The 56,522-nt window shown below is 70.1% G+C and carries 56 protein-coding genes (2 of these 56 running past the window's edge); 29 read left to right on the top strand and 27 right to left on the bottom strand.

The features are described from left to right. From BA895_RS07995 to BA895_RS07980, 4 genes are all read right to left on the bottom strand, one after another. Window positions 1-158, bottom strand: partial view of a DUF427 domain-containing protein gene (locus BA895_RS07995; RefSeq protein ID WP_070191398.1) — the beginning only. The gene continues 343 nt to the left of window position 1, outside the view; 158 of the gene's 501 nt are visible here — the first part of the coding sequence; the start codon lies at window positions 156-158; its stop codon lies off the left edge, out of view. Between the two features lie 64 nt (window positions 159-222). Next, on the bottom strand, window positions 223-1,428 hold the full coding sequence (locus BA895_RS07990; RefSeq protein WP_070191341.1) for a response regulator transcription factor: 1,206 nt from the start codon (window positions 1,426-1,428) through the stop codon (window positions 223-225). 531 nt (window positions 1,429-1,959) lie between these two features. Then, window positions 1,960-2,742, bottom strand: a complete 783-nt coding sequence (locus BA895_RS07985; RefSeq protein ID WP_070191340.1) for an ATP-binding cassette domain-containing protein — start codon at window positions 2,740-2,742, stop codon at window positions 1,960-1,962. Window positions 2,743-3,014: 272 nt separating this feature from the next. Beyond that, window positions 3,015-4,235 (bottom strand): cysteine desulfurase-like protein, encoded by a 1,221-nt coding sequence (locus BA895_RS07980; RefSeq protein WP_070191339.1) that lies wholly within the window; start codon window positions 4,233-4,235, stop codon window positions 3,015-3,017. A 113-nt stretch (window positions 4,236-4,348) separates the two neighbouring features. Between BA895_RS07980 and BA895_RS07975 the strand changes: the two genes are divergently transcribed. From BA895_RS07975 to BA895_RS07945, 7 genes are all read left to right on the top strand, one after another. Then, a complete protein-coding gene (locus BA895_RS07975) occupies window positions 4,349-5,461 on the top strand; it encodes a substrate-binding domain-containing protein (RefSeq protein ID WP_070191338.1) in 1,113 nt (370 codons plus the stop codon). Window positions 5,462-5,480: 19 nt separating this feature from the next. Further along, window positions 5,481-6,509 carry an ABC transporter permease gene (locus BA895_RS07970; RefSeq protein WP_070191337.1) on the top strand — a complete coding sequence of 343 codons (1,029 nt, stop codon included), beginning with the start codon at window positions 5,481-5,483 and terminating at the stop codon, window positions 6,507-6,509. A gap of 125 nt (window positions 6,510-6,634) precedes the next feature. Next, window positions 6,635-7,378 carry an ATP-binding cassette domain-containing protein gene (locus BA895_RS07965; RefSeq protein WP_254666389.1) on the top strand — a complete coding sequence of 248 codons (744 nt, stop codon included), beginning with the start codon at window positions 6,635-6,637 and terminating at the stop codon, window positions 7,376-7,378. Window positions 7,379-7,506: 128 nt separating this feature from the next. Beyond that, window positions 7,507-8,259 carry a hemerythrin domain-containing protein gene (locus tag BA895_RS07960; protein WP_083283109.1) on the top strand — a complete coding sequence of 251 codons (753 nt, stop codon included), beginning with the start codon at window positions 7,507-7,509 and terminating at the stop codon, window positions 8,257-8,259. A gap of 285 nt (window positions 8,260-8,544) precedes the next feature. Beyond that, window positions 8,545-9,630, top strand: coding sequence for a DinB family protein (locus BA895_RS23050; RefSeq protein ID WP_175442278.1), 1,086 nt, complete (start codon window positions 8,545-8,547; stop codon window positions 9,628-9,630). 52 nt (window positions 9,631-9,682) lie between these two features. Further along, window positions 9,683-10,465, top strand: a complete 783-nt coding sequence (locus tag BA895_RS07950) for a CPBP family intramembrane glutamic endopeptidase (protein ID WP_070191335.1) — start codon at window positions 9,683-9,685, stop codon at window positions 10,463-10,465. Between the two features lie 7 nt (window positions 10,466-10,472). Next, window positions 10,473-10,991 carry a GNAT family N-acetyltransferase gene (locus BA895_RS07945; protein WP_070191334.1) on the top strand — a complete coding sequence of 173 codons (519 nt, stop codon included), beginning with the start codon at window positions 10,473-10,475 and terminating at the stop codon, window positions 10,989-10,991. Window positions 10,992-11,031: 40 nt separating this feature from the next. Here the strand turns inward: BA895_RS07945 and BA895_RS07940 are convergent, their stop codons facing one another. Beyond that, window positions 11,032-12,477, bottom strand: a complete 1,446-nt coding sequence (locus BA895_RS07940; RefSeq protein ID WP_070191333.1) for a hypothetical protein — start codon at window positions 12,475-12,477, stop codon at window positions 11,032-11,034. 155 nt (window positions 12,478-12,632) lie between these two features. Between BA895_RS07940 and BA895_RS07935 the strand changes: the two genes are divergently transcribed. The 10 genes from BA895_RS07935 (at window position 12,633) to BA895_RS07890 (ending at window position 23,637) form a co-directional block, all read left to right on the top strand. Next, window positions 12,633-15,755 carry a BTAD domain-containing putative transcriptional regulator gene (locus BA895_RS07935; RefSeq protein WP_175442277.1) on the top strand — a complete coding sequence of 1,041 codons (3,123 nt, stop codon included), beginning with the start codon at window positions 12,633-12,635 and terminating at the stop codon, window positions 15,753-15,755. A 290-nt stretch (window positions 15,756-16,045) separates the two neighbouring features. After that, entirely contained in the window at window positions 16,046-16,393 is a 348-nt protein-coding gene (locus tag BA895_RS07930) for an MmcQ/YjbR family DNA-binding protein (RefSeq protein WP_070191395.1), read from the top strand. Between the two features lie 68 nt (window positions 16,394-16,461). After that, the gene (locus BA895_RS07925; RefSeq protein WP_070191331.1) at window positions 16,462-16,647 is read left to right on the top strand and encodes a hypothetical protein; all 186 of its coding nucleotides are present in this window, start codon (window positions 16,462-16,464) and stop codon (window positions 16,645-16,647) included. Then, window positions 16,644-18,032: an ABC transporter substrate-binding protein gene (locus BA895_RS07920; RefSeq protein ID WP_254666385.1), complete on the top strand. Its 1,389-nt coding sequence runs from the start codon at window positions 16,644-16,646 to the stop codon at window positions 18,030-18,032. Before BA895_RS07925 ends, BA895_RS07920 begins: the two co-directional genes overlap by 4 nt. Before the next feature lie 8 nt (window positions 18,033-18,040). Beyond that, window positions 18,041-19,036 carry a carbohydrate ABC transporter permease gene (locus BA895_RS07915; RefSeq protein ID WP_083283107.1) on the top strand — a complete coding sequence of 332 codons (996 nt, stop codon included), beginning with the start codon at window positions 18,041-18,043 and terminating at the stop codon, window positions 19,034-19,036. Next, window positions 19,036-19,887 carry a carbohydrate ABC transporter permease gene (locus BA895_RS07910; protein ID WP_070191330.1) on the top strand — a complete coding sequence of 284 codons (852 nt, stop codon included), beginning with the start codon at window positions 19,036-19,038 and terminating at the stop codon, window positions 19,885-19,887. Before BA895_RS07915 ends, BA895_RS07910 begins: the two co-directional genes overlap by 1 nt. Before the next feature lie 129 nt (window positions 19,888-20,016). Next, entirely contained in the window at window positions 20,017-20,937 is a 921-nt protein-coding gene (locus BA895_RS07905; RefSeq protein WP_070191329.1) for an ABC transporter ATP-binding protein, read from the top strand. After that, the gene (locus BA895_RS07900; protein WP_083283106.1) at window positions 20,934-21,719 is read left to right on the top strand and encodes an ABC transporter permease; all 786 of its coding nucleotides are present in this window, start codon (window positions 20,934-20,936) and stop codon (window positions 21,717-21,719) included. The genes BA895_RS07905 and BA895_RS07900 overlap by 4 nt, the downstream gene beginning before the upstream one ends. Before the next feature lie 53 nt (window positions 21,720-21,772). Continuing rightward, the gene (locus tag BA895_RS07895) at window positions 21,773-22,984 is read left to right on the top strand and encodes a sensor histidine kinase (RefSeq protein WP_070191328.1); all 1,212 of its coding nucleotides are present in this window, start codon (window positions 21,773-21,775) and stop codon (window positions 22,982-22,984) included. Beyond that, window positions 22,981-23,637, top strand: coding sequence for a response regulator transcription factor (locus BA895_RS07890; RefSeq protein ID WP_070191327.1), 657 nt, complete (start codon window positions 22,981-22,983; stop codon window positions 23,635-23,637). Before BA895_RS07895 ends, BA895_RS07890 begins: the two co-directional genes overlap by 4 nt. 109 nt (window positions 23,638-23,746) lie before the next feature. Here BA895_RS07890 and BA895_RS07885 read toward each other — a convergent pair whose 3' ends face one another. From BA895_RS07885 to BA895_RS07865, 5 genes are all read right to left on the bottom strand, one after another. After that, the gene (locus tag BA895_RS07885) at window positions 23,747-25,504 is read right to left on the bottom strand and encodes an L-lactate permease (RefSeq protein WP_070191326.1); all 1,758 of its coding nucleotides are present in this window, start codon (window positions 25,502-25,504) and stop codon (window positions 23,747-23,749) included. Window positions 25,505-25,516: 12 nt separating this feature from the next. Further along, window positions 25,517-27,040 carry a (Fe-S)-binding protein gene (locus BA895_RS07880; RefSeq protein WP_254666384.1) on the bottom strand — a complete coding sequence of 508 codons (1,524 nt, stop codon included), beginning with the start codon at window positions 27,038-27,040 and terminating at the stop codon, window positions 25,517-25,519. An 88-nt stretch (window positions 27,041-27,128) separates the two neighbouring features. Further along, on the bottom strand, window positions 27,129-28,397 hold the full coding sequence (locus BA895_RS07875) for an FAD-binding oxidoreductase (RefSeq protein ID WP_070191390.1): 1,269 nt from the start codon (window positions 28,395-28,397) through the stop codon (window positions 27,129-27,131). Window positions 28,398-28,402: 5 nt separating this feature from the next. Then, window positions 28,403-29,908 carry an FAD-binding oxidoreductase gene (locus BA895_RS07870; RefSeq protein WP_083283103.1) on the bottom strand — a complete coding sequence of 502 codons (1,506 nt, stop codon included), beginning with the start codon at window positions 29,906-29,908 and terminating at the stop codon, window positions 28,403-28,405. Between the two features lie 134 nt (window positions 29,909-30,042). Continuing rightward, window positions 30,043-30,858, bottom strand: a complete 816-nt coding sequence (locus BA895_RS07865; protein ID WP_070191325.1) for an IclR family transcriptional regulator — start codon at window positions 30,856-30,858, stop codon at window positions 30,043-30,045. 275 nt (window positions 30,859-31,133) lie between these two features. Between BA895_RS07865 and BA895_RS07860 the strand changes: the two genes are divergently transcribed. Both BA895_RS07860 and BA895_RS07855 read left to right on the top strand, forming a co-directional pair. Next, entirely contained in the window at window positions 31,134-31,673 is a 540-nt protein-coding gene (locus tag BA895_RS07860) for a SigE family RNA polymerase sigma factor (RefSeq protein ID WP_070191388.1), read from the top strand. Continuing rightward, complete coding sequence (locus tag BA895_RS07855; protein WP_070191324.1) at window positions 31,670-32,737, top strand: hypothetical protein; 1,068 nt, start codon at window positions 31,670-31,672, stop codon at window positions 32,735-32,737. The genes BA895_RS07860 and BA895_RS07855 overlap by 4 nt, the downstream gene beginning before the upstream one ends. Before the next feature lie 53 nt (window positions 32,738-32,790). Here the strand turns inward: BA895_RS07855 and BA895_RS23890 are convergent, their stop codons facing one another. The 4 genes from BA895_RS23890 to BA895_RS07835 form a co-directional block, all read right to left on the bottom strand. After that, entirely contained in the window at window positions 32,791-33,327 is a 537-nt protein-coding gene (locus BA895_RS23890; RefSeq protein ID WP_070191323.1) for a GNAT family N-acetyltransferase, read from the bottom strand. A 158-nt stretch (window positions 33,328-33,485) separates the two neighbouring features. Further along, window positions 33,486-34,169 carry a VOC family protein gene (locus tag BA895_RS23475; protein WP_070191322.1) on the bottom strand — a complete coding sequence of 228 codons (684 nt, stop codon included), beginning with the start codon at window positions 34,167-34,169 and terminating at the stop codon, window positions 33,486-33,488. 273 nt (window positions 34,170-34,442) lie between these two features. Continuing rightward, window positions 34,443-35,153 carry an aspartate/glutamate racemase family protein gene (locus tag BA895_RS07840; protein ID WP_305778068.1) on the bottom strand — a complete coding sequence of 237 codons (711 nt, stop codon included), beginning with the start codon at window positions 35,151-35,153 and terminating at the stop codon, window positions 34,443-34,445. A gap of 25 nt (window positions 35,154-35,178) precedes the next feature. After that, on the bottom strand, window positions 35,179-36,285 hold the full coding sequence (locus tag BA895_RS07835) for a carbohydrate kinase family protein (protein WP_254666383.1): 1,107 nt from the start codon (window positions 36,283-36,285) through the stop codon (window positions 35,179-35,181). A gap of 115 nt (window positions 36,286-36,400) precedes the next feature. Here BA895_RS07835 and BA895_RS07830 point away from each other — a divergent pair, with 115 nt between their 5' ends. The 10 genes from BA895_RS07830 to cobA all read left to right on the top strand — a co-directional run bounded on the left by BA895_RS07830 (window position 36,401) and on the right by cobA (window position 45,611). After that, entirely contained in the window at window positions 36,401-37,780 is a 1,380-nt protein-coding gene (locus BA895_RS07830) for a 6-phospho-beta-glucosidase (RefSeq protein ID WP_070191321.1), read from the top strand. A 155-nt stretch (window positions 37,781-37,935) separates the two neighbouring features. Further along, entirely contained in the window at window positions 37,936-38,217 is a 282-nt protein-coding gene (locus tag BA895_RS07825) for a LysR family transcriptional regulator (RefSeq protein ID WP_070191320.1), read from the top strand. Between the two features lie 91 nt (window positions 38,218-38,308). Continuing rightward, the gene (locus BA895_RS07820) at window positions 38,309-38,584 is read left to right on the top strand and encodes a hypothetical protein (RefSeq protein ID WP_070191319.1); all 276 of its coding nucleotides are present in this window, start codon (window positions 38,309-38,311) and stop codon (window positions 38,582-38,584) included. A 65-nt stretch (window positions 38,585-38,649) separates the two neighbouring features. Continuing rightward, complete coding sequence (locus tag BA895_RS07815) at window positions 38,650-39,414, top strand: ABC transporter ATP-binding protein (RefSeq protein WP_070191318.1); 765 nt, start codon at window positions 38,650-38,652, stop codon at window positions 39,412-39,414. Between the two features lie 52 nt (window positions 39,415-39,466). Next, a complete protein-coding gene (locus BA895_RS07810; RefSeq protein WP_070191317.1) occupies window positions 39,467-39,808 on the top strand; it encodes a hypothetical protein in 342 nt (113 codons plus the stop codon). Further along, window positions 39,805-41,256 (top strand): hypothetical protein, encoded by a 1,452-nt coding sequence (locus BA895_RS07805; RefSeq protein WP_070191316.1) that lies wholly within the window; start codon window positions 39,805-39,807, stop codon window positions 41,254-41,256. Before BA895_RS07810 ends, BA895_RS07805 begins: the two co-directional genes overlap by 4 nt. Window positions 41,257-41,396: 140 nt before the next feature. Beyond that, window positions 41,397-41,846 (top strand): M50 family metallopeptidase, encoded by a 450-nt coding sequence (locus tag BA895_RS07800; protein WP_175442276.1) that lies wholly within the window; start codon window positions 41,397-41,399, stop codon window positions 41,844-41,846. Between the two features lie 27 nt (window positions 41,847-41,873). Beyond that, window positions 41,874-43,583: a nitrite/sulfite reductase gene (locus BA895_RS07795; protein ID WP_139142557.1), complete on the top strand. Its 1,710-nt coding sequence runs from the start codon at window positions 41,874-41,876 to the stop codon at window positions 43,581-43,583. Between the two features lie 5 nt (window positions 43,584-43,588). Continuing rightward, entirely contained in the window at window positions 43,589-44,350 is a 762-nt protein-coding gene (locus tag BA895_RS07790) for a phosphoadenylyl-sulfate reductase (RefSeq protein WP_083283121.1), read from the top strand. Window positions 44,351-44,372: 22 nt separating this feature from the next. Further along, window positions 44,373-45,611, top strand: coding sequence for a uroporphyrinogen-III C-methyltransferase (gene cobA / locus BA895_RS07785; RefSeq protein WP_070191314.1), 1,239 nt, complete (start codon window positions 44,373-44,375; stop codon window positions 45,609-45,611). A gap of 122 nt (window positions 45,612-45,733) precedes the next feature. On the opposite strand, the gene BA895_RS07780 is transcribed toward cobA, so the two are convergent. From BA895_RS07780 to BA895_RS07720, 13 genes are all read right to left on the bottom strand, one after another. Then, window positions 45,734-46,387, bottom strand: a complete 654-nt coding sequence (locus BA895_RS07780; RefSeq protein WP_070191313.1) for a VWA domain-containing protein — start codon at window positions 46,385-46,387, stop codon at window positions 45,734-45,736. A gap of 54 nt (window positions 46,388-46,441) precedes the next feature. Continuing rightward, window positions 46,442-46,849 (bottom strand): hypothetical protein, encoded by a 408-nt coding sequence (locus BA895_RS07775; protein ID WP_083283099.1) that lies wholly within the window; start codon window positions 46,847-46,849, stop codon window positions 46,442-46,444. Between the two features lie 126 nt (window positions 46,850-46,975). Further along, a complete protein-coding gene (locus BA895_RS07770; RefSeq protein WP_070191312.1) occupies window positions 46,976-47,884 on the bottom strand; it encodes an anti-sigma factor in 909 nt (302 codons plus the stop codon). Next, window positions 47,881-48,492: an ECF RNA polymerase sigma factor SigK gene (gene sigK, locus BA895_RS07765; protein WP_070191311.1), complete on the bottom strand. Its 612-nt coding sequence runs from the start codon at window positions 48,490-48,492 to the stop codon at window positions 47,881-47,883. Before sigK ends, BA895_RS07770 begins: the two co-directional genes overlap by 4 nt. A 45-nt stretch (window positions 48,493-48,537) precedes the next feature. Then, window positions 48,538-49,191 carry a fasciclin domain-containing protein gene (locus BA895_RS07760; protein ID WP_175442275.1) on the bottom strand — a complete coding sequence of 218 codons (654 nt, stop codon included), beginning with the start codon at window positions 49,189-49,191 and terminating at the stop codon, window positions 48,538-48,540. 199 nt (window positions 49,192-49,390) lie between these two features. Then, window positions 49,391-50,887: a molybdopterin-dependent oxidoreductase gene (locus BA895_RS07755; protein ID WP_070191310.1), complete on the bottom strand. Its 1,497-nt coding sequence runs from the start codon at window positions 50,885-50,887 to the stop codon at window positions 49,391-49,393. Between the two features lie 58 nt (window positions 50,888-50,945). Next, entirely contained in the window at window positions 50,946-51,389 is a 444-nt protein-coding gene (locus BA895_RS07750) for an SRPBCC family protein (RefSeq protein ID WP_070191309.1), read from the bottom strand. A 41-nt stretch (window positions 51,390-51,430) separates the two neighbouring features. Continuing rightward, window positions 51,431-51,997 carry an SRPBCC domain-containing protein gene (locus BA895_RS07745; RefSeq protein ID WP_254666382.1) on the bottom strand — a complete coding sequence of 189 codons (567 nt, stop codon included), beginning with the start codon at window positions 51,995-51,997 and terminating at the stop codon, window positions 51,431-51,433. Continuing rightward, entirely contained in the window at window positions 51,994-52,323 is a 330-nt protein-coding gene (locus BA895_RS07740; RefSeq protein ID WP_254666381.1) for a helix-turn-helix transcriptional regulator, read from the bottom strand. Before BA895_RS07740 ends, BA895_RS07745 begins: the two co-directional genes overlap by 4 nt. Before the next feature lie 162 nt (window positions 52,324-52,485). Further along, the gene (locus tag BA895_RS07735) at window positions 52,486-53,880 is read right to left on the bottom strand and encodes a hypothetical protein (protein WP_083283098.1); all 1,395 of its coding nucleotides are present in this window, start codon (window positions 53,878-53,880) and stop codon (window positions 52,486-52,488) included. Then, the gene (locus tag BA895_RS07730; RefSeq protein ID WP_070191307.1) at window positions 53,873-54,490 is read right to left on the bottom strand and encodes a hypothetical protein; all 618 of its coding nucleotides are present in this window, start codon (window positions 54,488-54,490) and stop codon (window positions 53,873-53,875) included. The genes BA895_RS07735 and BA895_RS07730 overlap by 8 nt, the downstream gene beginning before the upstream one ends. Before the next feature lie 4 nt (window positions 54,491-54,494). Next, entirely contained in the window at window positions 54,495-56,312 is a 1,818-nt protein-coding gene (locus BA895_RS07725) for a DUF58 domain-containing protein (RefSeq protein ID WP_070191306.1), read from the bottom strand. Then, window positions 56,309-56,522: the 3' portion of a hypothetical protein gene (locus BA895_RS07720; RefSeq protein ID WP_139142555.1), read on the bottom strand. The gene runs 932 nt beyond the window's last position; only the last 214 of its 1,146 coding nucleotides appear in the window; the start codon falls outside the window, past its right edge; it ends in the stop codon at window positions 56,309-56,311. The genes BA895_RS07725 and BA895_RS07720 overlap by 4 nt, the downstream gene beginning before the upstream one ends.

The following is a 56,522-nucleotide window of genomic DNA, read 5'->3' as shown; positions in this document are numbered from 1 at the left end:
TCGAGCACGCGCAGGGCGCCACGCGTGCTCACCACGAGCACTCCGCCGAGGCGCACCTCGACGAGCTCGCTCGTTGGCTCGACGGCGGGCGGGCGCGGGTAGTCCCACACCGACTCCTTGCCGGGGGGTGCGGGCTCGGGCTTCGGGCGTGGGCTCATGCCTTCCATCAGAACAGAATCGCGAGAACCCCGTCGGGTTCACGCCGATTGTGGCCGAGACCGTTCAGATGAGGCCCCGTTCGCGGCAGCGCAACGCCAGCTCGAAACGACTCTCGGCGCCCACCTGCTCGCTGAGGGTGGCGACGAGGCGGCGCACCGACCGCACCGACAACCCGGTCCGACGGCTGACGGCGAGGTCCTTGTTGCCCTTGGCCATCAGGCGCAGCACGGCGATCTCGAGCTCGCCCAGCACCACCTCCGTCGCCGGGCTCTGCGAGGGACGGTCAGCCGCACGATCTGACCCGCCCGCGGCATCGCCGGAGGCCCCTCCGGATGCCGCTCTGGATGCACTGCCGGATGGCCCGCCGCCGGTCCGGCCCCGAGACCGAACGTCGAGGTCAGCGACATCGACCGCCGACTCCCAGACCATCTCGAAGAGGGCGCTCGTCAGGTGCACCAGACCCTCCGTGTGCACGATGACCGCCCCGGGCGAGCTGTCATCGGCTCGCACCGCCACCACCGCCACCGCGCGGTCGATCAGCATGAACCGCACTGGCAGCATCCCCGCGACCCGAACCTGGGCGCCGAGCCCCGACAGCCACGTGAGGTGGTCCCGCAGCCGGGGCGACTGCCGCCGATGGCTCTCGAGGTAGAGGCCTCGCGCAGCGATCCCGCGTTCGAGCAGGGTCAGGTCACCGATCCGAGCCTGCTCGAGCGCTCGCTCGCTGGGTGGGGTCGTCACCACGGTGTCGACGCTCGACCGTGCACCGCGCAACAGCTCACTCACCCGGGTAACCGTGGCATCACGGCCACTGAGCACCTCGTAGCCCTCGGCGCTACGGGCCGAGCGCTGCTCCTCGAAGCGTTCCATCAGCGAGCTGGTCAGCATCCGCAGATGGTGCGCGTACTGCGTGCGCTCCAACAGATCCTGCTCGGCCGCGCTCGCGACCCGACCCAGCCCCACAAGGGGCGACGAGGGCACCAGCCGGCTCTCGTCCTGCTGAGAGGGGCGCAGCAGGTTGCGCTCGACCAGGGACGCCAGGACGGCCGCAGCGCGGTCAGTTCCGCGTGTCTCTGCGGTGTCACCCGCGTCGCCGGTGTCATCCGCGTCGTTGGCGACCAGGACGTCGCCGACGCTCTCGAGCGACCAGGTGTCGGTGAAGAGAACGTGCTCATAGACGGCCAGCTCGTGGGGCGAGATCTCGGTGGCGCGCAGAGGTCGCGCGCCGACACCCCAGTGCGGGCTGACTGGGCCTGTGCTCCCCGGCATCCGATTGTCCTTCCGAAACCGCGTGGTCGCAGCGCCAGAACGGGCGCCGGGCACGCGTTCGATCGTCCTCCCCCGACAGAAGGCTGGTGTGGCCACTCTAGGCAACGACAGCCCGCGGTCGCTGGAGCACCCTCTCGCCGAGCAAGCGAGTCCCGCCGCGCTGGGGGGTGGGTCGTGGCGACACAGGGCCGGAGAGGCACTTGCTGCCACGGCAGGTTCTGCCTCTGTTGTCGCCGTTGGCCCTCTGCGATGGTGTGCTCACCGGCGCTCACCGGGCAGCCGGACCAGGCTCAACGCACAGGGGAGAAATCGAATGCGCAAACTCACGACGGTCGTCTCGCTGGCACTGCTGGGGCTGCTGGTGTCGCCAATGGCCGGGGCCGAGGCGACACCGAACGGCAAGCACAAGGTCTGCATCGAGTGTTGGTGACGAGCGACGGCAGCTGAGGCACCACCGAGGGGCCACGCACGGTTGCGTGGCCCCTCGGCACGTTCTGCGGCCGAATGACCGGCGTCGTGGGGGGGTGGACGTCAGTCGGCAGGGCTCTCGGAATCTGCTTCGGGCGAGTCGAGCTCATCCACAAAGGCTTCGGCTGCGGCCCAGAACCCATCGTGCACAACGGTCGTCGGCGTGGGTCCGAGCGCCTGAGCCGAAGGACGTGTTGCGGCAACGCTGCCGGCGCTCACGACCGAGACCGTATGGGTGAACCGCCTGGCCCAAGCGAGGTCGGGGGTGGCGACGAGGATGCCGGCCCCGGCGGCGGCGTGCTCACGGAGGATCTGCCCCAGCGTGACCGCCGAGACGGGGTCGAGCCCCGCCGCCGGCTCGTCGAGAACGATGAGGGGCGGTGCGTGCATCAGCGCCGCCACCACCTGCGCGGCACGTCGTGCGCCGCCACTGCTGCCGCGGCCGAGTGGCGTCGACAAGGCCGCCGCGAGACGGGCGGCGAGCCCGGCCGCACGGTCGAGGGCTTCCCTGTCGTCGCGGCCATGACGGGCGAGAACCGTGGCGCGCAGCTTCCAGTAGCCGGTCGACGACAGTGCGCCGACGAGGTCCTCGTCCGGGCTGAACCCGATGGCGGTCTCGGGTTCGTCCCCCTCTGCCAGAGGCTGGCGGCCGTACACGCGCACGGTGCCGCTCGTCGGTCTGAGCCGTCCTGTCACCAGGTTGACCAGGGTGGTCTTGCCGCTGCCCTGCCGCCCGACGAGACCGTGCACGACTCCTGGGCCGACGCGGAACGAGGCCGGCCCGACCGTGCGGGTTCCGATCTGGTGAACGCAGGCATCCAGCTCCACGATGACCGGTCGGTTCACGCTGGCGCGCCCCGGGTCGAACGACAGATGATCACCGAGAACAGGTGGGCCATGGCCGTCGGTACTCCCAACTCGTCAGTGCGGCAATCAGGTTCCATGAAACGGCGAGATGGTGAAAGCCCGCGGTCGGCGGGTTTCGGCTCCTCCGGTCGAGGCCCACGATGTCGTCGGAAGCCGCACTCCGACTGTCCTGCCTCGCGGGAGGCCGGGTCAACGACGTCGGCACGTCACAAGCGGCCCGGGCAGCAAGTGCCGAGGCGGAAGGGCTGTGCTCAACCGGTCATGATCGACCGGAGCCCTGTGACGAGGCGCTCGATGTCGTCGTCGTTCGTGTAGGGCGCCAGGCCCACCCGCACGCCACCGGTGGATCCCAACCCCAGATGGTGGCTGCACTCCCAGGCGTAGAAGTGCCCCGCGGGCGCATTGACTCCGAGCTGCGCGAGGCCGCCGCGGATCTCCTGCGGGTCATGCCCTGCGGCGGTGAAGAGCAGCGTCGGGGTTCGCCGCTTCGCGTTGCTGTGCACGGTCACCCCTGGCAGGGAGCGCAGCTCGGCGTCGAGCCGCTCCAGCAGGGCGTCCTCGTGCTGCTCGAGAGCCGCGAAAGAGGCCACCAGACGGGCCCGGCGACCTTCCGGCGTGGCGGTATTCACCTCGGATGCCGCGAGGCCGGCCAGGAAGTCGACGGCGGCCGTCGTGCCGGCGAGCAGCTCGTACGGAAGGGTGCCGAGCTCGAACCGCTCCGGAACCGCATCCGAGGAGGGCAGCAGCTTGTCGGGGTGCAGCTCTTCGAGCAGGGCTGGCGCTGCGGCGAGCACGCCCAGGTGTGGGCCGAGGAACTTGTAGGGCGAACACACCCAGAAGTCGGCTCCGCTCGCCTCGAGGTCGGTGAGCACGTGGGCGCTGGCGTGTACGCCGTCCACCCAGAACAGTGCCCCCGCCTCGTGCACGATCTCCGCCAGGGCCGCCAGCTCGGGTCGAGTGCCGATGAGGTTCGAGGCTCCGGTGATGGCGACCAGGCGGGTGTGGTCGGTGACCACCTCGTCAAGGGCCGAAGGGTCGAGCTCGCCTGTGGCAGGGTCGAACTCGACCCAGCGCACCGTCGCTCCCGCCCTTTCTGCCGCGATCACCCACGGTCGGATGTTGGCGTCGTGGTCGAGGCGGCTGACGACGACCTCGTCTTCGGTCGACCATCCTCGAGACAGGGTGCGAGCGAGGTGGAAGGTCAGCTCGGTGGCTGACCGGCCGAACACCACTCCAGCCGGGTCGGCTGCCAACAGGTCACCCATCGCGGCCCGGGCCTGCTTGACGACGGAGTCGGCCCGGCGCTCCGACTCGGTCACCGTGCCACGGTTGGAGATCGAGGAGGTCAGCGTGCCCGCCATGGCGGCGGCAACGGCATCCGGGGTCTGGGAGCCGCCGGGCCCGTCGAAGTGGGCGACCCCGGCCCGCAGGGAGGGGAAGTGCGATCGAACGGTCTCGACGTCGTAGTCCATGACGCCATTGTCTCAACCTGGTTGCGGAGGCGTTGGAAGACCCTGAATTGATTGACACCGTTGGAAGCGGGGCAATAGCGTCACAAACACCTTGAAGTCGGCGTCATGATCACATGGAGGCTCGTATCAGACACGGTCGGGTCACACCTCACGCCGCGAGCAGGGTCGTTCGTCGGTCTCTTCTGGCTGCTGGAGTCGCGCTGCTGACCGGTGGCGTGGTGGCCGGGTGCGCCTCGTCCGACAACCGCATCGGCGTCTCGTTGATCCTCAAGACCCAGACGAACCCGTACTTCGTGGCGATGAAGGACGACGCGCAGGCGGAGGCGGACAAGTTGGGCGTCCGACTCTCGGTCGCCGCCGGCACCGTCGACGGTGACACCCAGAACCAGATCACCGCGATCTACACCGCGATCGCCCGCGGCGACAAGGGCATCTTGATCACGACGAACGGCGACGCCGTCAACGCCGCTCTGCGCCAAGCGAAGTCGGAAGGGCTCTTCGTCGCGGCCCTCGACACCGCGCTCAACCCGCAGAACACGGCCGACACCACCTTCGCCACCGACAACGAGCAGGCGGGGAAGCTGATCGGCCAGTACGCCGCGGCGAGCCTCAAGGGCAAGAAGGCCGTCATCGCCATGCTCGACCTGTTCAACGACCAGGTCGTGTCGGTCGACATCAACCGTGACCACGGCTTTCTCAAGGGGATGGGCATCGACCCCGGCAACCCCAACCTCAACGGCCAGGAGGCCAAGACCGGCAAGTACAAGGGCGGCTCGGGTGGCGACTACCAGATCGTCTGTCACCTGCCCACCCAGGGAGCCATCGACGGTGGCCGCACGGCGATGGAGCGGTGCCTGTCGATCAACCCCGACATCAACGTGGTCTACACCATCAACGAACCGGCCGGCCGGGGTGCCTACGCGGCGCTGACGGCGGCCGGCAAGGCGAAGCAGGCACCCGTCTTCACCATCGACGGAAGCTGCCAGGGCATCGGTGACGTCAAGAGTGGTGTCTTCGCCGCCGATGCCACCCAGTACCCCGGAAAGATGGCGGCGCTCGGCGTGCAGGCCACGCTCAAACGGGCCCTGGGCCAGGGCGCGCCGGCCGCCACCGCCGGCAAAGACTTCCTCGACACCGGCACCGCCCTCGTGGTGAAGAATCCCGTGTCGGGTCTGAAGAGCCAGACCCCCGATGAGGCCCTGGCCACGTGCTGGGGCTCCAAGTGAAGAAGGAAGGGAGCCTCCGATGAGCCCCACCGCCACGGAGAGCCCGTCATCTGCTGACCAGCTGGCCAGCCGGAAGCACACGCCGATCGAACGCGTGCAGCACATCCTGCACCGCAACCCGGCCCTCAGCCCGTTGCTCGTGCTGGTGCTGGCCGTGATCGTCTTCGGCATCGTCGCCGACAACTTCCTGCGACCCGAGGCGCTGTCGCTGATGGTGCAGCAGATGGCGGTCGTGGGCGCACTGGCCGTGGGTCAGACCCTGATCATCCTGACAGCCGGCGTCGACCTGTCGATCGGGATGGCCATGGTGCTCGCCTCCCTGGTGATGGCGAAGCTGAATGCCGACCAGGGGGTGCCCGGGTTCATCGCCCTGCTGATCGGCATCGTCGTCGCGATCCTCACGGGCCTGCTGAACGGCATCCTCGTCACGCGGATCAACCTGCCGCCCTTCATCGTCACGTTGGGCACCTTCTCGATCTTCACCGCGATCTCGTTGCTGTACGCCCAGGGTCAGACGGTCACGCTCGACCCCGACGCTTTCCTGCTGGTCACCGGCAAGACGATCTCGATCGGCAGCGTCAGTGTCACGTGGGGTGTGCTGCTGATGCTGTTGCTCTACCTGGTCGTCGGGTTCGCCCTGAGCTACACCGCCTGGGGCCGGCACCTCTACGCCACCGGTGACGACGCGGAAGCCTCCGACCTCGCCGGCATCGACACGAAGCGGGTGCGGCTCAGCGCCTACGTGGTGGCCGGGATCGCGGTCGGGATCGCCGCCTGGATCGTGTGCGGTCGAGTCGGCGGCGCCGACCCGAACGCGGGCCTGAACTACAACCTGCTCAGCATCACCGCCGTCGTCATCGGCGGGACGAGCCTCTTCGGAGGTCGCGGCCTCGTCGTCGGCACGCTGATCGGAGCCCTCATCGTGCAGGTGTTCCAGAGCGGCCTCGCCCTCGCCGGGGTCGACCCGAACTACCAGGTGCTGGCGACCGGCATCCTCGTCATTCTCGCCGTGTCGGTCGACCAGTGGATCAGAAGGGTCAAAGCATGAGCACCGCGGCAGCATCCGAGCCGACGAGCAGCGATGCCTCGGCCACCCAGCCCGATCGATCCGGCCGTGCGACAACGACGTCGGCCACTGAGACCCCCGTGCTGGAGGCGACCGGTCTCGTCAAGATGTTCGGCCGGGTGGTCGGTCTTCGCGGCGTCGACGTCCGGCTGTTCCCGGGCGAGGTGCTGGCCGTCATCGGCGACAACGGGGCCGGCAAGTCGACCCTGATCAAGTGCCTGTCGGGCGCCATGATCCCCGACGAGGGCACGCTCAAGGTCGATGGCCAGGACGTCCGCTTCCGCGCCACCCAGGACGCCCGGGTGGCCGGCATCGAGACCGTCTACCAGACGTTGGCGGTCGCGCCCGCGCTCGACATCGCCAGCAACCTCTACCTCGCGCGTGAGATCCGTCGCCCCGGCTTCGCCGGATCGGTGCTGCGGATGCTCGACACCAAGGCCATGCGCAAGCACGCGAGCGAGCACATCGCCGACCTCGGCATCACCACGCTGCAGAACATCGACCAGGCCGTCGAGACCCTCTCGGGTGGGCAGCGGCAGATCGTGGCCGTCGCGCGAACCGGCGCCTTCGGCAGCAAGGTGGTCATCCTCGACGAGCCCACGGCGGCGCTCGGTGTTCGCGAGACCGCACAGGTGCTGCGTCTGGTGCGTGACCTGCGCGACCGCGGTCTCGGCGTCATCCTGATCAGCCACAACATGCCCAACGTCTTCGAGACCGCTGACCGCATCCACATCCAGCGGCTGGGCGGCAGCGCCGGAGTGATCAGCCCCAAGACCCACACCATGCAGGATGCCGTCGCGATCATGACCGGTGCGGCCACCGTCGATGAGCAGGACCAGACCCTGCGCTGAGTTTCCGCCGACTCGGTCGGGGCGTGGTGCTGCTGCCGGGCCGCGCCCCGTGAGGTATCAACGGGGCTGCGACATCCACTGGGTTCTGACCCCGCGTTCGGCGGGACCGGGCCACGGAGGAGCCGCTCATGAGCGCACACCCGACACTGACGGGCCGTTCGGCGCGGCCCGTCAACCGCACGGCGACCCCTGCCCCGCTGCGGCTGCCCGGTCAGGCGGCCGCTCATCCCGGCCCGGTCGACCTGTCGACGACGTACCTGATGCACCACGGTTTCCGTCGAGACCTGGCGGCCTTCGCGTCTGCCGCGCACGCCACGCCGGTCGGCGACCGCGAAGCCTGGCGGGCCCTCTCCGAGAGGTGGGCGCTGCTCGCCGCCGTGCTGAACCGCCACCACCGCGGTGAGGATGCCGGCCTGTGGCCCGCCCTGCTCGCACGCAGTGACGCCGACGCCCTTACCGTGCTGCACGACATGGCGGCCGAGCACACCGAGATCGACGCGATGGTGGGGCGCTGTGCGGCGGGGTTCGAGCGGCTCCTTCGGGCGCCGGAGGTCGACAGCCGGATCTCGCTGGCCGACAACCTCGAGGAGGCGAAGGCAAGCGTGGGGCGCCACCTCGACCGCGAGGAGGTCGAGGTGTTGGCCATCGTGCAGGAGGTGCTGATGGCGGCGGAGTGGACCGCCATCGAGGAGGAGCACGTGACGGGATCGCTCTCCCCGCGTGAGGTGCGGTCACTGGTGCCGTGGATGCTGCACGACGTGCCGGAGGCAACACGCCAGGAGGTGCTCGCCCACTCGGGCGCCGGCCGGCGCACGATTTGGAGGCTCACCCACGGGGCGTTCGAGCGTCGCGAGCGCAGCACCTTCCGCTACCTCGACTGAGCCCATACCGCTGATGCTTCCGATGAAGCCAACGCCCGGGGCCCGTCACGGGGTGGCCAGAGGATGAGGCTGGAACTCAGGTCACGGTGCCGGGTGCGCACGCGCTCACGGTTGGCGCACCGCCGATACGTGCGCCACCCGGGCCAGTCCGGTTCCTCCGCGCCGTGACGAATGCGGGCCGTGCCCTGGGTTGCGCCGCAGTCGTGGTTCCGACGGCACTGCGACTACTACCCGGGCGTGGTCCACGCGATCCGATGCTGCGCCCACCTCGATCAGCCGAGTAGCGTGGACGACACCAGCAAGGCAGGGGACGTTATGTTCGACCGGTTCGACGACGATGCACGCGAAGCCGTCGTGTACGCGCAGGAAGAGCTGCGGTTGCGGGGCGATCACGAACTTGGGGCAGAGCACCTGCTGCTGGGCGTACTGCGCACCAGTGGAGAGCCGGCTCAAGCCGTTCTGCGGGTCTCGCTCGAGCAGGTCCGTGACCGGCTGCTCGGCACCGGGCCACCCGGCAAGGGGTCGTCCTCGGGGCACATCCCCTTTGCGGCGAACGCCAAGAGGGCCATGGAGCTAGCGCTGCGAACCTCTCTGGAGCTCGGCCAGGGGCGAGTCACCACGGCGCACCTGCTCGCGGGAATTGTGAAGGTCGATGACCCTGTCGTCTCGGGAGCCCTGGTCGGCCTGGGCGTCGACCCTGCTCAGGCCTATCTCCTGGCGCGAACCTGGGCCGCCGGCGACGAGCCCGAGGTAGTAAGCGAACCGGTGGACGCAGCCGAGGATGGACGACGCCGCGATGCTGCCGGCGCTCCGGCTGTTGGCATGCTGGGTGGCATGACCTCCGCTCACGCTGACACCGCCAAGTCCCTGTTGCTCGACGGCTTCGGTCGCGTGCTCGACGGTGTGCCCGCGGTGGTCGACGGGCTCACGAACGACGAGCTGCTCTGGCGCCCCGACCGCGATGGCAACAGCGTCGCGTGGCTGCTCTGGCACCTGGCCCGTCAGGCCGACCTGCAGATCGCCGGCCTGGCCGAGACCGAGCCGGTGTGGAACGAACAGGGTTGGGCCGAGCGCTTCGCGCTGCCCTATGACCGCAAGTCGATCGGCTACGGCATGTCGTCGGCGGAGGTCGGCGCCTTCACGATCGCCGATCCGTCGCTGTTCGCGGGCTACCAGTCGGAGGTGCACGACCGCACCGTCACGTTCCTCGACTCCCTCACCGGCGACGACTACGACACCGTCATCGACGACCGATGGGACCCGCCGGTCACCATCTCGATCCGCATCGTGTCGGTGCTCGACGATGCCATCAAGCACCTCGGTCAGGCGGAGTACGTCAAGGGACTTCTCGAGCGTCGCCGAGCGTCGTGACCCTCGATCCACGATTGGGTTAGGCATACCTTGGCGTGAGATGATATGAGGGATGACAACCTTTGCGGCACCCACCGCGACCCTCCCCGCCACGACCCCCCTTACCGCCTCCACCGCACCTGAACCGCACCAGCTGCGCCGGCCGGCCTTCTGGGCGACGGTCGCTGTCGTGCTCGCCCTGGTGGGCCTCAACGTGGCCGACCATGTGCTGGGCTGGAACACGTTGTGGCTCGGGCCGGCGGGCGCCATCGGGCTGCTGGCCTTCGCCCGCGCCACCGGGCTCACCTGGGAGCAGCTTGGGCTGGCTCGCCACACGCACGCCGCCGGTGTGCGCTGGGGCCTCGGTGTGATCGGCCTCGTCGGCGCGATCTACCTCGCTGGGGTGCTCATCCCCGACACCCGCACCGCCTTCCTCGACGTGCGGTATCACCTGCCCCCCACCGGCGCCCTGCTGACGGCGTTCGTGATCATCCCGGTGGGCACCATCCTTCTCGAAGAAGTCGCCTTCCGGTCGGTGCTCTGGGGGTTCCTCGCCCGCCATGTGCGAATGTGGAAGGTCGTCGCCGGCTCCTCGCTGCTCTTCGGCCTGTGGCACGTGCTGCCCGCCATCGGTTCCGCCGGCAACGCGGCGGTCGGAGCCGCCGTGTCGGGTCTGGGTTCCTTCGCCCACATCGCCATCGTCGCCGGCACCGTCGTGTTCACCGCGGCCGGCGGTGTTGTGGCCGGTGAGCTGCGCCGCCGCAGCGGGAGCCTCTGGGCCAGCGTCGGGATGCACTGGGCCACCAACGCCCTCGGAGTGCTCTTCGGTGTGCTCGCTTGGCGCTTGGCCGCTTGAGCCGAACGTGAACGCGAGCGTCTCGGTGCGGCGCGCCCGTCCGGGTGACTACGCCGCGCTCGGTGACATCACCGTGGCGGCCTACGTGGGCGACGGGCTGCTGAGGGCTGCGACCGACAGCCCCTACCTCGAGGTGCTGCGTGATGTCGCCGACCGGGCGGCCAGCGCCGAAGTGCTCGTGTGTGTCGACCACAGTGGCACGGTGCTGGGGGGCGTCACCTTCGTGGACGGGCCCGGCCCCTACGCCGACGTGGCCCGACTCCACGAGGCCGAGTTCAGAACGTTGGCGGTCGCCGACGCAGGCCGAGGCCAGGGCGCCGGCGAGGCCCTCGTACGAGCCTGCATCGCTCGCGCCCGGGCGATCGAGGGGTGCGGGCTCCTCGTCATCTCGACGCAGCCGACCATGGAGGCGGCGCGAAGACTCTACGAGCGCCTTGGTTTCGTGCGCATGCCAGAACGCGACTGGATGCCGGTGTCGCACATCACGCTTCTCACCTACGGTCTCGAGCTCGAACCGCTCGAATGACTCAGGGGTGGGCAGGGACGCTCATGAGCCCCTGAGAACATCAGCGGGCTCGCCAGCGGCTGAAGCCGGTCGTGCGGATCACCATGAGGGCGTCGCCGTCTGAGAGCGTGCGACTGCTGGTGGCCTGGCCCCGTCGGTCGACGCACGCGAGACTGCCCGACGGTGGAGTGCCGTTGGCTCGGCAGGCGGGGACAGCGACGAACGTCGTTGTGAGCCCGGGAGCGCGGTCGACATTGATCTGCGACCAGGTCTTGCCGCCCAGCACGGAGGTGTCGTACCGCAGCTGCAGAACAGCGGGGTTGGTCGGCGTGGCTTGCAGGCCCGACGCGCCCGCATAGACCCGCTCGCCGATGGTTCCGGCTGGACCGGCCCCGTCCAGGAGCAGCTCGATGCTCGCGCCGTTACCGTCGGCCGAGGGGATGCTGATGCTGCCGGTCTGGGGGTCCTGCGCGTCGGCCACCGGTTGGCACCCGAAGGCGTCGGTGTTGCATGCGCCGAAGCCGTAGGTGTCGGAGGCGCCCACGACGGCGGTGTGTGCAACGCCCTCGGGCATGCTCAGGGTGCCTCGGTCGACGCGGATGGCGCCGCCGCCGACCCGGGTGTAGGTCCCCACGACCACGCTGGTGCCGGTGCCGGCCGACTTGCGGATCAGCCCGCCGTTGGCGATGGCCGACAGCGTGGTGATGCCGTGCAGCGTGCGGCCCTCGTACCAGCCGCCGTCGTTGGTGATGAGCAGCGTTCCGACCCCGGTGGCGTTGAGCTTGGGGAGCAGCTCGAGCGAGGTGCCGCGGTCGGCAGAGACGTAACCCTGACCGAGCAGCTTGAGCGTGCCGTAGACGCGCAGCTGGTACTCATCGGAGAGGTTGACGCCGAGCGGGGTCACGTCGACGCGGCCGCGGTTGCCCACCACGAGCAGGCCGCGCGAGCCGCTGACGGCGCCACTGCAGGTGGCGCCCAACCCACACCGACGCGTAGACATGGTGCTCGCCCCTGTGGTGCTGCTCGACCACGTCATCGCGCCCAGCAGCTCGATCCGCCCGGGGCCGCCGAGGGTCCCCTTGAGCAGAGTCGTCGTGCCGCTGCGCAGGTAGGAGGGCCGAGTCACCTGGCTGCCCTCGACCAGCAGGATCGAGCCAGTGTCCAGCTTCAGCGTCGTACCGGCGGCCACGTCGAAGGCCTGCAGCTCGGCCGACTCACCAGCACGCATGGTGACGGTCGATCTCGCGTTGATGCAGACGTAGCCCGTGGCCCCGTCGGTGAAGTTGGGGGCGCGGCCGAGCGACCAGTTGCCGCCGGTGTCCCAGAGACCGTCGCCCGCGCCTCCGGTCCACGTGTTCTTCTGCATTCCGCTCAGGGAGCAGAAGCCCGGCGCAGCAGCCTCGGCGGTGGGGCTTGATACGACCCCCGTCAGGAACGCCGTGACGATGGCTGCGAGCAGGAGCACCGTGGTGGCGATGTTCCGTCGAGCAGGCAGAGGCGTGGACATGAAAGCTCCTTGCGGCGAACGGCCCCTGACCGCTGAGCCGAACCTAGCCGAGGGTCGTCTCCGGCGACGCCGATTGAAGGATCTGCACGGCGGCCTTGCCTCCCCGTTCGGACGACATACGCCCGCGATCTGGCTTCGCCGACTAGTCTGTGGCCGTGCTGATCCGGTTGCTCGGGCCCGTGGACGCCGTTCACGGGAACCAGGCCGTGCCGCTGGGGGGGCCGAGGCAGCGGGCCGTCTTCGCGATCCTCACGCTGGCCGGATCGCGCACGGTTTCGACCGACGCTCTCGTCGACGGGGTCTGGGGCGACAACCCCCCGGGGCAGCCACTCGCTTCTCTACAGGTCTATGTTCACGGCCTCCGGGGAGCCTTGGCCAAGGTGGGCCTGGGCAGAGACGTGCTGGCCAGCCGGCCGCCCGGCTACCTGCTGGACCTGGGCGGCCATCGGGTCGACGTCGACGACTTCGAGCTGGCGTGGCAGCGCTCGCGAGAGCTGAGCCAGGTGCCCGATCCGGTGGCCGCGGTCGCTGCTCTCGAGGAGGGCCTCGGTCGGTGGCGTGGCCCCGGACTTGCCGACCTGCGCGGCCTGCCGTTCGCTCAGACGCCGGGTGTGCGACTCGACGAGATGCGGGCCCTCGCCGAGGAGGACCTGCTCGACCTGCTCCTGGCGTCGGGCCGCCACCCCCACGTCGTCGGTCGGGCCGAGGCACTCGTGGCCGAGCACCCGACCCGTGAGCGACGTTGGGGCCAGCTGATGCTCGCGCTCTACCGGTGCAACCGTCAGGCTGACGCGCTGGCCGCCTACGCCCGGGCCCGCGACATGCTCGCCGACGAGCTGGGCATTGATCCTGGGAAGGCTCTGCAACAGATCGAGATCGGGATCCTGCGACACGATCCGCGTCTGGCCGCCCCCCTCCCTGGAGCGGCCCACACCGTGGGGCAGACCGGTGTGGTCGCGGCCGGGCCTACGGCGTCGGGCTCGACGAATGTAGACGGCACCCCGGCGCGACGCCAGCCAGATCCGGCCGTACACCCCCGACGCGAACTGCGTCTGCCCCATCCGACCACGACGACGTGGGGCCGTGCCGGCCTCGTTGCTGACCTCGTGACCCGGGTCTGCTCGCCGAACACACGATTGTTGACCCTCGTCGGCCCGGGCGGCACGGGGAAGACCAGGCTGGCCACGCTGGTGGCGCGCGAGGCACCGGGTTTCGAGGGCGGCCGCTACTTCCTGGCGGCTCAGGAAGGGCACGACGCCGCCGGCTTCCTGGCCAGCCTCGTGCTGGCCATGGGCGGAGCCGAGCCGCACGACCCCACGACGACGTCCGCCGCCGAGGCGGTCGCCGATCAGCTGACTCCTCACGTGCCCAGCCTCGTGGTGCTCGACAACCTTGAGGTCGTTCCCGATGCCGCCTATGCGGTCGAGACGCTGCTCAAGTCGACCGATCAGCTTACGGTGCTGGCCACGAGTCGACTGCCGCTGCATCTGAACTTCGAGGTAGAGGTCGTCGTACCTCCCCTCGAGGTGCCCGACAGTCGGATGCCGCCGGCCTCGGTGGCGAGCCACCCGACGGTGGCGTTCTTCGTCGACCGCGCCCAGCTGGTCAACCAGCGCTTCCAGGTCGACGACGGCAACCGCGACGACGTGGTGGCACTCTGTCGCCTGCTCGGGGGGGTTCCCCTGGCGTTGGAGCTGGCGGCGGCACGCATGCGGGTGCTCACCCCGGGCGCGGCCCTGCGACGGCTGTCATCGGGGCTCGACCTGCTCTCGTCCGACCGTTCCGACGCCACCGCCGCGCAGTCGCGGACCCTCACCGGCACCATCAACTGGAGTCTTTCGCACCTGAGCGAGTCGGCGCGCACGCTGCTCGACGACCTCTGCGTCTTCGAGGACGGCTTCGGCCTGGAGGGCGTCGAGACGGTGTCGGGTCGCCTGCCCGCGCTCAGTGCCGACGGGGGGCCGGGTGCGCTCAGTGACCCGGTCGACGACCTCGGCAGCCTGCTCGACTGCGGGCTCGTGCACGTCAAGGACACCCGGGTCGAGCTGCGCTATCGCATCCTGGCGCCGGTGCGGATGCACGTGCTGGCCAACGGTGGCGACCTCGTGCGCCGCCGAGACGAGGTGCGCTCGCTGCACCTCGCCTGGATGCTGAAGCGCATCGGCCAATGGGCCGCCCAGCTCGACGGACCTGAGGGGGACGTAGCGCTGGCCCGCTTCGACGACGAGCACGCCGACATCGTCTCGCTCGTCGACTGGGCTGTGCAGCGGGGGCACACCGATGCCGCCGCGACGCTCGCCGGTCACGCGGCCGCGTACTGGTTGGCCGCCGGACGGGTGCGTGAAGGGCTGGAGCGAGTGTCGGGTTTCGGTCACGCGCAGCTGACGTCGTCAGCCCGCCGCCGACTGAGGATCGGTGAGGCCCGGCTCACCTATCAGGCGGGTGACTTCGCGCGCACGGAGCAGATCTGCCGCTCCCTGCTGGAGAGTGAGCCGCAGCCCTTTCCGGAGGAACCCGCGGCGCGGTGCTACCTCGCGGCTGCGGTCATCGCGGCCGAGGGGCCGGGCCCGGAGGCGGTGGCGGAGGCCCACACGGCCCTCCGGCTGGCTCGGGATCAGGAGCAATGGGACGTGCAGGCGGTGGCGCTGTCGGTGCTGGCGATCGCCTCGGCAATGTCTGGAGACCTCGAGGCTGAGCGAGGCTGCTACGAGGAGCGACTGGTCGTCGCGCGCACCCGCGGCGACCGTGCCCGCACCGCCGACACGTTGAACACCCTGGCCGAGATCGCTATCGACGAGCCGCGCGACCTGGCCTCGGCGCGCGACCACGTGACCGAGGCCCTGCGGCTTGCGGGTGAGCACCGGCCGATGGAGCGTCGGGATGGGCTGGTCACGGCGGCGCGAGTGTCGGTTCTCGCTGGTGAGCTCGATCGGGCGGTCGTCGAGCTCGTCGAAGCGCTGGACCTGTCGTCTCGCACCGGACAGCCGCATGGCGCCGCGCAGGCCGCGCGGGTGGCTGCCTGCGTGCTCGTGGCCCGCGGCCACCGACGCGACGCCATCCGGCTCTTCGCGATGGCCGACGTCCTCTCGCCGGCCGAGGGCGATGACGGTGAGCCCTTTGAAAGCGATCTGCGCGAGGCGCTGCGCACCGCCCGAGCCGGTCTGGGCCTCGACGAGGTCGAGCGACTGGCCCGGCTGGCAACGCTGACGGTCGACACGACGACGGTGGTCGCGGCCGCTCGGGCCGCCGTGGCACCGCCGGCTGCGGCTCGCGGATGAGCCACCCGCAGCGGGCGCCGGGTTGCCCCGGCGCCCGCTGCCCCCTCCCCCAGCCATCAAGACCCGATGTACACCTGTCCGGCATGCCCGAGGTGGTGTCGCCGGGCTGGCTGGTACCACGTTCGGGGGAGCCGCTTAAGAACGGCTTAACGTCGTCGCCACGACGGGGCGGTGCCCGACTCTCGGCCACACGGTCAATGGGTGCCACATCGAGGATTCAGCCCCTGATCGTCGACCCGTGAACGCTCGAGCGGTGGCGCCCGGTGGGGGCGTGGGGCAGGGTGGAGAACGTGAGCGTGACCATCGACGACGTTCGAGAGGTGGCCCAAGGGCTGCCCCGCTCGAGCGAGGTGCTGGCGTCTGACCGGCTGAGGTTCCGCGTCGGACGGGTGGTCTGGCTCGCGGTGTCGCCCGATGAGACGCGGATGGGCTTCGCCTTCCCGCGGGAGGAACGTGAGGTGCTCGTGGCCAGCGAGCCCGGGGTGTTCCTGCTGCCGCGAGCCTCTGACCTGCGCTTTCACTGGGTTGAGGTTCGACTCGGCGCCCTCGACCCGCGACGAATGCGCGAGATCGTTCTCGACGCCTGGCGGTTCGTGGTGCCGAGTGCCGTCGCTGGGGTGACCGAGCACACGGGCTGACCGCGTTGCGAATGCGTCGCCACCGGCTGTGAATGCTGTCTCGACATCCTCGTCGGAGCGCCTGGATCATGCTGGTCTTGCGCAACATCGGCGACATCTTCCGTAGTGACGACCTCGGCGGAGTGGCCCTGGCCGGGTGGATGCCGCTCATGCTGGTCACTCCCTGGCGCCCGACGGCATCCGGCATCGCTGACGAACCCGCCGACGTCGTGCCGACCGCTCGGCGGGTCGTGGGCCTACGATCGATCGCGTGAGGGCTGACGGTTCGGCCGCCAGCCGCACAACCACATCGGGCACCGGCCTCACGGTGCGGAACAACGCGGGGAGCATCATGGAGCAGAACGTCTTCCGGTCTCAGCTGAACCGGCGCTCGCTGTTCGCCCTCGGTGGGGCGGTCGCCGTCACCGGCGCCCTCGCGGCGTGTGGCGGCAACACCGGGCGCGAGACCGCCACCGGCGGCGGTACCTCCGGTGGCGGTGGTGGCAGCAAGGTCACGCTCAACCAGTGGTACCACCAGTACGGCGAGACGGGCACCCAGCAGGCGGTGGAGCGCTACGCCGCGGCGTACCCGAAGGCCACGGTCAAGGTCAGCTGGAAGCCGGGTGACTACGACCAGTCGACCGCGGCGTCTTTGCTCACCGACGCCGGGCCCGACGTCTTCGAGTACGGCAACGGGCCGACCATCGACATGATCAAGGGCGGCCAGGTGCTCGACCTCACCGATGCCTTCGGCGACGCGAAGAGCGACTTCAACGCCTCGGTGCTGAAGCGGGTCACCTACCAAGACAAGATCTGGGCCATCCCGCAGGTCATCGACATGCAGCTGCTCGTCTACCGCAAGTCGATGCTCGAGAAGGCCGGCGTCAAGCCGCCCGAGACCATCGACGACCTCATCGCCGCGGCCAAGAAGCTCACCACGAGCGACGTCAAGGGCCTGTTCGTCGGCAACGACGGCGGCGGCGGGCTGCTCGGCGGCCCGATGCTGTGGTCGGCCGGCCTCGACTACCTCACCGACGACAACCAGTTCGGCTTCGACGACCCCCGCGCGGTCACGGCCCTGGGCAAGCTGCGCGAGCTGTGGCAGAGCAAGTCGATCCTGCTCGGGGCGCCGAAGGACTGGTTCGACGCCTCGGCCCTGACCTCCGGCCTGACCGCGATGCAGTTCACCGGACTGTGGACCTTCCCCGACATCAAGAAGGGCCTCGGCGACGACTTCGGCGTGATGGCCTGGCCCAAGCTCGACGCCGACGGCAAAGACTCCGTGCCGGTCGGGGCCTACGGGGCGTGTGTCAGCGCCAAGAGCCAGCACGTCGACGAGGCCAAGGCGTTCGCGAAGTGGCTCTGGGTCGACCAGACCGCCGACCAGCTCGACTTCGCCACCGCCTACGGCTTCCACATCCCTTCGCGCACCAGCCTCATCCCCAAGGCCGCCACCCTGGCGACCGGTCAGGCTGCGGATGCCGCGAAGCTCGCCACCGACGTCGGTCACGCCCAGTCGCCGCTGCTCTGGACCCCGAAGTGCAACACCGCCTTCGGCGACATGATGAGCCGCATCGTCAAGGACGGCGCCGACCCTAAGGCCGAGATCGCCAAGGTCAAGACCGTCGTCGACGCCGAGCTGAAGCGAGTTCTCGCCTGACGACCCAGGTGGCCTCCCCGTCGGGCGGGCCGGGCGCTCGGCGCGGGCCCGACGGAGCGGCATCCCGACGGCCCGCGAGCCCGAAGCGCACACTCGGTGAGCGCCTGCGGGGGCGGCAGAACGTCAACCTGTGGTTCTGGGTGTTTGTCGGCCCGTTCGTCATCGGGTTGATCATCTTCGTCTACGTGCCGATCGTCTGGAGTCTCTACCTCTCGTTCTTCGAGTCGTACAACACGGTCACGCCGACGAAGTTCGTCGGGTTCGGCAACTACGCCGACATGCTCGCCGACCCGGCCTTTCGCCAGAGCCTGGTCACCTTCGTCGTGTTCGCTGCCGTGATCGTGCCGGTGACGTTCGTGCTGTCGCTGACGGTGGCGCTGCTCGTCGCGCGCACGACCGTGATGCAGGCCTTCTTCCGGTCGGTGTTCTTCCTGCCGACGGCCTGCTCCTACGTGGTCGCCTCGCTGATCTGGAAGATGTCGATCTTCTCCGGCATCCGCTCGGGGCTGGCCAACGCCGTGCTCGGCTGGTTCGGCATCGACTCGATCCCCTGGCTGAGCCTCACCGAGCCGCCCTGGTACTGGCTGGTCATCGTCACCGCCCGACTCTGGCTGCAGATCGGGTTCTACATGATCCTGTTTCTGGCCGGCATCCAACGGATCAGCCCGAACCTCTACGAGGCAGCCGCGATCGACGGCGCCGAGGGCTGGAAAGTGTTCCGGCACATCACCTTCCCGCAGCTGCGCGCCACCTCGACCGCAGTGCTGCTGCTGTTGATGATCAACGCCTTCCAGGCCTTCGACGAGTTCTACAACATCCTCTCGACGTTCGGCACCTACCCGCCCTACGCCCGGCCGCCGCTCGTCTACCTCTACTACACGGCGCTCGGCTCGGGGCAGGACTTCGGCCACGGCAGCGCCGGCGCGGTCATTCTCACTCTCATCATCGCCATCGTCGCCCTTACCCAGGGGCGGCTGCTGCGGCTCGGCCGGAGAGACGACTGATGGCCATCGTTCGCGGCCGCCGGGCCAGCCGGGTCGCCGGCTGGGCCCGCTACTCCGCCCTCGGCCTCGGCGCCCTGCTCTTCCTCATCCCCTTCTACCTGCTCGTGCGCAGCGCCTTCATGAACGAGTCCGACCTCGGCTCGCCGACCTTCCACTGGCTGCCGCCGGAATGGAACACCGAGAACCTCACCGGCCTGTTCAGCAACCCGGCGATCCCGATGGCCCGCAGCATGGTCAACTCGGCCCTCATCGCGGTGAGCCAGACGAGCGGGGTGCTGCTCATCTCAGGGCTCGCCGGCTACGGCCTGGCCCGCATCCCCTACCGCTGGTCGAACGCGGTCTTCTACACGATCACCGCCACGCTGCTCATCCCGGCTGCGGTGACGTTCGTGCCGAGCTTCGTGCTCGTCTCTACCCTTGGCTGGATCTCGACCCTGCAGGGGCTCATCGTGCCGGGGCTCTTCCAGGCGCTGGCCACCTTCTTGTTCCGGCAGTTCTTCCTCGGCTTCCCGAAAGAGATCGAGGAGGCCGCGTTCATGGACGGTCTCGGCTACTGGGGCACCTTCTGGAGGGTCGTGGTGCCCAACTCCTACGGCTTCGTGGCGGCCATCGGCACCATCACCTTCATCGGCACGTGGAACGCCTTCCTCTGGCCGCTCGTCATCGGCCGCGACCAGGACTCGTGGACCGTGCAGATCGCCCTCTCGACGTTCCTCACCGCCCAGTCGGTCGAGGTCAGCCAGCTGTTCATGGCCGCGCTGGTGGCGATCGCGCCACTGCTGCTGATGTTCCTGTTCCTGCAGCGGTGGATCGTCGAAGGAGTCGAGCGCACCGGCATCGGTGGCGACTGACGCCGTTTGATCTGCAGTCTGATCGGTGGGATGCCGCTGAGCCGGGTCGGCGGTCTCCACCGATCGGTGGAGTGAGATGAAACCGCTCGGTCGATGTGCCAACCTCGTCTCAGGGCCGACACTGGTGACATGCCCATCATCAGCGTGACCAACCTGCGGAAGGCGTACGGCGAGAACGTCGTGCTGCGGGACGTCAGCCTCGAGGTCGAGGCGGGCGAGATCGTCGGCGTGGTCGGGCCCAACGGCGCGGGCAAGACCACGACCGTCGAGTGCATCGGCGGCCTGCGGCGGGCCGATGCCGGTCGCATCGAGGTCGACGGGCTCGACCCCTCGACGAACCCGCCGCGACTGCGCGAGATCGTCGGCATGCAGCTGCAGGAGTGTCGGCTGCCCGCCAAGATCACCGTGACCGAGGCGCTCGAGCTCTACCGCTCGTTCTACCCGGCCCCCCGAGACGCGGGCGAGCTGCTTGAGCGTTTCGGCCTCGCCGAGCACCGTCGCCAGCGCTTCGGCTCGCTCTCGGGTGGTCAGCAACAACGCCTCTCGGTGGCCCTGGCCCTCGTGGGCAACCCCCGCATCGCGATCCTCGACGAGCTGACGACCGGGCTCGACCCCCAGGCTCGCCGCGACATCTGGGCCTTCCTCGGCGAGCTGCAGAGTGACGGCGTGACCATCGTGCTGGTCACCCACTTCATGGAAGAGGCCCAGCGCCTCTGCAACCGGGTCGCGGTGATCAACGACGGACGGGTCGCAGCCTTCGACACCCCAGACGCGCTCGCGACGGCAACCGACGGCGCCCAGCACCTCGCGTTCACCCCGTCGCTCACGGTCTCGGATGCCGACGTCAACCGGATGCGCGCCCTGCCTGGTGTCGTCTCGCTGACCGTCACCGCCGACCGCGTCGTCGCGACCGGCCACGACATCGCCACGCCAGTGCTGATGTTTCTTGCCGAACGTGGCATCACCCCGCTGAGACTGCGCGTCGAGAGCCCGACCCTCGACGACGCCTACCTGTCCCTGACCACCGCTGACCAGGACGGCCCAGGATGACCAGCCCCCCGACCACGACGGATGCCGGCACCGCGCGTTCGGCGTCGGGCGCCACCCGAGCGCTGCTGCGCAACGAGGCTCGGCTGCTGCGCCGAGAGCCCGCCACCGTGATCTGGGCGGTGGTGCTGCCGCTGGTCGCCGCGACGGTGCTGGCCAACGTGCCTGCCACCCGAAGCCCGAACGCGGATCTCGGCGGCTGGAGCTTCAGCCAGGTCTACCTGCCGACCTTGATCATCCTCACCGCCAGCCTGCTCTCGGTGCAGGCACTGCCGGCGCTGTTGGCGAAGTACCGGGAGGACGGCATCCTCAAACGCCTGCGCACGACGCCCGCGTCGCCCACGAACCTGCTCGTGGCCCTCTTCGTGCTGATGGGCGGGGTGTCCGCGGCGGTTGCGCTGCTGATGACGCTCATCCCGGTGGTCTCCGGCGTGCCGTTTCGTGGCAACGGGCTCGCGTTCGGGCTCGTCGTCGTGCTGACCCTCGTCTCGTTCACGGCGCTCGGGCTGCTCTTCGCGGCGGTGAGCCCGAACAGCCGCTTCGCCACCGGCATCGGCACCGTCGCCTTCTTCGTGCTGGCCTTCTTCGCCGGGTTGTGGATTCCGCGTTCGCTGTTTCCCGCCACGTTGGCCACGGTCGCCGACTGGACCCCGAGTGGCGCGGCCTCCCGGGCGATGCTCGACAGCATGCAGGGCGACTGGCCGGCCGTGCAGTCGGTGTTCGTGCTCGTGCTCTACGCCGCCGTCTGTGCTGTCGTGGCCACGCGAATGTTCCGCTGGGAGTGAGAGGTTCGTCGATGGCTGCCGCTCCGTCGGGTGAAAGGCGCACAATCGGGTCCATGAGCCAGAGCTCTGTGCAGCTGCGGGTACGCGAGGCCACGACCGTGCGCCTCATTCCCTACGGGCTCCTGGCCGCCTCGTTCCTGCTCAGCGTCGGCGCCGATGACGACTTCGTGTCGCCGAGCCGCCTCCCGGCAATCACCGGCCTCTCGCTCGTGGCCGTGGCCCTCCGGGTCGCCCGGGAACGGATCTACAACACGGCGCGGCCGGTGCAGCTCACCTGGTTCTTCGCGCACGCGGTGGTGATGGCCGCGCTGGTGCTGCTCAGCCCGCTCTACGGCTTCTATGTCTTCTCCGGCTACCTCGACGCCTTCGCGCTGCTCGCCGGACGAGCGCTCTACACCGCTGCCTGCGCGTTCGGTTCGCTGTCGGCACTGGCCCAGGTCGGTGGGGTCGACGGTGCCCGTTCATCGCCGGCGGTCTGGCTGGTGCTCGCCGTCATCAACGCCGCGCTCACCACCGCCATGGTCTCGTTCGCCCAGGCCCGCGAGGTCGAGATGAGTCGACGCGAGCAGGTCGTGGCCGAGCTCGAACAGGCCCACCGCGACAACGCCGCCCTTCAGGCCCAGGTGCTCGACCAGGCACGTGATGCCGGTCGTCTCGACGAGCGGGCGCGCCTCTCGCGCGAGATCCACGACACCGTGGCGCAGGGCCTGGTGGGTGTCATCACCCAGCTGGAGGCCATCGACTGCTCCGACGACGAAGCGGCCTGGCGAGGTCGCGTGGGGCGGGCGACCGAGGCCGCTCGAGAGAGCCTCTCGGAGGCTCGTCGGGCGGTGGCCGCGCTGGCCCCGCCCGCGCTCGACGACACCGACCTGGTCACCGCTCTCGAGCGGCTGGCCCGGTCGTGGAGCGACACCTACCGCATCGACGGCCGGGTTCAGGTCGACGGTCGCGTGGTTGCCAGCGAGAACGACGCCACCCTGCTGCGAGTTGCCCAGGAGGCGCTCTCCAACGTCGGGCGCCACAGTGGAGCGGGGCGGGCGACGGTCACGCTCACCTACCTGCCCGACTCGGTGCGCCTCGACGTGCGCGACGACGGGGCCGGGTTCGACTCGCGCGACGGGGTCACCGGCCCCGGAGTCACCACCGAATCCGGGGGTCACGGTCTGGTGGGCATGCTGGCGCGCATCGAGCAGGTCGGGGGGAGCTTCGACATCGAGTCGCGGGTGGGAGGCGGCTGCACCATCAGTGCGGCCGTGCCGGCATGACCCGGCCACCCACCTCACCGCACGCAGCCGAACCGGTCAGGGTCGTCATCGTCGACGACCACCCGGTCGTGCGCGACGGCCTGCGGGGGATGCTCGAGCGCGAGCCGTCGATCGAGGTCGTCGGTGAGGCGGCCGGCGGGCACGAGGCGCTGCCGGTGATCGCCGCCGCCGCGCCTGATGTCGTGCTGATGGACCTCCGGATGCCGGCCGGCGACGGCATCGGCGCCATCCGCGCCCTACGCGCCCTGCCCGCGAGGCGCGGTGACCGGCCCCGGATCCTCGTGCTCACCACCTACGACACCGACCGCGACATCCGGGCCGCGATGGATGCCGGCGCGAACGGCTACCTCCTCAAGGACATCCCCCGGGCCGAGCTGGTGCGGGCCGTGCACGACCTCGCCGAGGGTCGGCCGGTGCTCACGGCATCCGCGCTCGAAGCGCTGACGGGTCGACGCGAACAGACCTCGTTGACCGCCCGCGAGCTCGAAGTGCTGCAGGTCATCGCGTCGGGTGGCACCAACCGGTCGGCGGCCGAGCGGCTGCTCGTCAGCGAGGCGACGGTCAAGACCCACCTGCTGCACGTGTACGAGAAGCTCGGGGTGAGCGACCGGGCTGCTGCCGTGCGGGTGGCCTACGAGCGCCGTCTGCTCTGACCGCCCGCGGCCCTGACCCACTCGGGCTGCCCCACTCGGGCTGCCCGGTCGAGGTATTGAGGCGCGGCTGACCGCGGCGTCATACCTCGAACCAGGGGACGCCGTTGGGTCAGGGGACCATCCACGACAGCACGGGGGTCGACTGGAGGTAGACGAGCACGCACATGAAGAACAGGAACCCGAGGCTCCAGAAGATGACCTTGCGGAACAGATCGCCCTCCTTGCCGGCCATGCCTGTCGCCGCCGCCGCGATCGCCAGGTTCTGCGGCGAGATCATCTTGCCGAGCACCCCACCGGAGGAGTTGCCGGCGGCTAGCAGCACCTCGCTGAGCCCCGCCTTCTGGGCCGCCGCCACCTGCAACGTGCCGAAGAGGGCGTTGGCCGAGGTGTCCGAACCGGTGACTGCGACGCCCAGCCAACCGAGCACGGGCGAGAGGAAGGCGAAGAACGCGCCGGTACCGGCGATCCACTGGCCGATCGAGATGGTCTGGCCCGACAGGTTCATGACGTACGCCAGGCCAAGTACCGCAGCGACGGTGAGGATGGCCCACTTCAGCTGGTTCAGGGTGTCGCCGAACGCCTTCAGGCCCCGGGCGGGGGAGATCTTCAAGGCCACCATGGTCAGCAGCCCCGAGAAGAGCAGCAGGGTTCCGGCCGCCGAGAGGAAACCGAAGGCGAAGCTCACCGATGATGGTGGTTGGCCCGACGGGGAGACGATGTCGAGGCCCGGCCAGTCGAACTTCAGCGAACCGGCCGAGAGGATGGTCTTCACCGCGCCGATCTGCGCGACCGAGAACACGACGATGATGATGATGTACGGCAGGTAGGCCTTGACCACCTCGGCGGGCGGGTCGACCACCGGCCCAGCGGAAGCCGGCCGGTTGGAGCCCGGGTCGCGAGAGTCGGTGCTGACCGATGCACCCTTGCTCGACCCGGAAGAGGTGGCGCCGCCGCGGCGCGAACCGCCGGTCTCGGCCGCGTGAGCGCTCGCTGTCGCGTCGGAGATGCGGCTGCTCAGCTCTTCCTCGCTGAGCGCCTCCACCGTCAGCTCCTCCGCCGGCTGCCACACCCGCAGCAGGGCCACGATGGCTGCGGCCGACGCCAGGGAGGCGATGATGTCGGTCAGCTCGACCGACAGGTAGTTCGACGAGATGAACTGCGCGATCGCGAAGACGACGCCGCCGACCACGGCCGGCAGCCAGGTCTGGCGCAGGCCGCGGCGCCCGTCAACCATGAACACGAGCACAAGCGGAACGAACAGGGCCAGGATCGGGGTCTGGCGTCCGACCATCGAAGCGAGCTCATGCACCGGTAGCCCGGTGATCTTGGCCAGGGTGGTGATCGGCACGGCGATGGCGCCGAAGGCGACCGGGGCCGTGTTGGCGACGAGAGCGACAGCGGCCGCCTTCATCGGGCGGAAGCCGAGGGCGATGAGCATGACCGAGCTGATGGCGACCGGGGTGCCGAAGCCGGCCAGGGCCTCCATGAGGGCGCCGAAGCAGAAGGCGATGATGATGGCCTGGATGCGCTGGTCGCTCGAGACCGTGCCGAACGAGCGGCGCAGCACGTCGAAGTGGCCGGTGGCCACCGTCAACGTGTAGATCCAGATGGCCGTGACCACGATCCACATGATGGGGAAGATGCCGAACGTGGCACCCTCGGCCGCGGCGCTGAGGGCCTGGCCCACCGGCATCCCGTAGGCGATGATCGCGACGGCCAGCGAGACGGCCAGGGCGATGAGGGCGGCCCACTGCGCCTTCATCTTGAGCACCCCGAGCAGCAGGAAGATGGTGAGCAGGGGCAGGAGCGCGACGAGGGCGGACAGGGCGAGTGACCCACCCACCGGGTCGAAGATCTGGTTGTACATGGGGCGTCCTGACTATGCGGAGAGGGACGGTTGCGGACTGCGAGAGTCGAGACGACCGGGTGCCGCCGCGGAGATGGGGTCCAGGCCTCTGATCGAGGCGTCGATCAGCTGCACGGGGTGGAAGAGCGGAACCCCGGCGTCGAGGTAGCGACGGATCTGCAGCAGGCAGCCGGCGTTGGAGGTGACCACCGCGTCGGGAAGGGTCGAGACGATGTTCTCGACCTTGCGGCGGCCCAGCTGCTCGGCCGGCTCAGGCTGGACCATGTTGTAGATGCCGGCCGAGCCACAGCAGATCTCGGCCTCGGGGATGTCCATGACCGTCATCTCGGGGATGCCGCGCAACAGGGCCCGGGGCTCCTCGTGGATGCCTTGGGCGTGTCGCAGGTGACACGCGTCGTGGTAGGCGACCCGCGCGGCGATCGGATGCCGGGTGGCGACCGGCCCGATCTGGGCCAGCAGCTCGGAGATGTCGCGCACCTTGGCTGCGAACTCCTGCGCCCGTTGCGCGTACTGAGGGTCGTCGCGCAGCAGCACGGCGTACTCCTTCATCGACGACCCGCAGCCGGCCACGTTGACGACGATGGTCTCGACCCCGGCCTCGGTGAAGGTGTCGATGAGGCGCCGAGCGCGGTCTTTCGCCTCTTCCTCCCGACCGGCGTGCGACGAGAGGGCGCCGCAGCACTGCTGGTTCTTGGGGGCGATGACCTCGCAGCCCTCAGCGGCCAGCACGCGGGTGGCGGCCGCGTTGACGTCGCCGAAGAACACCCGTTGCACGCAGCCCGACAGCATTCCCACCCGGTGTCGCCGCGGGCCCACGGCGGGGGTGTACGCGGGCTGGCGCGCCACGACCTGACGCAGCGAGAGCGGTGGAAGGAGTGCCTCGAGCGCGCGCAGCCGAGGTGGTAGCCGGTCGAGCACCTTCGCCCGGGCCAGCAACCGGCGCACCCCCAACCCCTGGTAGAGGGTGCCGAAGAAGGCGGCCGGCCGCAGGCGTGACGGATACGGGAAGAGCGTGAAGATGAGCGATCGGAAGAGCCGGTCGGATCGGCTCCTGGCCCAGTTGCGCTCGATCTGGGGGCGTACCGCCTCGATGAGCTGGTCGTACTTGACGCCTGACGGACAGGCCGTCACGCAGGCCATGCACCCGAGGCAGGCGTCGAAGTTGTCGACGAACTTCTCGTCCATCGGCACCTCGCCCGCGTTGCCCATCTTCATCAGGTAGATGCGGCCCCGGGGGGAGTTCGCCTCCCTGCCCTCGAGCAGGTAGGTGGGGCAGGTCGGCAGACAGAACCCGCAGTGCACGCAGTCGTCGATGAGCTCGCCGCTGGGTGGGTGCTGCTCGTCGAAGGCCGAGAACAGGCTGTGGCCCCCGTCGTTCATGCCTGCGGTGACGGCCCCGCTGTCGTGGCCGCCCTGGGTGGCCGGCGTCATGCCCGGCGTCGTGCCCGGCGTCACGTCGGGGGTCGTGCCTGGCGGTGAGGTGGTCGGTGCGGTGGTCGGTGCGGTGGTGCTGGCGCTGTTGCTCGGATGGTTCATGAGAGCTCCTGGCGGTGGTCGGTGACGCGTGTGGTGAAGGGGATGCCGGTGCGAAGGGTGGTCGGCTGGGCCGCGGCGTTGCAGGCGTTCAGGCCCAGGGGGCCAGGCGGCCCGGTGCGAGACGGTGGTCGGGGTCGAACTGCGTCTTGATGCGGGCCAGTAGCGGCGCGTGCCCCGGCGGCGGCCCGAGCGGGTCGACGAGGTCGTCGAGCCCGTCTGGCCGCGACCTGGTCAGCACGCTCGCACCCTGCTCGAGGGCGAGGTCTCGTGACGCCGTCATGAGCCGGGCGTGGTCGTGCAGGTCGGGGCCCACGAGCCGCACCGTGTGGATGCCGAGCCCCAGGCTCGTAGCGAGCTCGAGGCCCATCCCGGTCTCGTCGGCGAAACGAGCGACCTGGGTCGCGAGCTCGCCGAAGTCGCTCGGTAGCCCGCACACCCGCAGCACGGTCTCGTGGTCGGCGCCGGAGCGGTCGCCGCTCTGGGTGCCGGCTTCGCCCAGCACCGCGGCGGCCTGCTCGTCCCACGCCTGCCGGGCCGGCTCGTCTTCACGAGCATGCGTCTCGGCCCGGATGCCGTGGGCGGCCAGCAGCTGCGACATCCGCTCAGCGGCGTGGTCGGCGTGCGAGGCGGTGCCGTCGATGCGAACCAGGAGGCGACCGGACCGACCCAGAGTGCCCGGGTCGCTGAACCACTCCAGCGCGGCCGGCTCCAACGGGCTGGCGGCGATCGCCAGGGCCGCGGCGGTGGCCTGCTCCGGGTCGGCGGAGCCGAGCAGGGTGCGGCTGGCCCGGGGCACCGGGTGCAACCGCACCACGACCTCGGCCACCAGGGCGAGGGTTCCGAGCGACCCGTGCACGAGCTTGGCGAGGTCGTAGCCGGCGACGTTCTTGATGACGTGGCCACCGGAGCGGGCCACCTGACCATCAGCCAGCACGAGGGTGACCCCGATGACGAGGTCGCGCAGACCGCCGTAGCGCAGGCGTGACGGACCGGAGTCGCCGGCGGCGAGCAGCCCGCCGATGGTGGCGCCGCGGCGCGCGGCGGGCGGGTCGAGGGCCAGCCACTGGTCTGAGCCGGCGAGGTGTTGCTGCAGGCTCGCCAGGGTGGTGCCGGCCCGCATCGATGCCGTCATGTCAGCGGGGTTGTGCGTGAGCACGCCAGCCAGCTCGGTGGTGTCGAGAACGAGGCCGGGGTTCACGACCGGGCCGCCCCAGTCGAGCTGGGTGGCGCCGCCCTGCAGCAGCACGCTGCCGGAGCTCTCGCGAAGCAGGGAGGCCGCTTCGGTCACGGTCTGGGGCCGCTCCACGCCAGGGGAGTGGTCGACCCTCGGCGAGACGGGGGCGGGTTGGTTCGTCATGGCCGTCACATCCGCTCGATCACGCCGGCCGCTTCGAGCGGGTGGACACGGTAGGGCCCAGGGCGCTCGCCGCACAGGCGCGGGGTGGGAAAGATCTTGCCCGGGTTGCAGATTCCGTGTGGGTCGAACGCCGTGCGCAGGCGCTTCATCACCTCGAGGTCGTCCTCCGAGAACATCTTGGGCATCGAGCAGGCCTTGTCGGTGCCGACGCCGTGCTCGCCGGTGATGGAGCCGCCCATCTGCACGCAGAGCTCGGCGATGGCGGTCGACAGGTGCTCGCCACGCTCGGACTCGCCTGGAACGGCGGCGTTGTAGAGAACGAGGGGGTGCAGGTTGCCGTCGCCGGCGTGGAAGACGTTGGCGACTCGCAGCCCGGCATCCTCAGCCATCGACTGCATGCGGGCCAGCACCTCGCCGAGGCGGGTGCGGGGAATGACGCCGTCCTGCACGAAGTAGTCGGGGCTGATCCGGCCCATGGCTGCGAAGGCGGCCTTGCGGCCCTTCCAGATCAGCGCGCGTTCGGAGGGCTCGGTGGCGAAGCGCAGGTGGGTGGTGCCCGCGTCGCGACAGATCTGTTCCACCCTCTCGAAGTCCTCGTCGCACTCGCTGGCGGGGCCGTCTAGCTCGACGACGAGGGCGGCGCTGGTGTCGAGGGAGTAGCCGGCGTGCACGGCCGCCTCGCAGGCCTCGATGGCCAGGGCATCGAGCATCTCGACCGCGGCGGGGATGATGCCGGCCGCGATGATGCCGCTCACCGCTGCGCCCGCGTGTTCGGGAGCCGCGAAGTCGGCCACCAGGGTGCGCACCGCCTCGGGGCGGCGCAGCAGGCGCACCGTGACCGACGTGGCGATGGCCAGCGTGCCCTCGGAGCCGATGACCGCCCCCCGGAGGTCGGGACCGACGCCTTCGAGGCCGGCGCCGCCGACCTCCACCACCGAACCGTCGGGCAGCACGAGGGTCATGGCGTAGACGTGGTTGGTCGTGAAGCCGTACTTCAGGCAGTGGGCGCCGCCCGAGTTCTCGGCGATGTTGCCGCCGATGGTGCACACGGTCTGGCTCGAGGGATCCGGCGCGAAGTAGAGGTCATGACCTGCGACGGCCTTGGAGATGTCGGCGTTGGTCACTCCGGGCTCGACCGTCATCCGCTGGTTCGGCACGTCGATGTCGACGACCCGGCGCATCCGCGCGAGGCTGACGACGACTCCGTCGGCGACGGGAAGCGCTCCCCCCGAGAGGCCCGTGCCGGCGCCCCGGGCGACGAAGGGCACTTTCACCCGGGCACACTCGGTGACGACGAAGGCCACCTCGTCGGTGCTCTCGGGGAGGGCGACGATGCCGGGCACGACCCGGTAGCCGGTGATTCCGTCGCATTCGTAGGTGCGCAGCTGAGTCACGTCGGTGATGACCTGCTCGGGATTCAGCCGGCCTCGCAGGCGGGCGGCCAGGCCGCTGAGCGGGTCGCTGCTCGAGCGTTGCGTTGACCGGACGGGTGCGACATCAGGAGCGGACATAGTGGGGAGCATCATTGCTCTTTCCGTAATGCGAGAATCACTTATCGGTCAATGGAATAATCGACCCGATAAATGTCGCTGTCAACAGCTCCGGCATATTTCGCAATACGGAAGGTACCCGTCAAGAGCGATTCTCAGTCTGTATTGGGGCGTACCCGCAGTGGGGCAATGGCGGACAGTGTCGCCCCCCCGAGAAGCATGCGAGAGAACTCTTGGGCGATCCGCCTGACGATCGGGCCGACGCGGTTCGCCTCGTCGTCGTCTAGTCGGCTGAGGGGGCCGGACACGGCCAGGGCCACCCGCGCCGTCAGGCCCGGAACGGGCGCGGCAACACACCGAACGCCGATCTGGTACTCGCCCCGGTCTTGCGCCCATCCGTCGTGACGGACGGCCCGCAGGGCGACCATCAGCTGCCGCGTGTCGGTAGTGGTGTCGGGCGTCCAGGGCGGCAGGCCGGTGCGCGCCAACAGCTCGCGCACCTTCTCATCGGTGCCCAGGCTGAGCAGGGCCCGGCCCACGCCGGTGCAGTGCGCGGGCGACTGCTCCCCGGCCTCGATGACCACGGCCAGCGGCCGGTCTGATGGTTCCTGCGCCACGTAGGTGACCTGGTCACGCTCCAGCACGGCGACTCCGCCCGACTCGCCCGTCAGCTCGACGAGCTCGGCGAGGAACGGCATGGCCCGCACGGCCAACCCGTCGCCCGCCAGCTGACCGAGTCGGATGAGCCGGGGACCGAGGGCGTACTGACGGGAGGCGTCCTGGCACACGTGGCCGTTCGCGACGAGCGCGCGCAACAGCCGGTGGATGGTCGGCTGGGGCAGACCCGTGGCCTCGGCCAGGTCGTTCAGTCTCAGCGAGCCACCGGCTTCAGCCATCAGCTCGAGCAGCCGCACCGCGCGGTCGATCGACTGCACGCCACTCCGGTGCGTGGTCTCAGCAGGTGCTGCCATGGTCGGCCTCGGCTCTCTCCTGGTGGCTGCTCGGATCTGGTCGATGGTCAACCCGAGGGTGCTCCGCCTTCCAGCGTAACTTCCGTAAAGCGAAAATGTGTTTCCACTTGACGTGGCTGCCGTCATTCTCGGGACAATCCGGTGGTGGCGGGCACGATCAGGCAACCTTGCGGGGGGCCCAGCCGGTCTGAGCAGTTGTGACACTCACTGTGGGCCCGAGCCAGCGGCCGGGCAGCGCCGAGCGGGCGCCGACGCAAGCCGAGAGAGGGCGGGCCGTGGCCGAACGAGACGACTTCGACACCTTCGTCGCCTCGCGGTCGACGGCCCTGCTGCGCATCGCGTTCCTGCTCACCCACGACCGGGGCCTGGCCGAAGATCTCGTGCAGACCGCGCTGGCCAAGGCGTGGTTCGCCTGGGGCCGCATCGAGGGCAACCCCGAGACCTACGTTCGTCGCATCCTGGTCAACACCTACTCAAGCTGGTGGCGACGCAAGTGGAACGGCGAGCAGGCGACCGACCAGCTGCCCGAGTCGCCACCGGGCCGGCCGTCCGCAGCGGCGGCGCGGCACGCGGCTGCGGGGCAGATCGACGACCGCACCGACCTGTGGCAGGCGCTCGCCCACCTGCCCAAGAGACAACGCGCCGTCGTGGTGCTGCGCTTCTACGAAGACCTGTCCGAGATCGAGACGGCCGAGGTCATGCAGTGCTCGGTCGGCACCGTCAAAAGCCAGGCGAGCCGGGCGCTGGCCAAGCTGCGCCTCGACCCGGCCCTGCATCACGACGAACGCACCACCCGAGCCGGGGAGGCACGATGAACACCACCGAGCTACGTGACGAGCTGAGCGCCCGGGTCGCGAGCATCGACGCCCCACCGTCGATGTCGTCGGCGGTGGCCGGGAAGATCCGGGCCACGAAGCGCCGGCGTGCGGCCGCTGCGGCTGGAGTCGCCTGTGCCGTGGCCGTGCTCACCGGGGTGACCGTCGTCAACGCGGGCCGGTCCACGGCCCCGGTGCTGCCGGCCGGGCGCGCTACCTCGAGCGTCATGGTCGCCGCCGACGGGATGCCATACCGCCCGGTCCCGCCCTCGCCCGGCGACGTGGTGCGCGACGGACTGCGCTACCGGGCCCAGGTCGGCGACGACCGTCTGGCGGTTGCCACTATCGGCGCGGTCGGGCAGAGCAAGGTGACGTTGAACTGGACCCCGACGACGACCCGCGTATCGCTCGCCGCCGACTGCTGGGTGCCCGGCACCGATGCCACCTCTGACTCCCGACCCATGGTGTGGGTGGTCGTTGACGGCAGACGCACGTTCGGGGTGAGCTGCAACGCATCGTCTGCCCCCGCCGGCGACCTCGGGCCCAGTCTCGACCCCGACGTGACGGGCACGGGTTGGGATCAGCTGGTGGTGGGCAGGGTGGCCACGATCATGCTCGAGGTTGTCGACAGCAAGGGACAGCCGTTGGTCAACCCTGACGCCCAGGTGGCCGCAGCGATCTACGCCAAGGGCCCCCAGCGCGATGTCACCGACCCGTCGACGGGCAAGGTCGCGCTGCAGGTCCCCCAGGTGCGTGAGTATCAGGGCTACCGCTACCGCCTCGACAGCCTCGCCGTCGGCCGCGTCTCCGCCGGCCCCCTTCGTCGTGACACCCCCGCGGGAAAGCCCTTCATCGTGTTCTTCGGCACGACCGAGACTCCCGTCGGCACGGCCGGCAGCACCCACGTCGACGGGCTCACAGACGGGAGCGTCAACGCAGGAGACGGGGGCCAGACCACCGCCAACCAGCCGGCGCGACCGGCCGGCACCATCACCCTGCGCCATGAGGGAGCCACCCCCAAGCGGGGCGTCCAGCTGCTCGCGATCTACACCTTGGCCGGCTGACGCAGCTCCCGAGGCCCGCACTGCCCGCTGGCGCGACGTCGACCACACGTCGACTAACGGGCTGAGGGCTGTTCCGACCGCAGGATGCCCATGCGCACGATGTCCTCGTAAGCGCCTCGGACCCAGGCGTGCTGGCGCTGCCGCCCCTCGATCACGAAGCCCGCCTTCTCGTACGCGCGGATCGCGGCGACGTTCGATGCGATTGCCTGCAGGTGGATCCGGCGCAGGTTGTGACGCACAAACCCGAACTCGACGAGCTGGATGACTGCGGCGGTGCCGATGCCCTGACCTCGGGAGTCTCGCTTCAGGTTGATCCCCGCCTCGGCGTGACGAGCGAGCAGGTCGAAGTCGAACAGCGTCGCGCTGCCCACAGCGGTGCCATCGACGTCGATCACGAAGGAGACAGCGGCGTCGGGGCCGTCATCAACGGCGCCGCGTGCGAGCCGGGCGTCGAAGCGGTCCCTCGTCAACGGTCGCGGCGCCTGCGGTTCCCGCTCTTCCCAGGTGTCGAGGTCGGCGGCGATGTCGAACAGCAGGTCAAGGTCGGCGTCGGTGCGTGGTCGCAGCGAAACGACGGGCGTCTGAGGCACGTCGAGAACACTACGTCGGCGCCGGGGAACACACCTCTGAGTTTCGCCGCCGCGCCGGCAGGGCAATCCCTGCCGGGGCAGAGACCCCCCACACACCTCGCCCAGTGGCGATCGACGGCAGTTGCGCACGTTGGGGGATGTTGGCAGGTTCACCCGGTCTACGGGACACTCCGAGCTGTAGCTATCGAGATCGCTGGAGTCACGTTCACGGGCGCGTTCGCTGTCGGTGCTTCCAGGCGCACCTCGAGCGGTCCGCGGGCGGCACGCAGCGACTGGGTGGGAAACCAGATGCGGTCTTGTTGAACCACGATCAGGAGTCCATCGTGGTCTCCGACCGGAGCGAAGCTCTCCCCTTGTGAGAAGAACGGCGGTAGCGCCAGCTCGCGGGAGAGCCAGCGCACGGTTGCCGACACGTCAGGTACTCCGATCCCGATTTCACTGATCGATAGGATCCGCGGGCTCTCGCCGTTGCCGGGTGTCTGGTCAGCGTCGGCGCCGCGGGCGATGAACTCCAGGACGATGTTTTCGGGTCCGAGGAAGTACAAGGAGCGCGAGTCCCACTCCGGCGACCCGATGATGACCTCCGAGCCATCGTCGACGAGCAGCACGACACGCTCGGAGAGCCACGCATGCGCCAGTTCGAACTCGGAGGGCACGATCCCGAAGGCCACATGGTGCACACCATCGAATCGTTCTCCCGGGATCAACGTCATCCGTGACGATCCGGCCTGGACCACCGCGCGATCGGTGGTCTCGTATATCGCCATCCCCAAGATCCGGCGGTAGAACTCCACGGACGCAGGCAGGTCCTGGACCGTGAGCGTGATGTCGAGGATTTTCATGCCTGAACCTTTCCGTGACAGTCGGGGCAACGGATCTTGACAGTCCACCAGCACGGGCTAGCTGGTCAACCCCAACTCGGCGTCGAACCATGCCCGCCCACCGTCGCACCTGGTCGTCAAAAACTCTGAAACACACCTCCAGACGTGAGACGGCCGCCGAGTGCGGATGTCCCTCAGCGGGGACGAACTACCAGTTGCGAGCCCTCGTCATCGGGTGCGGTCAGGTGTCAACGCTCACGGCTGCAGGGTGGGATACCAAGAAGCAGTCGTCGCTCAGGGGCTCAGGGAGAGGTCGACAGCGGCCTCGATGTGCAGGCGGGTGGTGGGGAACACCGGCACCGGGCTGTCAGCGGCCGCGACCAGCAGCTCGATCTCGGTGCAGCCGAGAATGACGCCCTCGGCGCCCGCTTCGACAAGGCGGCTGATGACCTCGCGATAGAACTGGCGGGAGGGCTCCCGCAGCTGCCCCAGGCACAGCTCGTCGTAGATGATGCGGTGCACCTCGGCCCGGTCGTCGGCCGGTGGGACGAGCACGGTCAGGCCATGGCCGGCGAGGCGGTCGCGGTAGAAGTCCTGCTCCATGGTGAAGGCCGTACCGAGCAGACCCACCGTCGTGAGGCCCGCCGCAGTGACCGCCCGAGCGGTGGTGTCGCCCAGATGCAGCAGCGGGATGCCGATGGCGTCCTGGATCTGCTCGGCGACCCGGTGCATCGTGTTGGTACAGACGACGAGCAGCTCGGCGCCGCCGGCCTCCAGGCTCTGGGCGACCTCCGCCAACAGGTCCCCGGCCTGCTCCCACTCCTCGGCCACCTGCAGCTGCTCGATCTCGGCGAAGTCGACCGAAGCGAGTAGCACTCGGGCCGAGTGCAGCCCGCCGAGCCGGTCGCGCAACAGCTCGTTGGCCAGCCGGTAGTACTGCGCGCTCGACTCCCAGCTCATCCCGCCGAGCATCCCGATGACCCTCTGCTGCGGCTGCACTTTCACGTTCCCATCCTGTCAGGGCGTTGGGTCAGCCGACGTCCTGCACGTCGGAGCGGCGGGCGATGGTGGCGGCAGCTCGGCGGGTGGCCAGCACCGGCACGTGGGGCACGATGTCGTCGAGAAAGGCGAACCGGCGCCGCAGCGAGCGATGGTAGGCATCGCAGCTGGGGTTCGCGCTCAGATCGCTCCACCAGTCGGCGATGTCTCCCCATCCCGGGGCCGCGAGAGACCCGCCGTACTGCTGCAGGGCCAGGCCCGCGCACAGGCTCGCGAAGGTCATCCGTTGCTCCAGGGGCCACTGCGACAACGTCCCGACGAGCATCGCGGCCCCGAACACGTCGCCGGCCCCCGTCGGGTCGACCTCACGCACCCGCAACGAGGGCACCTGGGCCTCCTCACCGGTGTTGCCGTCGATGCCGAGGGCTCCCTGCGAGCCGTTCGTCACGATCGCGACGGGTACCCGGTCGGCGAGGTCGTAGAGGGACTCGAGGGCGGTGTCGGTGCCGGTGTAGGCCATCGCCTCCACGGCATTGGGCATGAACACGTCGCACCGGTCGAGCCGGGCGAGCACGTCGGCCGACCACGCCCCCTTGGGGTCCCACCCGACGTCGGCGAACACCAACGCTCCACCGGCCCGTGCCCGGTCGACCCAGGTCGAGCCGGTGTTCGAGAAGGCCTCGGGCTCGGCGAGGTCGGCGAGCACCGCTCGAGCGGCGGGCGGCGTGCCGATGAGGGTCTCGGCGTCGAGCGGTGAGGGGTGACCGTGCGAGACCATGCTGCGGTCGTGGTTGACCGACATCGACACCGTCACCGGGCTGTGCCATTCGGCGAACTGACGGCTGCGACTCAGGTCGACCCCCTCCTGCTGCTCCAGCGTGCGCCAGCAGAAGTCACCGTAGTCGTCGTCGCTGAACGCCGCGGCCAAGGAGGTGCGCAACCCCAGCCGCCGCGATGCGGTCGCGAAGTTGGCGATACCTCCCGGGCAGGAGGCGAGCCCTTCAGCCCAGACCTCCGTTCCCGGTGTCGGCGCGCTCGGCATGCCGGCGAAGATCATGTCGAGAAAGACGGTTCCCCAGACGAAGACGTCGAAATCGGGGCCGTGATCGGAGCGGAGGGCGGCGAGGGGGTCGAACATCTGGTTCAGCATGATGGGCCCATCGTCTCGCACCCGTCGCCCGCCGTCGCCCTGTTTCGCCCGCGAGCCTGCATCCAGCCGTAAAGGATTGGTACGTTCGGGTGGTGGTGAGGTTATGAAGCTGGCGATCCTCGGTGGAGGCGGCTTTCGGGTGCCCCTCGTCTTCGGCGCACTCCTCGGCGACCTCGGCGCTCGCCGGGTCGAGACGGTGGTGCTGCACGACACCGACGAGATGCGGCTGGGTGCGATCGAGCGGGTGCTGGCCCAGCAGGCTGACCAGGCGAGGGCGCAGCGGCATCCGGGCTCGGCATGGGCGGCGCCCCGGGTGGTCACGACGACGAGCCTCGACGCAGCGCTCGACGGCGCCGACTTCGTCTTCTCGGCCATGCGGGTCGGCGGGCTCGCGGGCCGTACCGCCGACGAGCGGGTGGCGCTCGACCTCGGCCTGCTCGGTCAGGAGACGACCGGCGCCGGGGGCGTGACCTACGGCCTGCGCACGGTACCGGTGGCTCTGCGGGTGGCCGAGCGGGTGCGGGCCGTGGCGCCCGACGCCTGGGTCATCAACTTCACCAACCCGGCCGGCATGGTGACGCAGGCGATGCAGTCGGTGCTGGGCGAGCGGGTGGTGGGCATCTGCGACTCACCGCTCGGGCTGGCGAATCGCGCCGCCGGAGCGCTCGGCCGCCGGCTGGACGACCTGGAGATCGACTACGCCGGCCTGAACCACCTCGGCTGGCTGCAGGGGCTCCGCTCGGGAACGACCGACCTGCTGCCCGACCTGCTCGCGGATGCCGCTGCGCTCGGTTCGATCGAGGAGGGTCGGCTCTTCGGGGTCGACTGGCTGCAGACGCTCCAGACGGTGCCCAACGAGTACCTCTACTACTACTACTTCACGCGAGACGCGATCGGCCAGATCACGACGGAGGCGCAGACCCGGGGCGAGTATCTGGTCGACCAGCAGGCGAGCTTCTATGCCGCAGTGGTCAGCTCGCCGGCCCAGGCCCTCTCGCACTGGGACGCCGTGCGTCGCGAGCGCAACGCCACCTACATGCAGGAGACCCGTCGCGAACAGGCGCACGACCATGAACGTTCCACGGCCGACGTCGAGGGGGGCGGCTACGAGGGGGTGGCGCTCGCCCTGATGGCAGCCATCGCCCGCGACGAGCCGGCCCGTCTCATTCTCAACGTGCGCAACGGCACGACGCTGCCCGGTCTGCCACCCGACGCGGTCGTCGAGGTGCCCTGCCGGGTGACGTCGTCGGGCCCGCAAACCTTGCCGGTGTCTCCCTTGCCGGGACACGCCCTCGGTCTGGCGCAGCAGGTCAAGGCCGTCGACGAGCTGGTGATCGCCGCCGCCGCCGAGCGCTCTCCCACCCTGGCCGTCGAGGCCCTGGCGATGCACCCGCTGGTCGACTCGGTGACGACGGCCCGTGAGATCCTCGACCGGTGTCGGGCCCGGGTGCCCTCGCTCGACAGGGTGTTCACGAGGTCGTGAGTCACCCCTCCGCCAGGGCTGCCCGCCTGTTGCCGCTGGGCGGAGAAGGTGCCAGGGCCACTTGTTGCCACGCTGACCTCTACCGCGCAGACATCACGGCGACCTAGCGTCGAGCCGTGTCGGGATCGAGTTCCGACTCAGACACGGGGGGTCACATGTTCGACCAACGCCACCTCAGGGCCTTCATCGCCGTCGCCGAGACGGGTTCGGTCAGCCGGGCCGCGGTGAACCTCGGCTACTCGCAACCGGCCGTCACCCAGCAGATCCGACAGATGGAACACGAGCTGGGCGTGTTTCTCTTCGATCGAGACTCCCTGCCCCTGCGGCTCACTCCGGCCGGTCGGGAACGGCTGCTCGTGGCCGAGGCCATTGTCATGCTCGGGCAGCGTCTCTTGGCGGGCGCCACCACGACACAACAGTATTCGGTTCACGAATAGCTGCTGGCTCCCCGATCATGCCGGTACGTACGTTCCTTCTCGGGATCAGGGAATTGGCTCTGACCACGACAAGTAGAAAGCAGGGAATGACATGAGCATGGTCACTGAAGCTCAGCTCGACACCACGAGTGCCCTCCTGGGTCTCCGGCTCCGCGCACAGTCCGCCGTCGAGAAGCGCCTGGACAGCGAGTATCGCGCGATCTGGATCGTCGTCTTCATCCTCGGCATCTTCCTCATCGGGGCGGCGGCGCTGGCCATCTACTGCATCAGTCGGGGCCGTAACGGCGGCATCATCGACTTCAACGTCTCGCGTTGGTACAAGGGCTGGATCCCCGTCGGTATCCGCGTCGAGATCAAGTGCGTCTGACCTCGTCACTGCTCGTCTACCGTCACGCCAGCTGAACTGACGACTTTCCGGAAAGGGACACCACCATGACCGAGATCCGCATCGACCGGGTGTCCCACCACTACGGGAGCCACGCCGCCTTGACCGACGTCAGGGCGTGCGTGGCCCCGGGTCGCATCACCTGCCTGCTCGGCCCGAACGGGGCCGGCAAGTCGACCCTGGTCCACGCCGTCGTGGGCCTCATCACCCCCACCCAGGGAACCATCGTGGTCGGCGGTGAGGTTGCGGGATCTCGCAACGCCTGCCAGTCGATCGGGTTCGTCTACGACGACCTGCCGCTACCGGTGAACCTCACCGGCCGGGAGGCCCTCGACCTGCTCCAGTCGTCACACCGCCGCTGGGACGACGAGATGGTCGACCGACTGACGCGACTTCTTGGCCTCGACGTCGCGCTCGACCGTCTGGTGGCCGAGTACTCGCACGGCATGAAGCGCAAGCTCCAGGTCATCGGGTCGCTCGGCCATCGGCCCACCGTGTGGGTGCTCGACGAGCCGTTCCGTGGCCTAGACCCGGTCGCCACGTCGGTGCTTTCACACCTCATCACCGAGTTTGCCCGCGCCGGAACGGTGCTCATTGCCACCCACGACCTGTTGCGCGCCCAACAGATGGCTGACGACGTGCTTGTCGTCGACGGCGGAAGGGTGGTGGGGGCCGGTTCGCTGCACGACGTGCTCAACGGCGAGAGCGACCTCGCGGTTCGCTACCTCGCCCTCACCGGCCTCGACATCATGGTCGAACGCACCCGCGCCGACATCGCGGCGCTCGACCTCGCCGGCGAGCTGGTCTCGTGAACCGCTCATCGCCGCCACCGAAGCTCGGCACAACGACAAGGAGATCCACACCATGACGTCCGCGACCAACCACCAGGAGACGACGATGAAGGCGACCGGAACGGGTCGGAGGCTCACCTCAGCGGCGTCGTTCGCCGCCGCTGCCATTCTCGTCGCCATGGTGGTCCAGCTCATCATGGCCCTCGTGCTGAGCGCGACGATCTCGATCTGGGGGCTGCTCTCGGTCACGCTCAACGAGAGCGCCGCCGCCTCCTCTATCGGGTTGGGCTTCAACCTCGGGCAGACCTTCCTGCTCTGGCTGCTGCTCACCGTCATCGGGCTGCTCCCCTGGGGCCGGGCGTCCCGGTCTGACTCGGAGATCCCGGCCGACTCGTCACCCTCCGCGGGAAGATGACTGACCGCCCCGCCCTCCGCGCCCTCCTCGGGCTCTCACGAGCAGTGGTGCGCACCTGGGTCAACCGTGCCTCCGCCCTCTGTGGTGGGCGGGCCCGGTTCCGAGTCATCGTCGCTGTGCTGGCGATCGCGCTGCTCGCGGTCGAGGGTGCCATCATCGTCAAAGCCGGCGGTGCCGCCCCGGTCGGCGCCCAGCCCACCGAGGCGCTGGCTCCCTCGTTGGGCGTGCTGCTGTTCGTCATCGGCATGGTGATGGCGGCCCTGCTCGGCCTGACGATGCCCGACGGCGACGAGCTCTCCGTGTTCATCGCCCCGGCCGGCCTGTCGCGCGGAGTTCGTCGCCTCGGTGCCGAGCTGCCGATGTTCGGGCTGTTCGCAGTCGCCGGTGCCGTGCTCAGCATTCCCATGTCGACGAACGTGCTGCAGGGGCAGCTGAGTGCGTCGGTGCTCGCCACCCGTCTCGTCGGCGCCTTCATGCTCACCGTCACCGGTCTGCTCGTCGGCCGAGCCGCATCGGTCGCGGTCGTGGCAGCACTGGCCCACCTCAGGGCATCGCGGATGCTGTCGACGGGGCTGGCGAGTGCCGTCACCATCGTCATCGGCGGTCTGGTCATGAAGGTCACGCAGCCGACCGTCACCGACGTGACGAGACCGCCGGTGTGGCGCCGGGTGGTCGGTGCTGCGCTCGTTCCCGGGTGGCTGACGCCGGTGGTGGTGCTCGGGCTGCTGGCCGTATGCGGTGCGGCCCTCGTAGCGCTCGTCGGGTTGCCCGCGGGCCAGACCCGGTCGGTCGTCGAACGCCCGGCCGCGTGGCTGCGGCGCCCCGGTCGCCGCGGCCCTCTGGGCGTCGGGTCGGCCACCGCCCTGGCCACCCTGCGCGAGCCCAGTGTGGTGATGTGGCTCGGCTTCGCCGCCGCCGCGCCGCTCCTGCTCCGCGGTGCCTCGTGGGTCTCGGCGCTGCCCGTCGACATCTTCGCCGTGTACGCCGTTGGCCTGCCGGCGCTCACCGCGGCCTACCCGTACGGGGTCACTCGCGGGCTCCGGCAGTGGCGGGCCGTCTCGGCGCCGACCACCCGGCGAGACGTCGCGGCCGCGCTCGTCGCGACGACGGCCCTCGTGGTGGGGGCCGTCGCACTGCAGGTCGTGTGCGGCCTGCTCGTCGGGCTTCCGCCCCAGATCGTGCAATGGCCGCTCGTGGCGATCGTCTTCGCGGCGGCCCTCTGCTGGGGCCACCTCACCCCGGTGGTGCGCGGGGAGTCGTCGACCTGGGTCACCGTCGACCTGCTGGCGGTCGTCACCTCGGCCCTCGTCGTGGTCGGTGGGGTGGCGCTCGCTGACCGCCTGCAGGCGGAGGCTCTCGTGTTCGAGCCCCTGTCGCTCATCCTGCTCGTCGTGGCGGCGGTGGTCGTGCTCGTGCTCGGACGGCGTCGAGGGTCGGTCGTGGTGTGATCCGGTCGGCCACCGGGGCGGCAACAGCATCAGGAGCCGGGCTGGCATCCCGGCCCCCCCGGCCCCCCCGGCCGGCCCGGTCGGCGGGATCGGCGCGGGGAGCTCTTCGGCTGGGACGACTCCTGGTGGAGGCGCTGTGGGTGACCTCGTGGTGGGGCGTACTGCTGCTCGCCGCCGCCGGCCTCGTGGCGTTCGTCTTCAGCCAGGCGCGTCCCCTCGTGCCGTTGGCCCTGGCCGTGTGGGTGTCGTATGCCGTTCACGAAGTGGGGCATGCGGCGCTCGCGATCGCTCTGGGCGCCAAGGCGAAGCAGGTGCGGCTGGTGCGGCGCGGCGCCGGCCTCGGCGTCGTGGCGCCGCCGCTCTCACCCGGCCGCACCCGGACCGTCGCGGTCGGCGGTCCACTGGCCGGCATCCTCGGTGGGGTGCTCGTCGTGCTGGTGGCGGGGTCGGTCATGCACCTCACCGCGCCGCAGCTCGTGGCCCCTCTCGTCGTGGTCGCGCTCAACCATGCCGTCAACCTCCTGCCGACCGCTCCCGACGGTCGCCACCTTTTCGCCCGTGCTCGGATCGTGGACCCCGCTCTGCAATGAATAAGCAGAGGTTATACATTCGATTACATGACGATCACCGAGACGCAGACGCCCACGCGTCCAGCCGCGCGCCCCTCGCGCCCTGACCGCTCGAACGGGCAGTGGAAGGTCGACGGCGAGGCCCCCCTCAACGGCAACGAGGAGTGGAAGCAGGAGGAGGGCGGCCTCAGTGTGCGTCAGCGCATCGAGCAGGTCTACTCCAAGACGGGCTTCGACTCGATCCCTCCGCACGACCTCAGCGGCCGGTTCCGCTGGTGGGGCCTCTACACCCAGCGCCGCCCCGGCATCGACGGGGGGCGCACCGCCCTGCTCGACGACACCCAGCTGAGCGACAAGTACTTCATGATGCGGGTGCGCACCGACGGCAACGCCGTCGACGCCCACGGCCTGCGGGTGCTCGGCAGCATCGCCACCGACTTCGGCCGCGACACGGCCGACATCACCGACCGCCAGAACATCCAGTTCCACTGGATCGGCATCGAGGACGTGCCCGAGATCTGGAGACGCCTCGAGTCGATCGGTCTGCAGACGACGGAAGCCTGCGGCGACGTGCCGCGCGGGTTTCTCGGCAGCCCGGTCGCGGGGGTGGCCGCCGACGAGATCATCGACCCCACCCCCGTCATCCGGGCCATCACCGAGCGCTACATCGGCGACCCCGAGCTGGCCAACCTGCCGCGCAAGTTCAAGACCGCGATCACCGGCCACCCGAGCCTCGACGTCGTGCACGAGATCAACGACATCTCGCTCGTCGGTGTCGTGCACCCCGAGCTCGGCGCCGGCTATGACCTCTGGGTCGGCGGCGGGCTGTCGGTCTCGCCGCGGCTGGCCGAGCGGCTGGGGGCCTTCGTCACCGAAGACCAGGCCGCCGACGTCTGGTACGGCGTCACGTGCATGTTCCGCGACTACGGCTACCGCCGGCTGCGCAACAAGGCGCGCCTGAAGTTTCTCATCGCCGACTGGGGCCCGGTGAAGTTCCGCGAGGTGCTCGAGCGCGAGTACCTCGGCTACCACCTCGCCGACGGGCCGCCGCCGGCCCCTGCCACCGGGCCCGGTGACCACGTCGGCGTGCACCGGCAGAAGGACGGTCGACACTACGTGGGCGCCTCTCCGGTGGTCGGGCGCATCAGCGGCACGTTGCTGACCGGGCTCGGCGACCTCATCGAGCGGGTCGGGGCCGGGCGCGTGCGGTTCACCGCCCACCAGAAGCTCGTCGTGCTCGACGTGCCGACCGCATCGGTCGACGCCCTCGTCGAGGGCCTCGAAGAGCTGGGTCTCACCGCGCGGCCCAGCCCCTTCCGTCGAACCGCGATGGCCTGCACCGGCATCGAGTTCTGCAAGCTGGCGATCGTCGACACCAAGGCCACGGCGGCGGCGGCGATCACCGAGCTCGAGACCCGTCTTGCCGACGTCGTGCTCGACCGCCCGATCCAGCTCAACGTCAACGGTTGCCCCAACTCATGCTCGCGCATCCAGACCGCCGACATCGGGCTCAAGGGCCAGCTCATCACGGTCGACGGTGAGCAGCAGCCGGGCTTCCAGGTGCACCTGGGCGGCGGGCTCGCCTCGGTCGACCGCGACGAAGCCGGCCTCGGGCGAACCGTCCGCGGCCTCAAGGTCACGGCCGACGAGCTGCCCGACTACGTCGAGCGGATGGTGCGCACGTACCTCGACGCCCGCGAGGCCGACGAGAGCTTCTCGGCCTGGGCGGCCCGCGCTGAAGAAGACGCCCTCCGGTGACCGCCGTGTCGCTGGGGCTGCCCACCCGTCGCACCGACCAGGCCCCCCTGTCCCACCGACCCGACCGACCCCACCGCACCATTGACGAGCTGCAGGCCCTGGTCGTTCGGGGGGTTCGCGAGCTGGGCACGAACCCCACCGCCGAGGAGGCCGTCGGCTGGGCGGCCGAGGTCTTTCCCGGCACCCTCGCTGTGGCCTGCTCGATGCAGGATGCCGTGCTGCCGCACCTGGTCTCGCGCTTCGCCGCGGGCGTCGACGTGCTCTTCCTCGAGACGGGCTACCACTTCTCCGACACGCTGGTCACCCGCGACATCGTGGCGGAGGACCTGCCGGTGAACGTCGTCAACGTGCGCGCCGAGCTCTCGGTGGCTGAGCAGGACGAGCGGTTCGGCCCGCGGCTGCACGAACGCGACCCGGCCCTCTGCTGCCAGCTGCGCAAGGTCGAGCCCCTCGCTCGTGCCCTCGCCGGCTACGAGGCGTGGGTCACGGGGGTGCGCCGTGAGGAGTCCCCGACCCGGGCCAGCACTTCGGTGGTGAGCTGGGACGAGAAGAACCGCCTCGTGAAGATCAACCCGCTGGCCGCGTGGACGCACGACGAGGTGCTGGCCTACGCGGCCGAGCACGACGTGGTGACCAACTCGCTGCTCACCGACGGGTACCCCTCGATCGGCTGCGAGCCGTGCACCCGGCGCGTGGCCCCGGGCGAAGACCCCCGCGCCGGCCGTTGGGCCGGGTTCGCCAAGACCGAGTGCGGGTTGCACACGTGAGCGCGCCGGGCGGTGCACGCGGATGCCGCTGAAGTCGGCTCTCCCGCTCGTCGTCGACCTCTCGGGCCGGCTGGTCGTGGCGGTGGGCGGCGGACCGGTGTCGGCCCGACGGGTACGGGCCTTCGTCGAGGAGGGCGCTGTGGTGAGGGTCGTCGCGCCCTGGGTCTGCGAAGACCTGCTCGACCTCGTCGGGGAGGGACGGGTGCAGTGGTGGGCCCGCGACTACGAGGGCGCTGACGACCTCGACGGCGCCTGGCTCGTGCACACCGCCACCGGCGACCGGGTCACCGACACCCAGGTCGCGGCCGATGCCGAGGCCCTGCGCCTCTGGTGCGTCGACGCCACCGATGCGGCGGCCTCGCGGGTCAGCGTCGCGGCGCGCACCGACGTCACCACCCCGGCCGGGCGGGTCACGGTCTCGGCGTACGCCGCCGGCGACCCCGCGCTGGCCACCACGGTTCGCGATGGCATCGCGCTGGGCATCACCTCGGGAGTGCTCGACCTGCGCCGGGGCCGGCGACGCCCGGAGACCGGATGGGTCGCGCTGGTGGGTGGCGGCCCCGGGGCCGACGGTCTGCTCACCGCACGCGGTCACGAGCTGCTCGCGTCGGCCGACGTGGTCGTCGTCGACCGGCTGGCGCCCCGCGGGGTGGTCGACCGGCTGCCGGCATCCGTGCGCGTCATCGACGTCGGCAAGACCCCCGGCCACCACGCGGTGCCGCAGTCGCGCATCAACGACATCCTCGTCGAGGAGGCGGCACGCGGCCTCGGCGTGGTGCGGCTCAAGGGCGGCGACCCCTTCGTGCTCGGACGCGGCGGCGAGGAACGCGATGCCTGTCAGGCCCACGGCATCCGGGTCGAGGTGGTGCCGGGGGTCACGAGCGCGGTCGCGGTTCCGGCCGCGGCCGGCATCCCGGTGACGCACCGCGGCGTGGCTCGTGGCTTCACGGTCGTGACCGGCCACGACGACATCCCCGTGCTGCCGACCGGCTCCGACCACACTCTCGTGCTGCTGATGGGCGTGAACCTGCTCGAGCAGACCGCCCACCGGCTCGTCGAGCACGGTCGAGATGCCGGCTGCCCGGTCGCGATCGTCGAGCGTGGCTTCGCCCCGACCCAGCGCACCACGGTCGGCACGCTCGAGACCATCGCCGGTCTGGCGGCCGAGCGCGGCGTGGTGTCGCCGGCGGTGATCGTCGTCGGTGACGTCGTGCGCCTCGGCCCCGACTGGCCACCCGCCTCCCCGCAACACACCGAGTAGTCCGCAACTCACCCGGTAACTACTCGGTGAGTTCGGGATTACTCGGTGTGTTGTCGGACCGGGCGGGGCCGCGCCCGCTGGCCTGCGACACCGCTGTGGCGTCACGGTCGGTCAGCACCGGTTCAGTCTGCGGCATCCCTGCGCTGCTGGTCGTCGAACCACAGCTCGGCAGAGACGTCCTTGGCCGACCCGCCCGCAGCGACCGCGGCCCGGGCAGCGCCGACGTTGCGGGAGGTTGCCGTCATCATCGCCGCCACCCGACCGCGGCTGTAGGTCATCGACTGCTGGGCGGGGACGCCGATGCTGGCACCGACCTCGATGGCGTCCTGATCGGCCCCGAGGTAGAGGAACTGCCAACCAAACTCGGTGCTCTGTCGCTCGATCATGGCCTTGACGTGGGCGTGCGTGAGCTCGCGAGACGCGTTCTCGAGCCCGTCGGTCATGATGCCGACGATCACCACTCCGGGCCGCTGCTCCTCCGGCAGGGAGGCGAGGCGCGCCCCCGCCTCGCCGACGAGACGACCGATCGAGTCGAGCAGGGCAGTGGTGCCGCGGGGAGCCAACCGCAGCGGGGGAACCACGCCGACGGGGAGGTCGCGGTAGACCTCCTCGTACTCGTTGTCGAACTGCGCCAAGGTCACCCGGCACTCGCCCGGCAACCGGCGCTGCTCAGCCATGAACGCGTTGAAGCCGCCCTCGGTGTCGCTCTTGATGGAGTCCATCGAACCGCTGCGGTCGAGCAGGAAGTAGAGGTGGGTCAGGTTCGGGTTCGTCATGGCTTCTCCTTCGGCGTGCTTCGGGGGGCTGCGGGTCTTCGGGATGCCGGGTCGTCAGGTGGGGCGACGGGCCCGGAAACGCAAGGGGGGTGGCGCCTCGCCGGGGCCGCGGTGGCGCCCCTCCTCGAGGTCGTAGCGCGCTCGTTCGACTCCCGCAGCCGTCACCCGGCCGGCCTCGGACCCGTAGGCCGAAAGCAGGGCGGTGCGCGCCAGACGGGGCCCGACGGCATTCTCGGAGAGCCCGGCCAGGGCCCCGGCGGTGCGGATGCTGCCGCCCTGGTCGAGCACGACCGCGGCCATGGCCTCGTCGATGGCCTTCGTGACGAACGACTGCGCCACCCGTAACAAGGGCAGTGCCTCAACCGGGCTGGCCGGCTCGACGCCCGACAGTGCCGCCCGAGCCGCATCGACGGCCGCCCCGATGGGGGCGGTGTGGCGCTGGTCGTGGTCAGGGCTTGGCATGCTCCGAACGATAACGCAGTAACTGCGGCACCGCAAGACTTGCGCAGACGTCGAAGTACGAAAGTGGCCACTCGACCGATTTCTCAGGTCGAGTGGCCACTTTCGTACGCCGCGTGGCCGAGCCGGTCAGGCAGAGAAGGGGAAGAGCGCCAACGGCTCAGTCGTCGGCTGCTTCGAACCGCCAGTCGGCTCGATGGTGATGCCGGCGCCGGCGGCCGTGGCCGCGTCGCCGCCCAGCACGACCACCTGGTTGCCCGCACCAGGAACGATGCCCGCGGAGGTGAAGGCGCTGTCCTTGCTCTGCAACCAGAGCTGGTAGGTCTTGCCGGCCCCCGGCGAGGGCAGGTCGGTGCCGACCAGCACCGCCTTGCCGAGTGAGGCGGAGCGAACGATGGTGGCGCTGCCGCCGTTGGCGAAGCTGTGAACCGTCTTGGTCGCGTCTGGCGCCTCGAGCACCTGCTGCGAGGCGGACTGGGGGGCCTTCTCGCCCGTGAGGCTGCGCACGATCGTGAAGGTTCCGATGGCGAGCACGGCCGCGGCACCCGCCGCGATGAGACCGCGCCATGGGCTGCGCGTGCCCTGCCGGGCACGGCTTCGGCGGCTGCCCTCCGAGATCGACGAGACGGTGCCGCCGGTCTCAGCGGCGTGGTCATCGGTGGGCCCAGCAAGGGGAGCCGCGGGAACGACGGGTGATGAAGCGGCATCCGTCGGTCGGTCGGTAGGGGCGGGGCTGTCGACGATGTCGCAGTCGCGAGCGCCGAGCGTGTCGGTCGCGGTGCCGGTGCGGCCGGCCGGCTCGGTGAGCGGCGGCAGCTGTCGCACCGACGTGATGCCGCTCAGCACGCTGGCCCGCAGGCTGGCCGGCGGAGCCATCTCCAGGCCCGACGACAGCTCGACTGCGGCGACGCTCAGGCTCTCGACCTCGTCGCGACAGGTGGAACAGTCGGTCAGGTGTCGCTCGAACCGGGCCCGCTCGACGTCGTCGAGAGCGTCAACGGCGTAGGCGCCGGAGAGCTCGTGGATCTCATCGGTCATGTCGTCACCCCCAAAGTCTCTCTGAGTCGTATGAGGCCATCGCGGATGCGCGTCTTGGCCGTTCCGAGGGGCACACCGAGCATGGTGGCCACCTCGGTGTGGGTATAGCCGCCCAGGTACGCCAGCTCCAGAGCGCCACGTTGAGCCTCGGTGAGGGTACTGAGGGCCTCGTGAACGCGTTCGGCATCAAGTCGTTGGACGACCGATTCGGAGGTCGAGTCGTGGCTGACGTCGATGTTGGCGTGTCCGTAGGTTTCGTCCCTGCCGCGTGAGGCCTCTGCCGAGCGAACCCGGTCGACGGACTTGCGGTGGGCGATGGTGAGCATCCAGGCGAGTGCGCTGCCCTTGTCGGCATCGAACCTCGTGCAGTGGCGCCAGATGTCGATGAAGACCTCCTGCGCGACCTCCTCCGACTGGGCGGGGTCACGCACCACCCGGCGAACCAGACCGAACACGCGAGCGGAGGTGAGGTCGTACAGCTCGGCAAACGCCGACTCGTCGCCCCCGGCCGACTGCTGAAGCAGCCTGGCAAGAGCGACGGGGCCGGAGGCATCCTCCGGTGATGACCTGGTGTCATCACCGGAGGGCACTGCCGAGAAGCGGGACATACGCTCCATTGTGTCTGGTCGGACACCGAACTGGCGATCTGGTGCTCAGGGCATCAGGACGGAGTCGATGATGTAGACCGTGGCGTTGGCGGTGGGCACGTTGCCGCAGACGACCTTGGCGTCGGCCTTGCCGACGGTGAAGTTCTCGCCTGAGCCCTTGACGGTGATCTCGGTGCCGGCGAGGGTCTTGTGGGTGCCGGCGAGCATGTCGGGGGAGAGCTTGCCCGCGATGACGTGGTTGGTGAGGATCTTGGTCAGGGTCGGCTTGTCGGCGAGGACCTTCTTGAGGGTGTCGGCGGGGATCTTGGCGAAGGCGTCGTTGGTGGGCGCGAAGACGGTGATCTCGGGGGCCGAGTTGAGGGTGTCGACGAGGCCGGCGGCCTTGACGGCGGTGACCAGGGTCGACAGGAGCGGGTTGGCGCTGGCGGCGGTGGCGACCGGTTCGTTGGCCATGCCGTTGAACGAGCCCTTGCCGTCCTTGGGGACCAGGGCGCAGCCGGCGCCGAAGACGGCGTTCATGGCGTCGGCGCTGGTCTCTGACGGGGCCGGGGTGTCGGTCATGGGGGCGGAGGTCGAGCTGTTGCCGCCGGCGGCGGGTGCGGGGGAGGCGGTGTCGGTGCTCGAGCTGCCGCAGGCCGCGAGGCTCAGGGGCAGGGCGATGGCGAGGGCCACGAGGCTGGTGCGGGTCTTGGTCATCATGATCGGTAGTTCTCCTTGAGAGTGGTTTTGCTGGTTTGTGGGCGGGTGGGTCGTGGTGATCCATCCCGCGTGCTGACTGGTGAAGCACTGTCATCTGTAGTTCGTCCTGCCCGCAGCGGCGGATTGCCAGTGTTTGCAGGTTTTTCGGTCTTTCTTGCGGCGGGGTGGGTGACGTGCGTCACCCACCCCGGCCAGGGCGTCACGTCACGGTGACGACGAGCTCCTGGATGCCGCTGGACCCGCTGGGGAAGGGGGCGGCGCGCTTGCTGCCCTGAACCTCGCCCTGGCGGTCGACGGCACGCACCGAGAGGCGATGCAGGCCGGGCTTGGCGTCCCAGGGCAGGTACCACTGGCGCCAGTAGTCGACGCCCACGTCGGGCCCGAGCTTCGTGTCCTGCCAGTCGTCGTCGTCGATGCGCACCTGCACCTTGGCGACGCCGCGGTGCTGGGCCCAGGCCACGCCGCCGATGGCAGTCTTGCCGGCCGGGATGGTCGACAGCGGTGCGGGCGTGTCGATGCGCGCACTGGTCTTGATCGGAGCGTCGGTGGCCCACTGCCGCTTCGTCCAGTACGACTGGTCGGCGGCATACGTGGTGAGGGTGAGCTTGGTGAGCCACTTGGTGGCCCCGACGAAGCCGTAGAGGCCCGGGGTGATGAGGCGGGCCGGGAAGCCGTGGGTGTCGGTGAGCGACTTGCCGTTCATGCCGATGGCGATCATGGCGTCGCGCCCGTCGGTGATGGCCGACAGGGGGGTGCTGATGGTGAACCCGTCGACGGCGGTGCTGAGCACTTGATCGGGCCGGCCCCTCAGTCCAGCCCGATCAAGCACATCCGTGAGTCGGACACCGAGCCAGCGCGCGGCTCCGACATAGCCACCCCCGACCTCGTTCGAGACGCACGTCATGGTGATGTCGCGCTCGATGAGGGGCATCGCCGACAGCTCGGCGAAGGTGAGGGTGAAGGGTTTTTCGACCATGCCGTCGATTTCGAGGGTCCAGCGGTCGAGATCCACCTGGGGCACCGCGAGGTTGGTGTCGACGCGGTAGAACTTGGCGGTGGGGGTCTGTAGGGGCGAGATGCCCTTGACTGTCGTCTCCAGGCCGGTGGGCAGCGCCTTCGCGGGGCTCTTGGGCTTGGGGAGGGCGATGTTGGCGACGGTGCGGGCGCCGATCTTCAGCTGGCCACCGATGCCGACGAGCACCGCACCGACGGCGATACCGCCGGCGCCGAGCAGAAAGCCGCGCCGGCTCGTGCCGGGGTCTTGGCTGGTCGCGCCGTCGGCCTGGCGCAACAGGTAGAGCAGCGTGGCCACCCCGACGGCGAGCGTGACGAGCGCGGGCACGAGGTCGAGGGCCGTGGCGGTGGGCCGGGCCAGCGCGGCTGCGCCGGCGAGTACGACGAGCAGGGCCACGAGGCCGACCCCGACGGCGCGACGTCGCTGCGACAGGATGCCGGCCACACCGGCGAGCAGGAGGGTCACGATGAACACGGACCCCTGCAGGATCAGCTTGTCGTTGGTTCCGAAGTGGGCGATGGCCCACTCCTTGACCGGAGTAGGGGTCAGGTCGATGACGGTGGAGCCGATGGCGAGCACCGGCGAGGCAGAGGGATTGAGGAAGGCCGCCACCAGGTGCCCGGAGGCGATCCCGGCCAGGGCGGCAAGGATGCCAGAGAGGGCGAAACGGATGCGGGTCATGGGCAGTGGTTCGCCGCGGACGCGCCGACGGATTGCGTCTGAGCGGCCCTGAGACCAGCTAGACCCGGGCGAGCAGCTTCTTCAGCACAGAGGCGTAGGCGCCACGCGCGACCCGCGCCACCACCGGGTCGGCGAGCCGGGGCACGTGGTTGACGGTGATGTCTTGGTGCCACACGACAGTCGACCCACCGGCCCGAGGGGTCACCGTCAGCGTGATCTCACCTCGGACGAGCTTGCCCTCCTTGCGGATCCGGGCCTGCCCGGCAGAGGTCTCGGTCGGCTGGATGACCTCCTCGAACACCATCGGGTCGTCGAAGCCGGCCGGGCCCACCGCTGTGCGGGCGTTGAAGCTGCTTCCGGGAGCCAGCCCGGCGGCATCCAGCGTGTCGCCGGTCACGGTGGTGAGGGGGATGACCACCGAGTGGGCGCGCAGGTCGAGGATGCGCGCCCAGGCGTCAGGCGCCGAGAGGGGTGAGTCGATGCGGATCTCGAAGTGCGCCATGCCACCAGTCTGCCCTCTGCCGGCCCCCGTCGCGCCGATGCTCAGGTGCCGGCGCCGGCCATCACCCGGTCGGTCTCGAGCAGCGTCTTCAGGCTGCTGAGCACCCACGGCCATCCGCCACCACCGGCGCCGGCGTCTCCACCGCCGCGAACGTCCTTGGCGGTGTTGGGCGCTCCGGTGAGCACGTGGGTCAGGGTGAAGCATGACGCGCCCTCCGGGTACTCCTTGATCTCGTAGGTCAGCGTGGTCTCGGGCTCGTCCTGCCACGCCGGCGACCAGGTCATCACCAGCTTGTGCGGCGGGTCGACCTCGATCACGGTGCCGGTGGCCGCCACGTCTCCCATGCCCATCTTCTTCATCTCGGCGGTGGTGAGGTCGCGAACCGCCCCGCCGGGGGTCAGGTCGATCTCGGTCACGCCGCCGTAGCCGAAGCGCTCGCTGAACTCTGCGGTGGTGACGGCGTCCCAGATCTTCTGAGCCGGCGCGTCGATGTAGATCGCGTAGACCTGCACCTCGGGGGCCTCGTCGTTCGAGGCGGCCATCGAGGCTGGCGCAGTGGCGGGGATCGACTTCTCGACGGTCGACGTCGGGTCGGATGAGGTGCTCATGAGTTGTCCTCCAGCTGTCGTTTGAGCTCGGTGAGCGCCGTGACCCGGCGCTCGGTGTACTTGTCGATCCACCGGTCGTGGAGCAACCGGATCGGGACGGGGTTGAGGTGGTGCAGCTTGACCCGGCCCTGCTTGCGGGTGACCACGAGCCCGGCTGCCTCGAGCAGTCGCAGGTGCTTGCTCACCCCGAAGCGCGTCATCTCACTTCGGGCCGCCACCACCGCCTCGAGCTCGCTGAGGCTGCGTCCGTCGCGCTCGAACAGGGCGTCGAGGAGCAGCCGCCGCGTCGGGTCGGCCAGCGCCTTGAACACCAGGTCGTCGTCCACCTCCTGAGAATAGGTGACCAAATGGTCACCTGTCAAAGATGCTCACCAACAACCGTTGGCCGGCCGAGCGCTCGGGTCTGAGCGCGTGTGCGTTGACCGGGGCGTGGGCCCGGAACAGCGCACACGGCACCGGTGCCGACACGTGGCCGGTAGGTAGGCGGGTCAGGCCTCCGAGTGGAAGCGACGCGGTTTCCCGGGCCCGAGGTCGGTCGCGCTGCTGACCGGCACGACGGCCACCGGTTGGTCGAGCAGCGTCGCCACGGCGTCACGGGCACCAGCCGGGTCGCCGCCCACCGAGCGCACGACCACTGCCCCGTCGGCATCCTGCTCGACCGTCCACGCCCGGATGCTGTGTCGCTGCAGCTGTTGCGTCAGCTCGACCGACTGCACAGACCCTCCACGGCCGGTCACGAAGCACACCGCCTCGCGACCCTCGAGTCCGACGAGTCGCCGCTCTCGACCGGTGCCGACGAGGGCGGCGCGGTCGCCGGTGCGGTAGCGCAGCAGCGGTAGGTACGGGTTCTCCAGCGCCGAGACGACGACCTCGCCCGGCACGCCGTCGGCGACAGGGCGGGCGCGGTGGTCGACCACCTCGACGAAGATGCGGCGGGGCACGAGCAGGTGCCCCTGCCCGGCCGTTGCCTCGCCCGCTACTGGGCCGGTCTCGCGCAGGCCATAGAGGTCGATGACCGGAGCGCCGAGCGACGCCTCGAGGTGGGACCGGGCGGGGACCGAGAGCTCGACCGCGCCGGAGACAGCGGCGAGCGGTCGCGTCGGCAGGTCGAGGGCGGCGTACGAGAGCAGCGTGAGGGCCGAGCCCGACACGACCTGCGGGTCTGCAGCACAAAGAAACTCGCGGCGGTCGTGCTGGCTCGACCACGCGCTCGCGTGCAGGCTCACCCGCGCCATGCCCTGCTCAGAACGGGTGGTCAGCACCGAGGCGTAGGTGAACGCCTGAGCCTGGTCGACGACGCTGAGCAGGCCGAGCCGGTCGGGGTCGGTGGGCCACGCCACGCCACGCGCCGACAGGAGGTGGTCGATGAGCGGAAGGTCCTTGGCGATGTCGACCGGATGCCAGGGGATGACGAGCGCAGAGCCGGTGCTGCCCGAGCTGGTGCCCTGCACGACCCGGTCGAGGGTGACATCGGTCGGCACGAAGTCAGCGATCGACCGGGCGAGGTCGGCCCGCCCGATCACCGGAACGTCGGCCCACTCCCGCACGCCGAGTCGTCGCAGGAACGGCACGACCCGTCGGAGCCGTTCGAGCTCGACCAGCAGCCAGTGCGGCGGGATGCCGTTCGTGGCCCCGCTGTCGGCAGGTCGGCTCAGGCCCTCCGCCCAGGTCGCCAGCGCGAGGTGGTCGGCGCTCGTGAGCAGGTCTCCACAGGCGTGGGTCCAGACCGGGGCATGCGGGTGGTGCCGGAGGGTCTCGAGGCGGGCGAGGCCCGGGGGCGAGAGGGTCGGCCACCGTTCGGCGTCGTCGCGAACGGCATCCCCCATCGCGGCGTAGCCCGGCAGCGCGAGCGCAGGCGAGAGTAAGACCTCGGCGTCAGACATGGGTGTACTGCGCCGCCGCTTCCCTGGCCCGCTGTTCGGCCAGCCGCCGGGCCAGTTCGGCGGCCTGAAGCTGCTCGACCGCGGCGAGACGCAGCGCACCCTCACGCACCGAGCTGCTGAGGGAGACCCAGGCGTCCTCGGCAACGTCGTGGCTCTCACCCCGAGGGCGGATCATTAAGGCGCGCAACAGGGCTCGCACCACCTCCTCGTGTCGCTCCGGGTCGTCACCGAACCACGACCGAAGCGGAACGGCAGCAACGTGGGTGGCGAAGGTGGCCAGCGACCGAACGACCTGCTCACCGGGCTGCGGGCCGACGATGCGCGAGAGCTCTGGGTCGGTGACGAGCCAGCAGCCGACCTGCGTGGCCAGCCTCGACGGTAGGTCGGTCGAGTCGACCCTCGTCCAGTCGCGGCACGGGCTCGACCCCAGCAGGTCAAGGGTGTCGTTGACGACGGCGCGGGTGACCACGTCGTGGGCCAGGAAGTCGTCGGGAACGCGCAGCAGCCGGGCCGTGAGGCTCTGGAGCCACGGGCCCTCGACGCTGCCGGGCAGGGGATGGTCGAGCGGAGCCGTGCGGGGGGTCTTGTCTCCCGTTGTCGATCTCGGCATCTCGTCATCGCCTCCTGGCCGTGCCGCGGGCGCCGGTGCGCTGCCAGTGGCGCCGGGCAAACTCCTTGGCGAACCCCACGATGTCATCCGGTGCCTGAACCGCGATCACCGCGTAGTCGCCGGCGATCGCCCGGGCCTGCTCGATCTGGGCCGGGGTGACCTGCAGCACCAGGGTGCCGCCACCGCCCGCGCGGTCGAGGGCCTGATGGGCGGCCCCGGCCAGCTCGGCGGGCTGCCCCTGCCCGAACAGCGAGCTCACCCCGTCGTCGGAGAGCACCGCGATGTGGCACCGCCTGGCCCGATCGGAGTCGTGCGCCGACGGGCCAGGGGTGACGTGGTGGGCGGCTGCGAGCTGCGCGAGGGGAAAGCTGGTGCCCCCGCCGTGGTAGGTGAGCAGGGCGGCCATCGCGGCCGCCCGATCGCGCGAGAAGTCACCGCTGGCCGTGACCTGACCGGGGCTCGCCCAGCTCGTGACCCGCACTCGCGCCCCGACCCGCAGCGCCGACAGCACCAGCACCGCGCCGCCGAGCACCGCGGGGGAGACGAGACCGCGGGGGTTGGGCATGGAGCCCGACGAGTCGACGTAGAGGTCGAGGTCGACGGGCCGCTCGTCCGGGTCGTCGCCCTCGCTGCGTTCGACCACCCGGCGCTGGGTGGTCAGGCCAGGCAGCACGGTTGCCGACCGGGTCGCCGTTGCGAGCCAGTCGATGTCGGAGATGTCGTCGCCGAGCTGCCACGTCTCGAGGCCCTGCAGCTCGGGTTCGCTCGTCGGGGGGTCGATCTCAATAGGGAAGGGCACGAGGTGACGTCGGGCGCGCGCGGCGTACCAGTCGACCGCGGCGTCGCGGCCCAGGCGCAGCGCCCCGTAGAGGGCGGCCAGGTCAGATGGGCCGAAGCCCTGCCCTGAGCCCTTGCCGGTGCCGTGGGGCGAGCCCGTCGGATGCCGTGCCGGGGGCTCTTCGTCGACGATCGCCGGGGCCTGTGGGTTGACGCGTGGGTCGAGCGCAGGATGCACGACGGGGTCAGCGAGCGAGTCGTCCTCGGCGACGTCGGGAACCGCGCGCCCGTCGTTGGTGACGTGGCACGGCGCGACGAGCTGCCCGGGAGCCACGGTGTCGCTCTCGGGCAGCCACCGCCGCATGAGGGCGGCGAACCCGGCTGCCCCGCCGACGGGGTCGCGGGCGAAGACCCGCGCGTGCCGGGCGAGAAGGCGGGCGTCGAGCTCGAGCTGCTCATCTCGTGGCTTCGTGACCAGGGTGCCGCGGGTCAGTGACCACAGCAGCTCGTAGGCGCGCAGGTAGAGGTCGAAGAAGGATGCCGGGTCGTGGCCGGCCGCTCTCATGGGCGCGGGGTACGGCGTCGACCCGGCTGGGGTAGCGGCTCCTTCGGACTGTCGGCGACTGGCGACGTAGGGGGCGGTGAGGTCGAGCCCGTGCCGCCTGTGCAGGCGGTCGTTGATGAGCAGATCGGTCCACAGGTTCGACACCAGGCGGGCGTGCTCAGGACGGTCGACCAGGCCCCGGCGACAGCGTTCGACGATACGGGCCTGCCCGGTCACGTCGGCGGGGGCGAGCACGTGGTGGCCGATCTCATGAGCGAGCACCGGGAGGGGGATGTCGGCGATACCGAGCGAGACGACCACACGCAGGTCGATGGTGGCGTGCACCTCGCTCAAGTCGAACCAGGCGAAGCTCGCCGACCCGGGCGGCGAGGTGTCGGTCAGAAACGCCGGGGGCGCCAGTCGCAACGACGGGCCCCAGCAGGCAAGGGCGGCCGGCCAGGCCTGCGACCACTGTGCGACCAGCGCCGGGTAGTCGGTCACGGCGCCTGCAGCTCGGGTGTTGGTGCGCCGCCGTCGTCGGGCACCAGGCTGAGACGGTGGCTGTGGGCGTGGCTGACCAGCGCCAGCCCTGCGGCGCGCGCCGCACCCGTCACGTCGCCGCCGTGCCCGGCCCACCCTGGCGGTAGCTCGATGGGCTGGGGTGGCGAGCCCGACTGAGGTGGCCCGGCCGACTGGGTGCCGTAGGGGTCG

It is taken from the genome of Humibacillus sp. DSM 29435, assembly GCF_001758225.1.
Lineage (GTDB): Bacteria > Actinomycetota > Actinomycetes > Actinomycetales > Dermatophilaceae > DSM-29435.
Note: the sequence above shows the minus strand (reverse complement) of the source record. Positions and strands in the feature narration are given on the sequence as shown.

Bases quoted from the DNA above. Each gene is read 5' to 3' on its own strand.
- BA895_RS07890 (WP_070191327.1), top strand. From the start codon at position 22,981: ATGACCCGGCCACCCACCTCACCGCACGCAGCCGAACCGGTCAGGGTC.
- BA895_RS07990 (WP_070191341.1), bottom strand. From the start codon at position 1,428: ATGCCGGGGAGCACAGGCCCAGTCAGCCCGCACTGGGGTGTCGGCGCG.
- BA895_RS07855 (WP_070191324.1), top strand. From the start codon at position 31,670: ATGAACACCACCGAGCTACGTGACGAGCTGAGCGCCCGGGTCGCGAGC.
- BA895_RS07835 (WP_254666383.1), bottom strand. From the start codon at position 36,285: ATGTTCGACCCCCTCGCCGCCCTCCGCTCCGATCACGGCCCCGATTTC.
- BA895_RS07970 (WP_070191337.1), top strand. From the start codon at position 5,481: ATGAGCCCCACCGCCACGGAGAGCCCGTCATCTGCTGACCAGCTGGCC.
- BA895_RS07965 (WP_254666389.1), top strand. From the start codon at position 6,635: ATGTTCGGCCGGGTGGTCGGTCTTCGCGGCGTCGACGTCCGGCTGTTC.
- BA895_RS07795 (WP_139142557.1), top strand. From the start codon at position 41,874: ATGACGATCACCGAGACGCAGACGCCCACGCGTCCAGCCGCGCGCCCC.
- BA895_RS23475 (WP_070191322.1), bottom strand. From the start codon at position 34,169: ATGAAAATCCTCGACATCACGCTCACGGTCCAGGACCTGCCTGCGTCC.
- BA895_RS07875 (WP_070191390.1), bottom strand. From the start codon at position 28,397: ATGACGAACCAACCCGCCCCCGTCTCGCCGAGGGTCGACCACTCCCCT.
- BA895_RS07905 (WP_070191329.1), top strand. From the start codon at position 20,017: ATGCCCATCATCAGCGTGACCAACCTGCGGAAGGCGTACGGCGAGAAC.
- BA895_RS07980 (WP_070191339.1), bottom strand. From the start codon at position 4,235: ATGGACTACGACGTCGAGACCGTTCGATCGCACTTCCCCTCCCTGCGG.
- BA895_RS07780 (WP_070191313.1), bottom strand. From the start codon at position 46,387: ATGACGAACCCGAACCTGACCCACCTCTACTTCCTGCTCGACCGCAGC.
- BA895_RS07810 (WP_070191317.1), top strand. From the start codon at position 39,467: ATGACGTCCGCGACCAACCACCAGGAGACGACGATGAAGGCGACCGGA.
- BA895_RS07865 (WP_070191325.1), bottom strand. From the start codon at position 30,858: ATGGCAGCACCTGCTGAGACCACGCACCGGAGTGGCGTGCAGTCGATC.
- BA895_RS07950 (WP_070191335.1), top strand. From the start codon at position 9,683: ATGACAACCTTTGCGGCACCCACCGCGACCCTCCCCGCCACGACCCCC.
- BA895_RS07805 (WP_070191316.1), top strand. From the start codon at position 39,805: ATGACTGACCGCCCCGCCCTCCGCGCCCTCCTCGGGCTCTCACGAGCA.
- BA895_RS07820 (WP_070191319.1), top strand. From the start codon at position 38,309: ATGAGCATGGTCACTGAAGCTCAGCTCGACACCACGAGTGCCCTCCTG.
- BA895_RS07960 (WP_083283109.1), top strand. From the start codon at position 7,507: ATGAGCGCACACCCGACACTGACGGGCCGTTCGGCGCGGCCCGTCAAC.
- BA895_RS07885 (WP_070191326.1), bottom strand. From the start codon at position 25,504: ATGTACAACCAGATCTTCGACCCGGTGGGTGGGTCACTCGCCCTGTCC.
- BA895_RS07755 (WP_070191310.1), bottom strand. From the start codon at position 50,887: ATGACCCGCATCCGTTTCGCCCTCTCTGGCATCCTTGCCGCCCTGGCC.
- BA895_RS07750 (WP_070191309.1), bottom strand. From the start codon at position 51,389: ATGGCGCACTTCGAGATCCGCATCGACTCACCCCTCTCGGCGCCTGAC.
- BA895_RS07925 (WP_070191331.1), top strand. From the start codon at position 16,462: ATGCTGGTCTTGCGCAACATCGGCGACATCTTCCGTAGTGACGACCTC.
- BA895_RS07775 (WP_083283099.1), bottom strand. From the start codon at position 46,849: ATGCCAAGCCCTGACCACGACCAGCGCCACACCGCCCCCATCGGGGCG.
- BA895_RS07870 (WP_083283103.1), bottom strand. From the start codon at position 29,908: ATGTCCGCTCCTGATGTCGCACCCGTCCGGTCAACGCAACGCTCGAGC.
- BA895_RS07735 (WP_083283098.1), bottom strand. From the start codon at position 53,880: ATGTCTGACGCCGAGGTCTTACTCTCGCCTGCGCTCGCGCTGCCGGGC.
- BA895_RS07940 (WP_070191333.1), bottom strand. From the start codon at position 12,477: ATGTCCACGCCTCTGCCTGCTCGACGGAACATCGCCACCACGGTGCTC.
- BA895_RS07830 (WP_070191321.1), top strand. From the start codon at position 36,401: ATGAAGCTGGCGATCCTCGGTGGAGGCGGCTTTCGGGTGCCCCTCGTC.
- BA895_RS07975 (WP_070191338.1), top strand. From the start codon at position 4,349: ATGGAGGCTCGTATCAGACACGGTCGGGTCACACCTCACGCCGCGAGC.
- BA895_RS07825 (WP_070191320.1), top strand. From the start codon at position 37,936: ATGTTCGACCAACGCCACCTCAGGGCCTTCATCGCCGTCGCCGAGACG.
- BA895_RS07910 (WP_070191330.1), top strand. From the start codon at position 19,036: ATGGCCATCGTTCGCGGCCGCCGGGCCAGCCGGGTCGCCGGCTGGGCC.
- BA895_RS07770 (WP_070191312.1), bottom strand. From the start codon at position 47,884: ATGACCGATGAGATCCACGAGCTCTCCGGCGCCTACGCCGTTGACGCT.
- BA895_RS07895 (WP_070191328.1), top strand. From the start codon at position 21,773: ATGAGCCAGAGCTCTGTGCAGCTGCGGGTACGCGAGGCCACGACCGTG.
- BA895_RS07815 (WP_070191318.1), top strand. From the start codon at position 38,650: ATGACCGAGATCCGCATCGACCGGGTGTCCCACCACTACGGGAGCCAC.
- BA895_RS07760 (WP_175442275.1), bottom strand. From the start codon at position 49,191: ATGATGACCAAGACCCGCACCAGCCTCGTGGCCCTCGCCATCGCCCTG.
- BA895_RS07745 (WP_254666382.1), bottom strand. From the start codon at position 51,997: ATGAGCACCTCATCCGACCCGACGTCGACCGTCGAGAAGTCGATCCCC.
- cobA (WP_070191314.1), top strand. From the start codon at position 44,373: ATGCCGCTGAAGTCGGCTCTCCCGCTCGTCGTCGACCTCTCGGGCCGG.
- BA895_RS07730 (WP_070191307.1), bottom strand. From the start codon at position 54,490: ATGCCGAGATCGACAACGGGAGACAAGACCCCCCGCACGGCTCCGCTC.
- sigK (WP_070191311.1), bottom strand. From the start codon at position 48,492: ATGTCCCGCTTCTCGGCAGTGCCCTCCGGTGATGACACCAGGTCATCA.
- BA895_RS07880 (WP_254666384.1), bottom strand. From the start codon at position 27,040: ATGAACCATCCGAGCAACAGCGCCAGCACCACCGCACCGACCACCGCA.
- BA895_RS07900 (WP_083283106.1), top strand. From the start codon at position 20,934: ATGACCAGCCCCCCGACCACGACGGATGCCGGCACCGCGCGTTCGGCG.